This window comes from Klebsiella sp. CN_Kp088 (genome assembly GCF_040064335.1).
In the GTDB taxonomy this organism is placed as follows: Bacteria; Pseudomonadota; Gammaproteobacteria; order Enterobacterales; family Enterobacteriaceae; genus Klebsiella; species Klebsiella aerogenes.
Genome location: NZ_JBEAIQ010000040.1, coordinates 1 through 45320, shown reverse-complemented (window position 1 = coordinate 45320; position 45320 = coordinate 1). Strand labels below are relative to the sequence as shown.

Genomic DNA, 45320 nt, shown 5'->3' with positions numbered 1-45320 from the left:
TCTGAATTAACACAAAGCACATGTTTTTCCCGGACCAAAACCGTTGCAAACCGATGCGATATCTACATGAGCGTGCCATTGTAGCCCCGGTAAGCGCAGCGCCACCGGGGGGCGGCCGGAGTAATTACGCCAAAATGGCCTTGCAGATAGCGTCGCTGACCTGCTGCGTTGAGGCGTTGCCTTTCATGTCCGGGGTTTTCGGCCCGCTGGCGATCACCTGCTCTATCGCCGCCAGAATGCCGTTGTGCGCGGCATGGTAGCGCTCGTCGCCGTTTCCGAGGAAATCGAGCATCATCGCCCCGGCCCAAACGGTGGCGATCGGGTTGGCGATATTTTTACCGTAAATATCCGGTGCCGACCCGTGAACCGGTTCGAACAGCGACGGGAAGGTCCGCTCTGGGTTCAGGTTAGCCGACGGCGCAATACCGATAGTGCCGGTACAGGCCGGGCCGAGATCCGACAGAATATCGCCAAACAAATTGGAGCCGACGACCACGTCGAAACGTTCCGGCTGCAGCACGAAGCGGGCGCAGAGAATATCGATATGCTGCTTGTCCCAGCGAATCTCGGGATAGCTTTTGGCCATCTCTTCCACGCGCTCATCCCAGTAGGGCATGCTGATCGCCAGACCGTTAGATTTGGTTGCTGAGGTCAGCGTTTTGCGCGGGCGGCTTTGCGCCAGCTCAAAGGCGTAGCGCAGGATTCGGTCAACGCCGCGGCGGGTGAAGACCGACTCCTGAATCACCACTTCATGCTCGGTGCCTTCATTGGCGCGACCGCCGAGGGCGGAATATTCGCCTTCGGTATTTTCGCGCACCACGTAAAAATCGATGTCGCCGGCCTTTTTACCTGCCAGCGGACAGGGGACGCCGGGGAACAGGCGCACCGGGCGCAGGTTGACGTACTGATCGAACTCACGGCGGAACTTCAGCAGCGACCCCCAAAGCGAGATATGGTCGGGGACGGTATCCGGCCAGCCGACGGCGCCGAAATAGATAGCATCGAAGCCCTGCAACTGCTCGCGCCAGTCGTCCGGCATCATCTTGCCGTGATGGGCGTAATATTCGCAGCTTGCCCACTCCATCTGCTCGAAGCTCAGCGACAGATCCCAACGCTGCGCGGCGGCTTGCAGCACGCGAATACCTTCAGGCAGAACTTCTTTACCAATTCCGTCACCGGGGATGGCGGCAATACGACAGGTTTTTTTCATTCCGGTTCTCACTTTTTAGCGATGATGTTTGACCACCTGCCTATCCTATAATTGACTGGTTCATAATTAATCACGCTAACTGGTGAAACATAAAACACAGATCATGAATAATCTGCCGCTGCTAAATGATTTACGCGTGTTCATGCTGGTCGCTCGCCGGGCCGGTTTTGCCGCCGCCGCCGAGGAGCTTGGCGTCTCACCGGCGTTCGTCAGCAAGCGGGTTTCGCTGCTGGAGCAAACCCTGCATGTGATGTTGCTGCACCGTACCACCCGTCGGGTCACCATTACCGAAGAGGGGGAGCGGATCTACGAATGGGCGCAGCGCATTCTGCAGGATGTGGATGAGATGATGGACGAGCTTTCCGACGTGCGTCAGGTACCGCAGGGAACGCTGCGTATTATTAGCAGCTTTGGTTTTGGCCGTCGGGTGGTGGCGCCGGCGCTGTCGGCGCTGGCGCGCCAGTACCCACAACTTGAGCTGCGCTTCGATGTCCAGGACCGGCTGGTGGATTTAGTCAATGAAGGGGTGGATCTCGATATTCGCGTCGGCGACGATATCGCGCCGAATCTGATTGCCCGCAAGCTGGCGACCAACCACCGTATTCTCTGCGCGTCGCCGCAGTTTCTTGCCCGCCATCCGCAGCCGAAGCAGCTTAGCGATCTGGCTACCTTGCCCTGTCTGGTGATTAAAGAGCGCGACCATCCGTTTGGCGTCTGGCAATTGCATAGCAAAGAGGGTCAGCACGCGATCAAGGTGACCGGGCCGCTCTCCTCCAACCATGGAGAGATTGTGCATCAGTGGTGTCTGGATGGGCAGGGCATTGCGTTACGCTCATGGTGGGATGTCAGTGAAAATATCGCCAGCGGCCATCTGGTGCACGTGCTGCCGGACTACTTCCAGCCCGCCAACGTCTGGGCGGTCTACGTGTCGCGGCTGGCGACCTCAGCCAAAATTCGCACCACCGTGGAGTTTCTGCGCCACTATTTTCAGCAACACTATCCCCAGCAGTGTATCGTCAGCAGCGAGGAAAACAGCCGGCGACCAGCGCCGCCGGCGGAGGGCGTTACAGACGAGTGACGCTCTGCAGAATCGTCAGCGCGCGGGAGAATTGGGCATCCGGGATGGTCAACGGATAGAGGAAGCGAATAACGTTGCCATACTGACCGCAGGTCAACAGCAGCAGACCCTGCTCCAGCGCCTGCTGCTGGATTTTCTGCGCAATCGCCGCCGACGGTTCGCCGGTCGCCGGATCGAAGAACTCGGCGGCGATCATCGAACCCACGCCGCGCGCTTCCACCAGCGCCGGACACCAGCCCTTAACTTCCTGTAGCGTCGCCAGCAGGCGCTCGCCGAGGAACTGGGCGCGCTCGCACAGCGCTTCGTTATCAATGATATCCAGCACCGCATGTGCGGCCGCCACCGCCAGCGGGTTGCCGGCGTAGGTGCCGCCTAAGCCGCCCGGCGCCGGGGCATCCATAATCTGCGCGTTACCAACCACGCCGGAAAGCGGCATGCCGCCCGCCAGGCTTTTGGCCATCGTCATCAGATCCGGTTTATCGACATAGTGATCCATGGCGAACAATTTACCGGTGCGGGCAAAGCCGCTCTGTACTTCATCGGCAATCATCACGATGCCGTGCTCATCGCAGAGGCGGCGTACTGCGGCAACCAGCTCTTTCGGCGCGACGTTAAAACCGCCTTCGCCCTGTACCGGTTCGAAAATAATCGCCGCCACCTGTTTGGCTTCGATATCGGCTTTGAACAGGCGTTCAAGGGCGGTAATCGAATCGGCGGTGCTGATACCGTGCAGCGCTGACGGGTACGGCACGTGGTATACCGAGCCGGGGAACGGCCCGAAGCCCAGTTTGTACGGCGCGACCTTACCGGTTAGCGCCATCGTCATATAGGTACGGCCATGGAAACCGCCGCCGAAGGCGATAACGCCCGGACGTCCGGTATGGGCACGGGCGATTTTCACCGCGTTTTCGACCGCTTCCGCGCCGGTAGAGAAGAAGGCGGTTTTTGCCGGGCCTTTGACCGGCGCCAGTTCGTTGAGCTTCTCCGCCAGCGACACATAGCTTTCATAAGGCACGATCTGATAGGCGGTATGGGTAAATTGCTGTAGCTGCTGTTCAACCGCGGCGACCATCCGCGGATGGCGATGGCCGGTATTCAGCACCGCGATGCCGGCGGCGAAATCGATATATTCATTGCCTTCGACATCGGTCAAGGTGGCGTTTTGCGCGCTCTGGGCAAAGAAGTTGCACATAACGCCCACCCCGCGCGGGGTAGCGGAAAGACGACGCTGATGGAATTCATTGTTGCTCATAATAAACACCCTTTAGCAAAAGTTAATCACGGAACCGAACGGCAAATCAGACCCCAAGGCGGTCGCGCAGGCTGTAGTAGGCGGCGCCCATGGCGGTAAAAGGAATTCGCAGGCTGCGCCCGCCCGGAAACGGGTAGTGCGGCAGTTTGGCAAAAGCATCGAAGCGCTCGGCATCGCCGCGCAGCAGTTCTGAAATCAAGCGTCCGGCCAGATGGGTACAGGTCACGCCGTGACCGCTGTAGCCCTGCATGTAGTAAATATTGTTATCCAGACGGCCGAACTGCGGCATACGCGACAGGGTCAGCAGGAAGTTGCCGGTCCAGCGGTAGTCAATTTTCACCCCCTGCAGCTGCGGGAAGGTTTTCAGCAGCTTCGGCATAATCAGCCGCTCTACGTCGTCCGGGTCACGGGCGCCGTAGACCACGCCGCCGCCATACAGCAGGCGGTTGTCGCCGGTAAGACGGTAGTAGTCCAGCAGGTAGTTACAATCTTCGACACAGTAGTTTTTCGGGATCAGCGAGCGGGCTAACTCTTCTCCCAGCGGTGCGGTGGTCACCACCTGAGTGCCGCACGGCATACTGCGTTTCGCCAGTTCCGGCTCAAGCTTGTCGCCGAGATAGGCGTTACCGGCGACGATCACGTAGCGCGCGGTTACCTGGCCGCGCGCGGTACTGACCACCGCCGGGCTGGTGTGTTGAATTCGGGTCACCAGCGACTGCTCATACACCCGGCCGCCGTTAAGACGAATGGCGTCCGCTTCGCCGATGGCGAGGTTCAGCGGGTGAATATGGCCGCCGCTGTGGTCGAGCAGGGCGCCGACGTAGCGGTCGCTGTCTACTTCGCGACGAATGGCATGGCTGTCGAGCAGCTCCAGTTGGGTATTGCCGTAGCGCTCCCAGTTGGCTTTTTGCTCTTCCAGCGTTTCCATTTGCTTATGGTTCATGGCCACAAACAGGCCGCCTGGGCGGTAATCGCACTGGATCTGGTAGCGCTGAATGCGCTCGCGAATAATATCGCCGCCTTCGAACATCATGCTGCCGAGCATTTTGGCCGCATCCGGGCCGTAGTTCTTCTCAATAACGTCGATATCGCGGCTATAGGAGTTAACCAGCTGTCCGCCGTTACGGCCGCTGGCGCCGAAGCCGATACGCGCGCCTTCCAGCACCACCACGTCGTAACCCATTTCGGCCAGATGCAGGGCCGAGGAGAGGCCGGTGTAGCCGCCGCCGACGACGCAGACATCACAGGTGATTGATTCCTCCAGCGTCGGGAACGGTTCATATTTATTGGCGCTGGCGGCGTAGTAGCTAGTGGTATGTTCAGTCATGATCAAGACTCCAGAGCAATCCAGATGGTTTTCAGTTCGGTGAATTTTTCCAGCGCGTGCAGCGATTTATCGCGCCCGTTGCCGCTCTGCTTATAGCCGCCGAACGGGACGGTCATATCACCATCGTTGTAGTTGTTGACGAAGACCGAGCCGGCCTTCAGGCGGCGACTCATGCGGTGGGCGCGCGACAGATCGCGGGTCCACACCGCGGCGCCAAGACCGTAGTCGCTGTCGTTGGCCAGCTGCAGCGCCTCTTCTTCGCTTTTGAAGCGCGTGACGACCAGCACCGGGCCGAAGATCTCTTCGCGGCTGAGGGTTGAGGCCGGGTCGACATCAACGAAAATGGTCGGGCCGACGGCGGCAGGCCACGGATTTTTGCGCCCGTCGAGGAATAGCGTGCTTTTGGTTTCACCGCCGCGGATAAAGCTGTGCACGCTGTCGGCATGGGCGTTATCAATTAACATTCCCATGGTGGTATCGGGATCGAGCGGATTACCCGGCTGCCAGTTTTGCGCCTGTGCTTTCAGTAATGCCAGGAACTCGTCGGCGATGCTCTCTTCCAGCAGCAGGCGGGTGCCGGCGATGCAGACCTGCCCCTGGTTATAGAAGATACCGCCGGCGGTGGCGTTGACCGCTTTTTGCAGATCCGGACAGTCGGCGAAGACGATATTGGCGCTCTTACCGCCCGCTTCCAGCCACACGCGCTTCATATTGCTGTCGCCGGCATCTTTCAGCAGCTGTTTGCCGGTACGGGTGGATCCGGTGAAGGTGATGACTTCAACGTCAGGATGCAGCGCCAGCGCCTGCCCGGCCTCGTGGCCAAAGCCGCTGATCACGTTTAACACCCCGTCCGGAAGTCCGGCTTCTTTCGCAAGCCCTGCCAGACGCAGGGCGGTGAGCGGCGATTTTTCCGAGGGTTTGAGGATTACGCTATTACCAGCCGCCAGCGCCGGGCCGAGTTTCCAGCAGGCCAGCAGCAGCGGGAAGTTCCACGGCACCACCGCGGCAATCACGCCAATCGGTTCACGAACGATCATTGCCAGCTCGTTGCCGCCGGTGGGCGCCACTTCGCCATAAACTTTATCCAGCGCTTCGGCGTACCAGCGAATGGCGCGGGCGGCGCCGGGAATATCGTCGCGCAGGCTGTGGCGAATCGGTTTGCCGGTATCGAGCGTTTCCAGCAGTGCCAGCTCTTCACGATGGGTTTCCATCAGGTCAGCAAATTTCGTGAGAACCGCTTTACGCCGGGCCGGAGAGGCCTGCGACCAGTCGCCGTTATCAAAAGCCTGACGCGCGGCTTTCACTGCCCGTTCGACGTCGGCTGTTTTACCGCGGGCGACCTGCGCTAATGTCTGCTGTGCGGCAGGGTCGATAGTCTCAAAGGTGGTATTATCGGCCGCGGCGCAATATTCGCCGTTAATAAATAAGCGCGTTTCAATGGCCAGTTTTTTCGCTTTTTCCTGCCAGTAAGCCAGGTGCTGAAAATTCATCATGACTCCTTAAAAACATCATCGGCAAAATATAGGGTTCGGCGTTTTCAGGCTGCTCAGGGCGCAGGGCGTCCCCGGGGTAGAAAACCGTCTCTTCGCCATTCACTGGCGTTAATTATCTTTGGGCCAGCAGGAAATAAGATTTCCGCGCTGCGCAGGTATTAGTACTGCGAGTTCTTCGCCGCGGCGGAAATATTACATCCGCCGTGACAGGCCTGAAGAAAGCCTGAAACCTGCTCAGGCTAAGAAATCAGAATGTGGTGGGGGTATGGGCACTGATAATGCGGCAGATACCTGCCGAGGTGTTGCTGAAGCTATGAGGGATGCCGGTATTAATGGCATAGCTCTGTCCAGCCACCAGGTGGTACGACTGACCGTTAATCGTCAGCACGATCTCACCTTCCAGTATGGTGCCTATCTCCTCACCCTGATGCTTAATTCTCTCCCCGGTTGTGGTCCCAGGCTGGTAAGTTTCAAAAATCATCGCCAGCGTACGGTTCGGATTTCCGTTATGAACCAGTTTCATTGAAACGCCCTGACTCCCCATTTCGATAAGATCGTCCTGATTAATGACGACCTGCGGTTCATCCGGCTTTTCGGGTTCAGAAAAGAATTCCGAGAGCGACAGCCCATATACTTTCAGCAGCTTTTGCAGCGTACTGATGGCAGGACTGACTTTGTCCTGCTCTATGGTGCTGATGGCACTATGTGTTAACCCAGACAGTTCGGCGGCACGACGCTGTGAAAGACCCAGCTGTTGGCGGATCTCTGACAGACGTTTCCCTGGCGCCAGTCCGTCATCGCTCATATTTGCATTTCCTTAACTGTAGTGGTCAGAGCCGCCGCTTTTCGGCGACATGGCTCTGACAGGCGGTGATAAAACCATCAAACAACATACGCGACAGGGCGTATTCGCTACTGTTCCATTCAGGATGCCATTGCACGCCCAGCGCGAAAGGGTGGTCGTTGACGCTGACCGCCTCAACCAGCCCATCCGGTGAACGGGCCTCCACGCGCAGACGCGAACCCAGCGTTTTTGCGCCCTGGCCGTGTAGCGAGTTTACCCAAAACGTGTTGCAGCCCGGTATTAACTGAGAAAGTAAACCTCCTTCCTGCACCTCCACCTGGTGGGACGGCGCATACTGCTGCTCCACCGGTAGTTCAGGATCTTCGCGATGCTCCAGCAGTTCCGGCTGTTCAAACAGACGACGATACAGAGTCCCGCCGGTGGCGACAACCAGTTCCTGCAGCCCTCGGCAGATGGCGAAAATGGGGATGCGCCTTTCGAGCGCGGCGTTAATTAGCGCCATGCTCAGAAGATCACGCCCGGGGTCGGCGTCAGGCTCATCGCCGTTTTCACCATAAAGGTGCGGCTGCACGTTGCTGGGGCTGCCTGGCAGGTAGATCCCGTCCAGTTTATCGACTAACGCATCCAGCAGTTCCGGCTCGGCCAGCGCGTGCGGCAGGGCAATCGGCAGTCCGCCAGCGTTAACAATGGCATTCAGGTACTTTTCTTGCAGAGTCTGGGTCTGGTGACCCTTAAGCCTGTTTCTACACATCACGACGCCAATAACTGGCTTGTACATTATATTTTCCATGATCGCCCTCACAAAGTGGACTAAATTATGACCGCCAGTGGCTGATAAACGGCCATATCGTTCAATATTTTCTCAATCTAGCAGTGGAAATAGCCGTTTGCAAACTTAATTTAACATTTGACAAACATTTTGTTTGCATACACATTCGAAGGGTGGACATTATATTTGACGTTTTCAGTCAGGGTCCGAAAACTAAAACAACGGCGGTGAATCATGGATACCAATATCGTAGAAGTTGAGAATTTTGTTCAGCAGACGGAAGAGAGACGGGTAAGCGCGTTCGCTAAAGAAGTGAAGCGCTACCTCGAAACCTACCCCAACACTCAGTATGTCGATGTACTCCTCACAGACCTGAACGGCTGCTTCCGCGGCAAACGCATTCCGGTCGCCAGCCTCAGCAAGCTGGAGAAGGGCTGCTACTTCCCGGCGTCCGTTTTCGCGATGGATATTCTCGGCAACGTGGTGGAAGAGGCCGGGCTTGGCCAGGATATGGGCGAACCGGACCGCAGCTGTGTCCCGGTATTGGGCACGTTGACCCCTTCGGCAGCCGATCCGGAATACATCGGCCAGGTCCTGTTGACCATGGTTGATGAAGATGGCGCTCCCTTTGACGTTGAGCCGCGGAACGTACTCAACCGCCTCTGGCAGCAGCTCCGCCAGCGCGGATTGTTCCCCGTGGTAGCGGTAGAGCTGGAGTTCTATTTACTCGATCGCAAACGCGATGCCGAAGGCTACCTGCAGCCGCCGTGCGCGCCCGGCACCGACGACCGTAATACCCAAAGCCAGGTCTATTCCGTTGATAACCTCAACCATTTTGCCGATGTACTGAATGATATTGACGAACTGGCCCAGTTACAGCTGATCCCGGCGGATGGCGCGGTGGCCGAAGCCTCTCCGGGGCAGTTCGAAATCAACCTCCACCACACCGATAACGTGCTGGATGCGTGCGATGATGCGCTGGCATTAAAACGTCTCGTGCGTTTAATGGCGGAGAAGCATAAGATGCACGCCACTTTTATGGCGAAACCTTATGAAGAGCATGCGGGTAGCGGGATGCATATCCATATCAGCATGCAAAACAATAAGGGCGAAAACGTGCTGGCGGATGCGGACGGCGAGGATTCAGCCCTGCTGAAACGCGTGCTGGCCGGGATGATTGATCTGATGCCGGCGTCGATGGCGCTGCTGGCGCCGAACGTGAACTCGTATCGTCGCTTCCAGGCGGGCATGTATGTGCCGACGCAGGCGTCATGGGGGCATAACAACCGTACGGTAGCGCTGCGCATTCCGTGTGGCGATCGGCATAACCACCGCGTTGAATACCGCGTAGCCGGGGCGGACGCCAACCCGTATCTGGTGATGGCGGCGATTTTCGCCGGTATCCTGCACGGGCTGGATAACCCGCTGCCGCTGCAGGACGAGGTGGAAGGTAACGGTCTGGAACAAGAAGGCTTGCCGTTCCCGATCCGCCAGAGCGACGCCCTGTGGGAGTTTATGCAAAACGATCATCTGCGGGAGCGTCTTGGCGAGCGTTTCTGCCACGTTTACCACGCCTGTAAGAATGATGAGTTACTGCAGTTCGAGCGTCTTATCACAGAAACGGAAATTGAGTGGATGTTGAAAAACGCCTGATGTTCGCCCCGTAAGGGGCGCATTAGTTTAATCGGTAGCATCATACGGCCTGAGCGGAGCCTGGTCGTTCTTTTTTGCTGGGAGCCCAGCCATTTCCCGGATGTCGCGTTAAGGAGCGCAGGCGGCAACGGGGCTTCAGTTAACGACACAGTGTGTGACGAGGAAATGAGATGATGCAGATGTTCAAATATCCGCAGGGAGAAGGGGGCCTCTTTGGCCGCATTGGATGCCAACTTACCGCCGTTCATCGGTCCGTCTTACCCTTTTATTTACGCCTTACCCCCTTGCTAAGCAGGTTTGTTACCCGGTCTTTGTGCCCGCAAACTGTCGTCGGCATGGGGGGAATGCGTCATGGCTGCTAATCTTCCTGCAGAAAACGCCGCTCAGGCGGGGAAACCGCGTCTGCGTAAATCGCTCAAACTGTGGCAAGTGGTAATGATGGGGCTGGCTTATCTAACCCCCATGACGGTGTTTGATACCTTCGGCATCGTTTCCGGTATCAGCAATGGCCACGTTCCGGCCTCGTATTTGCTGGCGCTGGCTGGAGTGCTGTTCACCGCCATCAGCTACGGCAAGCTGGTGCGCCAGTTCCCGGAAGCGGGCTCGGCCTACACCTATGCGCAAAAATCAATTAGCCCGCACATCGGTTTTATGGTCGGCTGGTCCTCGCTGCTCGACTATCTGTTCCTGCCGATGATTAACGTCCTTTTGGCGAAGATCTACCTCTCCGCGCTGTTTCCGGAAGTGCCGCCGTGGGTGTGGGTGGTGACCTTTGTCGCCATTCTGACCGCGGCGAATCTGAAAAGCGTTAACCTGGTGGCCAACTTCAATACCCTGTTCGTGCTGGTGCAGATCTCCATCATGGTGGTGTTTGTGATTCTGGTGGTACAAGGGCTGCATAAAGGCGAGGGCGTTGGCACCGTCTGGTCGCTGCAGCCGTTTATCAGCGAGAATGCGCATCTGATCCCGATTATTACCGGCGCGACGATTGTCTGCTTCTCGTTCCTCGGCTTTGACGCCGTTACCACGCTTTCTGAAGAAACCCCGAATGCCGCGCGGGTGATCCCGAAGGCCATCTTCCTTACCGCGATGTACGGCGGCATTATTTTTATCGTCGCCTCGTTCTTTATGCAGCTGTTCTTCCCGGATATCCATCGCTTTAAAGATCCGGATGCCGCGCTGCCGGAAATTGCGCTGTATGTCGGCGGCAAGCTGTTCCAGTCGATTTTCCTGTGCACCACTTTTGTTAATACCCTGGCATCGGGCCTGGCGTCACACGCCAGCGTGTCGCGCTTGCTGTACGTGATGGGCCGGGATAACGTCTTCCCGGAACGCATTTTCGGCTATGTGCATCCGAAATGGCGTACCCCGGCGCTGAACGTGATTATGGTGGGCATCGTCGCGCTGTCGGCGCTGTTCTTCGACCTGGTGACCGCGACGGCGCTTATCAACTTCGGCGCGCTGGTGGCCTTTACCTTCGTTAATCTCTCGGTATACAACCACTTCTGGCGGCGCAAGGGGTATAACAAAACCTGGAAAGATCGCTTCCACTATCTGCTGTTGCCAATGGTCGGCGCCCTGACCGTGGGGGTGCTGTGGTTGAACCTCGAGGCGACCTCGCTGACGCTGGGGCTGGTGTGGGCCGCGCTGGGATTGCTTTATCTGACCTACCTGACCCGCCGTTTCCGTAAACCGCCGCCGCAGTTTGACGCGACGAAAGCGGAGCAGGCCTGGGAGTCGTAATTTGCTGTTACCACGACAACAAGGCAGCCAGGCCTGATGTCGAAAAAGGGCTCCATGTTTATCATGGAGCCCTTTTTAATGACTTGAATATCTGCTTTTACCCCATCTTTTGTTTTTTTGTCGACTTTAAATGAACGGTTTTTATTTCCGCTGTGAATATAATGGGCCGGTAATATTATATATTATGGGGTAATAAACTTATATTTTAATTTTGTGTTGCTGGGCGTATTATTTTTGGTCAGTGCTGTTTTATCAAAAGGATATTTGGTTATGACAGAACAAACTAAAATAATTCAATTACAGGATACATTAAACCGTTATTTGCTTTACTTTCCGCGAAGCAAAAGTACGGCTGTCGATGTGCATTCTTTTATAGGCGAAGAGACGCTCAGCAAACCGTATCGTTATACCATCCGTTTTACCAGTGCCGATGACAATATTCCGGCCGGAGCTGTTCTCAATCAGATCGCGCGGTTTTATCTTCGGGCGCCTAATCCGAACGCGCGTTGGCAGAACGAGGCAGCCTGGGTGCCGGTACGTCAGATTAACGGCGTTATAACACAATTTACCCGCCTGAAGTCGTCCTCAGATGAGGCGCTATATGAGTGCGTGCTGGAGCATGAGCTTGCGCTGCTGGATAAAAATTATCGCTCAGCGGTGTATACGGATGTCACCGTGCCGGAAGTTGTTACGCAACTCATGAAAAATAGCGGCTACTTCAAAGGGTATAATATCGATTTCGACAGGCTGAGTTACACCTATCCTCGAAGGGAAATGATTATTCAGTGGAAAGAAACGGATCTGCAGTTTATTCGTCGGCTGTTGGCTGAAATTGGCATCTGGTTTCGTTTTGAGAATCACCATAAGGTTCAGACGGAAACCGTGGTGATTTTTGCTGACTCTGACAGTCGATACATTTACCGCGATAAAAAACTCCCCTACGTCCGCTATTCCGGGATGACCAGCTATGACGAGTATGTGACCGATCTGGAAGAGCAGCACTCGCTGATTCCTGAACAGGTATTAGTACGCACCTACAACTATCGCGATCCGTATTCTCCACAAGCTATTAAAACCATTATCAATAATGATATCCCGGAGGGGATTACGTCCGGGGGAGAGTATCACTACGCCGATCATTACCTCGCAGACGGCGATTTTCACGCAACAGAAGCTGAGACGGCCACGTTTTACGCCCGCCTACGCTATGAACGTCTACTGAATGAGCAGAGCCGGCTCAGTGCAACAACCAGCGATCCGGCGCTGCGGCCTGGCGTTATGTTTCACCTTACTGGGCCGGTACCAGACGGCTTCAAACCGGGTTTTTTGATTACCACCATGACGATTACGGGCAGTCGAGCCCGGCATTATCACGCGCAGCTCGCCGGCATTCCGTATCTGTCAGGATACAACTTTCGACCGGAGTCTCTGTCGCGACCTGTCATTGCCGGTACGGTGCCCGCGCGGGTGGCCTCTATCGGAAGGGATAAAACGTATGCCGGGGTGGATGCCAGGGGGCGTTACTGCGTGAAGTTTGATTTTGATCTCAATGAAAAACGCAGCGGCTTTGAAAGCGCACTCGTCCGGCTGGGCAGGCCGTACGCCGGCGACACTTACGGTTTTCATTTTCCGTTGCTGGATGGGACGGAAGTTGCCATTGCCTTTGAAGGTGGCGACCCGGACAGGCCCTTCATTGCGCATGTGATGCATGACGGCGCTCGCCCCGATCTGGTCACAAACCGTAATGATACCCGCAATATTATCCGCACGGCAGCGCTGAACAAAATCCGTCTGGAGGACCGCCGGGGTAAGGAGCATATCAAGATTTCGACGGAGCACGGCAAGGGGCAACTCAATCTGGGCCACCTTGTCGATGCGGAAGGAAAAAAACGCGGGGAAGGGCTGGAGGCCCGTACCGATGACTGGATGGCTTTGCGTGCGGCAAAGGGGGTGATGATCACCACGCAAGCGCAGCCGCGGGCCCAGGGGCAGCAGTTGGATATGACCGCCGCGATTACGCAACTGGAAAAAGCGCTCTCGCTGGCAATGACATTGCAACAAAGCGCACTAACGGCCGGCGCCAGTAATGTGGATACCGATCGGCAAAATACGCTCGGCCAGACGCTGAATAGACTCAGCGGTGCAGCTCTGCTGACCTATGGCGGGCAAGGACAGGCGCATGTGACCCCGGAAAGTCTGCAACTGTCCGCCGGACAGGATGTGATTACGACGGCAGGTCGTCACGCCAGTATGAACGTGATGAAGAAATTCTCGCTGGCCGTTGGCGAAAAACTCTCATTGTTTGCCCGCAAGCTAGGTATTCAGATGGTTGCCGGCGCCGGGGATATCACCACGCAGGCGCAGCGCGGCGCCATACATATGCTCTCTCAGCAGGATTTTACGCTAACCAGTACGGACGGGAGACTGCATGGCAGCGCCAAACAGGGCATACAACTGGTGTGCGGAGGCGGCGGGATCCGTATCAGCCCTGATGGCCAGGTTGAGATTTTCTCTCCTGTCGGGGTCGATATTAAAGGGCCGAATCTCAGGTATCTGGGGCCAGAAAGCGCGCAGGTGCAAGCACCTGCCTTTGATAAAGGAACCTTTACGCGTCGCTATCAACTGCATGCTTCTGACGATCCGGAACAGGTTCTGGCGAATCGTCCTTTCAGGCTCAAGAGCTCAACCGGCGAAGTGCTCGAGGGCGAGACGGACAGCAATGGTTGCTCTCCATTGCTCGATTCGGCCGATCTTGATTCGTACAAACTGGAGGTACTGTAATGACTGTCGAGAAAAAGAAGCCGTATTGCCCGCGTATTGTGTCTGAGAATGATGTAGGAGTGCATAAATCACTGGGGCTGGAGGCGCAGACCTGCAGGGTTGGCATTCCCCGACCGATGCCGGGGATAGTGATTTTGGTCCATGGCGTGAACGACGTCGGCGAGGCGTACCAGAATCAGGAGAAGGGGATTATTGCCGGACTGAAGAAACGGCTTAATCGGCCGGATTTTTATGCCCACGAATGGAAAGACTACCGAATCACCGTTCCCGGCCGTTCACCCATCATCCCGTTCTATTGGGGGTATAAGCCTGTCACGCGTGAAGAGTACATGGGCGATCAACAGCGTTACCGGAATGAGGTCAGCACGCTACAAGACAGCGCGCACCTGCCGTTTGACGCTTACCAGGAAGATAACGCCGATAAGAAAGCTGAACTGGGTAACGATGGCAAAGGTAGGTTTAAGTACCAGAACGACAACTTTAAAAATGCCCTTGATGTTAACTTTGCCAAAGGGGGCGGGACGTTCGCGAACGCCACAACGAACATCCCGGATATGCTCGGACCGGGTGCGGGAGGGGTAGCGCTAGCCGCAGCTGGATTTAGCACGCTGTACATGAACGGCGGTGATTTTACGCACCCTATTTTCCCTAATCCACATCGTATTTATCAGTTTTTTGCCGCGCAACGTCTGGCCGATTTAATCCTGACAATCCGACGTGATCTGACGACGGCAAATGATGTAATTAACATCGTCGCGCATAGTCAGGGTACGATCATCACCATGCTGGCAAATATGCTGGTAAAGCAGGCCGGATATGATCCAGTTAACTGTGTCATTTTGAACCATTCGCCGTATTCGCTGGAAGGGCGTCTGAGTGAAGATATTCAGCCCGGGCACCACCAGACGGATAACGCCCGGCAAACGACCTTTAAAAATTTTTGTGCGTTGATGGCAACTCAGTACAAAGGAGGTGAAATATCAGAAGCTAACCTGCTGGCAATGGAAGGGGCCTGTACGTTACGAAAAGCGTCAGATAGCCCACTGCGGCAGGATGAAAAGTACCGTCGGGACAATAATGGCAAGGTCTATAACTATTTCTGTCCAAACGATGGCACGGTATCGCTGAAGAATATTCAGGGAATTGGCTGGCGGGGGATCCCCATGAACATAGCCAGTGCTATTCCCAATCTATATCAACGGGTGTTCTATCAGCATGGGCAGACCGGAATCGCCCCGACCGGAAAGCCTTTTGAGTTACCGCCATCACATAAAGGGGATGCGGAATATAGCTCTCTCACCAACACGGCTTATACCGCGCATGATGTTATCGTTAATGGAGAAGAACTGCCGCAGCCGTTCGTCTTTAAACTGCAGGGGCAGGATAACCATCCGGACAATGATCCGAAAACGAGCGATAAACCGTATACCGCGTATATCGATCCGGACAGTCCGGATGCCTATATCTCCTATTCAGCAAAAGCCTACGCTATCAAACGAACTCGCAGCGCCACCTATTCGCTTAGCCGTTACGCAAGCCTGAGTTGGCGCCCTGGCCATATTCTGACGGCGGATGAGCTGAAAATGGAAAGCTATGAGCGAAAGGTAGAAGTTATTCATGGTGAGGTCATTGGAACGAAAGACTTTTCTCAACTTACGCTGACATGGCTTAAACCTCGCGAAGAGCTTGAAAACGAATGGCAGAAAGCCGACCCGGTGGGTTACAGCCAGCACTCATCGATCGTTATGAGCGAATTTGCCCCATCCCATGCTATGGCGTTTGACCTGGCAATTGGTCCATGTCGTTCATTTGACTATAAAGCGGGTAAGTTCTGGGAAGATCTACTGCATCGTGCAGACTGGCGCGATCCTTTGAATAAATACCCTCAGGCTAAAGAATACTACCAGAATGGAAAGTTAAACCTTCAGGAAACGAAATTCTACATGAACAAGCCTGACGAGATATTGCCGAAAGGGGATTTTGGGGTAGTAAACGAATTTAACAATGCGACCAGGGTGAGGCCATCCCGCGACCTGGCTGCCGGTAATCAGGAAGTGGCAAACCTGCAGTGGGAGATGCCGAAACCCAAAAGTGACAGGGAACTGGGTATCGGAAACCAACGGTCAGCGCTCGATATCTAGGGAATATTTATGAAGCAGAGATACACATCAGGGACTGTTCTGGCGGCCATACTTATGGTCGTTGGATGTCAGGCGCAACAGCCGCCGACGCAGGTCATTTATCGTTTCGATGACCACCGTTATCTGGAGCTGAAAGGCTGGGATTGTGAGGGCGAACTCTGGTACACGGATACACTGAGGGGGATTCACACCGAACCAGTTAGCCAATTTTACAGAATATATACTAAAAAATTTATTCATCCGTCTGAGCGTTACATTGCGCTGCCAACTTGGGATTCCGCGGGGTTTATAGTGTCAAAGGACTACGGAAAAACGTGGTATCCATCCTCATTTGCTCCCAGAGAAAATGAGCCAAACGGTGATTCGTCCCCTCCATATGATGACCTTATCTCTTTCACCGTCGTCAACGATCAGGGTTTTTTGCAGACCAGGCACCGACTGTATATGTCGTCCAAACCGTTCGACGATCCACGTCTGGCGGCTGGTGGCCCGGGTATCCAATATGTCATTGAAGGGGAAACTCACACTATTACTCCGCAATCCCCGGGGCCTTCGTGGGGTATGGATTACATAACGAAGCAAGGACTTGAGAACGATACGGCAAAATTCCACACCAACTACCAGGGGCTACCCGACAGAGTACCCGAAGTAAAAGGCTATACCGGTTGGGATCATATGCGTTGTGATATGGATGCGGGGAGATAGCCATGAAAGGATTATTCACCGCTCTGGCGGCCATGCTTATGGCCGTTGGATGTCAGGCGCAACAGCCGCCGACGCAGGTTATTTATCGTTTCGATGACCACCGCTATCTGGAGCTGAAGGGGTGGGGCTGTGAAGGCGAACTCTGGTACACGGATACACTGAGGGGGATTCATACCGAGCCGGTAAGTCAGTTCTATCGAATTTTTACCAAAAAATTTATCCACCCTTCTGATCGCTATATTGCTATTCCTAACTGGGAAATAGATGGGTTTATTGTCTCGAAAGATAACGGTCAAACCTGGAGTCCTGTCGGATATTCGCCGGGTTATAACGAGCCGGATGGGATGAATTCTCCCCCTCGAGATGATGTTCTCTCTTTCACCGTCGTCAACGACCAGGGTTTTTTGCAGACGAAGCACCGACTGTATATGTCGTCCAAACCGTTCGACGATCCGCGTCTGGCGGCTGGTGGCCCGGGTATCCAATATGTCATTGAAGGGGAAACTCACACTATAACCCCCCAGTTTCCAGGTTGGTCATGGGGGATGGTTTATATGACCAAACAAGGACTTGAGAACGATACGGCAAAATTCCACACCAACTACCAGGGGCTCCCCGACAGAGTACCCGAAGTAAAAGGCTATACCGGTTGGGATCATATGCGTTGTGATATGGATGCAGGACGTTAAGGGAGCAAAAATAATGAAAGGTGTCATTAGGTTAAATGATCCGCTGGCGGGCGGAGGAAAAGTGATCACATCATCCGGTGCTGAATTTATGGGAGCCCCTGTCACCCTAAAAGGTGACAAAGTTCAGTGTGCTACGCACAAAGGGACTTTCGGTATTACTGAGTGCCACCCCTTTTGGACGATGAACGGTCGCGGTGTGGTGGTGGATGGCTGTAAAGCTGAATGTGGATGCGCGATACGAACGACGCTACAAACTGCGGGAGCGGTGTAATGGAATGGTGGCTATATTCTGAGCAGGAAGATATTCAGGATGAGATGCCTGTATTGGCTGTCGTGATGATTTATGTAGCGCTTATCGCGGTATGCCTGTTTATACAGGCGCTAGTCTGGCCTGAAAATAAACCGGTCACGTGTGAGTTCTTCATTCCTTCCGTATTACTTCCTGCCTGTGTTTTGACCACGATATTGTTCTTCGTGAAGATGGTATTGAGTGCGACAGTGTGTTACGCAGAAATACGCAAATATATTGCCAAATCCTGGGAGGTGGAGCTTAAAACCTATGCCCGAAAAAATATCGCGCTAGCCGCCTGGACTACTCTAACCCCTTTAGAACAGCCTGCGCTCAATATGCTGAAACTGGAGGGAGAGTTTCCGTTAGCGCCGAAAACCCCTCTCAGGATAGAAATTGAAGATCTTTTCGAGCAGACCCGTAATGAGCAAATTTTCACGAAATTGCTTACCCCAATGGCTATGATGTTGAACGGTAATAATTACCGCGGAATTGAAATTATCGTCTGGGTACGTGGGGGAGATAACTTCTGTGTAGATGCATTGAGGAGGGTGCTGGAGCATCTGAATATCCCTAACGCCAACGCCTGTGAAATCGAATACCTTACCGAGTGTCCGGAGTACGGCATGGTGGATAAATGGATCGCTGCGCCCGATGACAACGTCATTAACCGAATCGTCATTACTGTCGATATGCATGAAGAAGATAGCGATTCTAAAAGCATGGAAAGCGCCTGTGCGTTTTTGTTCACTAATCACTATGTCAGAGGAGCAGGCGAAAAGCCGGTATATCTTTATCAGCCGATGTCCGGCGTTACTGATGTAGAAGAAAAGATGCCGGTCTATCTGGAGGTTGAGTCCGTTATTGCACCTAAAACACTGTGGTATACAGGATTGTCCAGAGTGGATAAATACCCATTATTGCAGGCGTTAGATGCAAAAAATCTGGCGTCAGAACGCCTGGATATGGAGGCCTCACTAGGGGAAAAGAGTGCCGGTTATCGATGGCTGGCTTTGGCGCTGGCTGCCGATGCCGTTAGATATGCGCAAGGCGAGCAGCTGGTGGCGACATCTGAAAATAACAAGTTTGCTATTACTTCCTTGTCTTCAAAGAAGACGAATTTACCCGACAAAGCTAAGTGGGGCCATACGATACCACCTGTTGTGCACAGCGTTATAGTATCGGGAGGCCTGATGATTTCGTGGCTGTTTTATAATGTGAGTTTTACGCCTAAACCTGAACATATCTCTACGCTGTGGATCGTGGCGAGTATAGCCATTCCTGCAATTATCGCTTTTGGCGCTGGTTTGTCATTGACTGTTTTAGCCGTCAATAAGGCATATCAACATATGGGGTATTGAGCTGAATCTTATTGTATAGACGGGAAGAAGCCGACCATGAGATCGGCTTCTTCCCTGGTAATACGCAGCCCGGGTGTAAAGATTGGCAAAGTGAAGTTATTTCTTTTTTTTATCGGTTGGCAACTGACCGGCGCGACGTTCTTTGATGTAAGACACCAGGCTGTAAACGGCGACACCCAGTAGAGCGATCGCCACGATAAAGAGCAAGAAACCCGACATAAATTAACCTAATAATTTGTTTAAACAGAAGAAAAAATAACGCCTCACGAAGACGATAACATCGGGATGTTTCCGAAAGATGACCTAAAAGTGCCAAAGGCATCCAGCATGGCTCATTATGTTAAAATATTGATGCTGTTAATGTATTGTGACGCTATGTGCGCGCCTTAGCGTCTGATGTAACACTCCGTTAAGTCATTTTACAGACGGATTGGATTGCGGCTGTTACGCTAACCGTTGAATGAGAATTTTCTGAGAGTAATGCATGTTTAAAACAAGTCTCGCCGGCCTGCTTGCTTCGGCGCTTATGCTGACGGCTTTTGCCAGTTGGGCGCAGTCGGAAAGCCAACAGGTTCGCGAACGAATTGTCGAGCAGGTGTTAAAACCCTGCGAAGGTAAAAAGGCCGGAGATAAAGTGGTGATGGTCGACCGCCGGGGCGGCGAACATGAAGCGATTTGTACGCTGGCGGCGGTGCCATTACCGGAATAGGTAGCCGCTTTCGCCACTCCCTCTGCGACACTCATCCTGACTCTGTTTTATGCCTTCGGTAGCGGTTAAGATCATACCAACTGAGGTACTCGCGGGTTATGGCTTGCGCTTTATCCGGGCGACCTGCCGTTAATTTATTCACCATGCAGGCTGAAACTGCCGGTGTTGCGGCCTCAAATCCCCGGTGGCGCTGCCGCTTACCGGGGCTACAGCGCTGTGCGATTTGGTAGCCCGGAGAAGGCGCAACGCGCCGCGTCCGGGAAAACTCCTTAAGAAAGTTGCCAACCGATAACCGTATCTACGGTCCTGAATCTGCCGCTCCCGGCCATCTCTGAAGTGTTAAAAAAGCGACCGACGCCTCAGTTTGTGAGCCATTGCCCGCAAGAATGTCATAAATCCGTCACAATGATGGCGATGATAATAAATGACTGAGGATGAAGGGATGAAAAAAAGTCTACTCGCCGCCGCGGTGGCCGGGGCCGTATTGTTATCCGCCGGCGCCCAGGCGCAGGACGCCGTTGCGCCGGAAGGGTATCAACTGCAACAGGTGCTGATCATGAGCCGCCACAACCTGCGCGCGCCGCTGGCCAATAACGGCAGCGTACTTGAGCAGTCGACGCCGAAATCCTGGCCGCAGTGGGATGTGCCAGGCGGCCAGTTAACCACCAAAGGCGGCGTGCTGGAGGTCTATATGGGCCACTATATGCGTGAGTGGCTGGCGCAGCAGAAGCTGGTGACCAGCGGCGAATGCCCGCCGGAAAATGCCGTCTACGCCTATGCTAATAGCCTGCAGCGCACCGTCGCCACCGCGCAGTTCTTTATTACCGGCGCTTTCCCTGGCTGCGGGGTGCCTGTGCATCATCAGCCGCAGATGGGAACGATGGATCCCACGTTCAACCCGGTCATTACTGACGATTCAGCCGAATTCGCGCAAAAAGCGGTGCAGGCAATGGAAAAAGAGCGTCAGGGGATGCAGCTCGCTGAGAGCTACAAGCTGCTGGAAGAGATGACCGACTATCGTAATTCGCCATCCTGTAAAGAAAAGCATGTCTGCTCGCTTAGCGACGGTAAAGATACCTTTAGCGCCAAATATCAGCAGGAGCCAGGTGTTTCCGGGCCGCTGAAGGTCGGTAACTCGCTGGTGGATGCCTTCACCCTGCAGTACTACGAAGGTTTTCCGAAGGATCAGGTGGCGTGGGGCGAAATTGCCAGCGATAAGCAGTGGCAGGTGCTGTCAAAGCTGAAAAATGGCTATCAGGATAGTCTGTTTACTTCCGCGGAAGTGGCGCGCAACGTCGCTAAGCCGCTGGTTAAATATATCGATAATGCGCTGGTGGGCGATGGCGCCGCTAAGGCGAAAGTGACGCTGCTGGTCGGGCATGATTCCAACATCGCTTCGCTGCTGACGGCGCTGGACTTTAAACCCTACCAGTTACCCGGCCAGTATGAGCGCACCCCCATCGGCGGCAAGCTGCTGTTCCAGCGCTGGCACGATAGCGGCAGCAATCGCGATTTAATGAAGATTGAGTATGTCTATCAAAGCACTGAACAGCTGCGCAACGCGGATGCTTTGAGCCTGCAATCTCCACCGCAGCGGGTCACGCTGGCGCTTAACGGTTGTCCGGTTGATGACCAGGGATTCTGCCCGTTGGAGACGTTCAAAAAGGTCATGAACGAGGCGGCAAAATAAAACAAAAAACCCGGAGCAGTCCGGGTGATGAATGAGCGCGGGCGCAATGCCCGCGCAATTGCGCTATCAGACGTTTTTACGTTCGATGGTCTGTTCGCCCCAGAAGAGGCTGTCTTTATCGGTTTTGGCGAAAGCTCGCGACAGCACCTCATCGCTGCCTTCTTCCCAAATTTTCTCCGCCAGCTTTTCATCGTAATTCGCGAGTTCGAAAATGGCTTCGGCGATTTCCAAAGAGGTATTACGTAAGCTTGCCCATTCGCCCACGTGGTGGGCCTTCGCTTCTTGATTCGGCATGCAACTCCTCCTGTTGAAGGTTAGCCGTGTAATTTCACAGCTACATTGGCGACGTGCTCACCCTGGTAGCGAGCGATAGCCAGCTCTTCCTGGCTTGGCTGACGGGAGCCGTCGCCGCCTGCGATGGTGGTTGCGCCATATGGCGTGCCGCCGCGCACCTGGGAGACATCAAACAGCTCCTGCGCGCCGTAGCCAATCGGCACAATGATCATCCCATGATGGGCAAGGGTAGTCCAGGTTGAGGTAATTGTCTGCTCCTGGCCGCCGCCGGTACCGGTTGAACTAAAGACGCTGGCGACTTTGCCATACAGCGCGCCGGAAGCCCACAGGCCGCCGGTCTGATCCAGGAAGGTGCGCATCTGTCCCGACATATTGCCGAAACGGGTAGGGGTACCAAAGATGATGGCATCATACTCCGCCAGTTCCTGCGGTGTGGCGACGGGCGCATTTTGTGTTTTCCCGCCTGCTTTGGCAAACGCTTCAGCCTGCATAGTTTCCGGCACGCGCTTCACAACCACCTCAACGCCGTCAACTTTATTTGCCCCTTCGGCAACGGCATGAGCCATGGTTTCGATGTGTCCATACATGGAATAATAAAGCACCAGAATTTTAGCCATTTGCATCACTCCTCGGTTGCGTAATTGTCCAGCCAAACGACTGGCTACCTATAAAGATAAGACCTGTGGCGCAGAGTGCAAATCCAACAAACATTTGTTTGATTTATAACAAAATGGCAAAGATTAATTTGCAACATGCCTCGTAGCAAATAGATACATTTTGCGCAGGGCTGATTTCAGCTGTAAGAAGAAATGCTTAGCGGTTGCGATCGCCGCTGGCGTCTGGTTTTGACGATTAAATGTTGCGGAATGTGACTATTTGCTTGGGGAATGAGTTTCATTTACTACGCTTATAAGCACGCGATGCATAATGGCCATGCCATATGCCGCGGGGGCTTAGGCCCAGAACTCACCTAATGCAATATGATGTCAAACCCAATGGAGGTCAGTAATGGCAAACCATCGTGGCGGTTCCGGCAATTTTGCCGAAGATCGTGCCAGAGCATCAGAAGCAGGTCGTAAAGGTGGCCAGCACAGCGGGGGGAACTTTAAAAACGATCCTCAACGCGCCTCGGAAGCTGGCAAAAAAGGGGGTAAAAATAGTCACGGCAATCGCAATAGCTAGCCGGGACTGTTTTTTATGATGCGGTGTTAATCTCCCCCGACCCTGCCGCATCACCCTCGCCGCCGACGTATGTCGGCGGTTTTTTTGTCTATGGGTGTTGCTTTCGGCCTGAAGCGCCTGCGAAACTGGTTAGCTATTTATTGCTATTGGTCGCCTCATGTCTTCGCTCAAACTCTCGATAACGCCGCAGGAACTGATCCTGATTGTGATCACCATGTTCTGGGGCGGTACCTTTCTTGCCGTACAGTACGCCGTGAACTTTAGCGGGCCGTTTTTCTTCGTCGGCCTGCGCTTTGCCACCGCCGCGCTGGCGGTGGCGCTACTGTCGCTGCGTACGTTACGCGGCCTGACCTGGCTTGAGGTTAAGGCCGGTGTGGCAATCGGCGTAGCGATTGCGCTCGGCTACAGCCTGCAAACCTGGGGCTTACAGTCCATCTCCAGCAGTAAATCGGCGTTTATTACCGCCATGTATGTACCGCTGGTGCCGCTGTTGCAGTGGCTGTGTCTTGGGCGCATGCCTGGCGTCATGTCCTGCGTGGGCATCGTGTTGGCGTTTATCGGGCTGATCCTGCTGGCGGGGCCGGAAAACAATCTGCTGGCTTTGGGGATTGGCGAAATGATTACCCTGGCAAGCGCGGTGGCTATCGCTGCCGAAATCATTTTAATCAGCGCGTGGGCGCGTCAGGTCGATGTGCGCCGGGTGACGGTGGTACAGCTGGCGACCGCCTCGCTGGTGGCTTTTGCCGCGATGGCGCCGGCTGGGGAGTCTATCCCGCCGATGCGCCCGGAACTGCTGGCCGTCGCGCTGGGACTGGGGATTTTCAGCGCTATTATTCAGGTCACCATGAACTGGGCGCAGCGTAGCGTATCGCCGACGCGGGCGACGCTGATTTACACCGGCGAGCCGGTTTGGGCTGGCGTGTTTGGTCGTATCGCCGGCGAGCGTCTGCCGCTGTTGGCGCTGGTGGGCTGTCTGTTTATTCTCGCCGGAGTGCTGGTCAGCGAGCTGAAGTGGAAGAAAAAATCGCGGCCGCAGATTGCGGCAGAGGAAGCGCCAGAGCTTGCGGATCGGCGCGAGCCCTAATTATGGCCCCGGCGCGCGTCGCCGGGGCGAACCCTGATTATACCGTAGTGGCTTTTGCCACCTTTTCCTGATGCTGGCGGCGGTTAAGCAACGCATGCAGTAAAATAGCGCCGAAAGTCGCCGTCCCAATCCCTCCCAGGCGAAAGCCCCCCAACGACAAGGTAAAATCGCCTGCGCCCAGAACCAGCGTCACCGCTACCATGATTAAATTCGCATTCAGGCTGAGATCGACCCGATTCTGCACCCATATCCGCGCCCCGGTGACCGCAATCAAACCAAAGACCACGATTGATGCGCCGCCAATGACCGGGCCTGGGATCGTATGAATCAGGGCGCCGAACTTGGGCGAAAAGCCGAGCAGGATGGCGATCAGCGCCGCGGCGACAAACACCAGCGTTGAATAGACTTTGGTCACCGCCATAACGCCGATGTTCTCCGCATAGGTGGTGACGCCGCTACCGCCGCAGGCGCCGGAAAGCAGGGTCGCCAGCCCGTCGCCGACAAACGCGCGCCCCATCCAGGGATCCAGATTGCGCCCCGTCATTCCCGATACGGCCTTTAAATGCCCCAGGTTTTCCGCCACCAGAATGATGGCCACCGGCGCAATCAGCAGCATCGCCTGGCTGTCAAAGGTGGGGGAAGTCAAGTGCGGGACGCCAAACCACGCCGCCTGGGCGACAGGTGCAAAATCCAGCGGTTTACCAAGAGCGAATCCGTTGGCCAGCAGCGCATAGAGCGCACAGGCGATAATAAGCCCCATCAGGATCAGTAGACGCTGCAGCAGTCCTCGGGTAAAGACCGCGACGGCGCCGATACAAAGCACCGTCAGCATCGCCATCCAGCTGTCGAAGGCGTTGGCGGAAACGCTGTGCACGGCAATCGGCGCCAGGTTTAGACCGATCGCCATCACCACCGCGCCGGTTACCGCGGGCGGCATCAGTCGCTCTATCCAGCCGGTACCGATTTTCATCACCACCAGACCGATCAGGGTATAGAGCAGCCCGCAGGCGATAATGCCGCCGAGGGCGATGCTGAGATGAGGATTCAACCCCTGGCCCGTAAAGCCGGTCACGGTGATGACCACGCCGACGAAGGCGGCGCTGGAGCCAAGATAGCTCGGTACCCGGCCGCCGGTGACGACAAAGAACAGCAGAGTGCCCACCCCCGACAGCAGGATAGCCAGGTTGGGGTCAATCCCCATCAATAAAGGCATCAATACGGTCGCGCCAAACATCGCCACGGCGTGCTGCACGCCCATGATCAGCGTTTGCCCGGCGGATAAACGTTCATCCGGGGCGACAACGCCGGCATCCGCGGCGGGGGTGGTTAACTGCCAGCGAGGAAAATCGAAGAGTGCCATGATGATATCCCGGGTGAGAGGTTAACAAACGGGCCGCATAAGCGTGTGATAGCCGCGGTCAAACCACATCAGGCCGCGCGGTTCCGGCTGGCGGGCGATAGCCACGACCTGGCAAAACAGAATGTCATGGGTGCCGACCTGTAGCCGCTGGTCGATTCGGCAGTCGAAACTGACCAGCGCCTCTTTCAGCCGCGGGCAGCCGGTCGCGCCGGTTTGCCAGTCGGCGGCGGCAAAGCGCTCATCCATTGCCGTTTTACCGCCAAAGAGCGTCGACAGGGCCTCCTGTCCGGCCGCGAGGGTATTGACGCAAAGGGCCTGATGTTCGCTGAATACCGGCCAGACCGAAGCCGAACGGTTGAGGCACACCAGCAGCGTCGGCGGGGTATCGGTTACGCTGCATACCGCGCTGGCGGTAAAACCGGCGCGCCCGGCAGGCCCTTCGGTGGTGATAATGTTGACCGCCGCGCCGACATGGGCCATGGCGTCACGAAAACTGTGTTGATCCGCTACGTTCATTACCGTCTCCTTATGCCAGCAGGCAGGCTTCATCAAAACTCAGGCGCGGCAGCCGGTCGTACAATTTGCCGGGGTCGCCATAGCCGATATTCACCAGTAGATTGCTTTTCCAGCCGCTGTTGGCGAAAAACGCCGCATCGACTTTCTCGCGGTCGAATCCCGACATCGGGCCGGTGTCGAGGCCCAGCGAGCGGCAGGCGAAAATCAGATACGCCGCCTGCAGCGAGCTGTTGCGAAAGGCGGTTTCCTCGGCCAGCTGCGGGCTGGAAGTAAACCAGCTCCGGGCGTCGCCGTGGGGAAACAGCGCGGGCAGGCGCTCGTAAAACGCGTTATCCCAGGCCACGATGGCGGTGACCGGCGCCTGCATGGTTTTTTCCACATTGCCGCTGGAGAGCGTTGGGCGGAGTTTCGCTTTGCCCTCGGCGCTGCGCACAAAAACGATTCGCGCCGGTGAACAGTTGGCCGAAGTCGGCCCCATTTTCATCAAGTCGTAAATCTCCTGCAGCTGCCGATCGTTAACCGCCTGTTCCCGCCAGCCATTGTAGGTCCGGGCATGGGTGAATAGGGTCTCGCAAGCCTTTTGGTTGATTGCTTCGCTCATATATTCTCCTCGGCGACCGGCAGCAGGGTCGTCAGGCCGTCGCGTAAAATAGGGTTAAAAGTGTCGCTGTCGGTAACGTTACAGGCATGGCCGCCCCAGGCCATTTCCACGAGTCGGCTACCGGGAATCGCCGCCTGCAGCATTCGCGAGCAAGAGGCGGGGACCAGCAGGTCGTCGGTGGCGCTGATGATCAGTGTCGGGCAGGCGATAGCCGCCGCGCGGCGCGAAAAATCCGCCTGTTTCAGGGCCTGCAGCCTTTTCAGTAGATTCTCCTTGCCCTGGAAATGGCTAATAGCCAACGCGTCTTCCGCTTCGAGACGCGGCAGGCGGGCCGCCATCCACTCCGCCGGATAGAGAAACAGCGGCTGAGCCTCGACCCACGCCTGGGCACCGCCGGCCTGCAGCAGGCGTTCGCGGACCTGAAAGCAGCGGCGGGTATGCGGGGAAAGCGTTAGCCAACCGTTTACCAGCACCAGCGCGCTGACCGCGCGCGGATAGTCGAGCGCCAACTGCATCCCAATCAGCGCTCCCAGGGCGTGGCCAACCAGCGCGAAGCGCATGATGCCCGCCGCCTGCAGGGCGCTGAACAGCTCCTGCGCCATCGTCGCCATGCTGTAATTTTCCGGCAACGGGCCACGGTTCTCCCCGGTACCGTTATGGTCATAGCACACCAGTTGATAATGCTGTTCCAGCGCCGCCCGCTGCGCCAGCCAGTACGCGCTACCCCCGCCAAGCCCGGCGCTCAGCACCACCACCGGGGAGCCGGGCCACGGCGGCGGGGCAATATTGAGCCTCATCATGTTGGAGTACCGATATGGGCGACGCTGGCAATTTCCACCAGCGCATCGGGTTTCACCAGCCCGCACTGAATACAGAAACGCGCCGGTTTATCACCGGGGAAAAACTCGGCGTAAACCTCGTTAATCGCGGCGTAATTTTGCCAGTCGGTGATAAAGATACTGTTGAAGGTCACATCCGCCATACTGCCCCCCGCCGTTTCGATAACGCTTTTGATAATCTCCAGCACGTGACGGGTTTGCGCCTTTGGGTCGCCGGGGTAGAGCACATTGTTTTGCTTATCGAACGGCAGAGTGCCGGAGACATATACCACTCCGTCGGCGAGCGTCCCTGGAACAAAGGGGGCAATCGGCGTAGCGGTGCCGGGGGGAATAATCACCTGTTTAGGCATAGCGTTTCTCCTCGGTAAAAGCGAGCGGGGCGGCGGGTTCTATGGCGCGACAGAAGCTGCCGACGTCGCTGACCCAGCCGAAAAAGGTTTCAATGTTGAATAACGCCGCCTGTTGCGCGAAGGCGGGACCTGCCTGATGGGTGGCATCCTCCAGCACCACGCCGAAGTATTCGAGGAAGAAACCATCGCGTAGCGTCGATTCGACGCAGACGTTGGTGGCGATGCCGGTGAATACCAGGTGGCGAATACCGCGGCTGCGTAGAATGCTGTCGAGCGGGGTATTGAAAAAGCCGCTGTAGCGCGGTTTCGGCAGGACGATATCGCCCTCCCGGGGCCGTAATTCGTCAACCAGTTGATAATCCCAACCGCCTTTTGCCAGCAGCTTGCCCTGTAGTTCCGGGCGTTGGCGCATGGTCTTCAGCGCGTTAGATTTATGGTAATTCGGCGAGCCGGGGCCGCCGGCTTCCACATACTGTTCGTCCCAGCCATTCTGGAACCAGATAATTAACATGCCGGCGGCGCGGGCGGCGGCCACCGCGAGATTAATATTATCGATAACCGGTCGGGTGGCGGAGACGTCAAAACCGGCGAGATCCAGGTATCCGCCCTGGCTTGCATAGGCGTTTTGCATATCGACCACGATCAGCGCGCTGTGCTGCGGCGACAAGGTCAGCGATTCCGGGCGAGCGGGAAGGGTAATCATCAGGCCACCTCGCGGGTAATGGGAGCAATATGGTCACGGCAGCGCATCAGCGGCTGAATACGTTCGCCGAAGGCGTCAATGCCCTGCAGGAAATCATCGAAGGTCAGCAGTACGCCGTCGGTACCGGGGACCGCCGCCACCTCATCGAGCATACGGGCGACGTTGGCATAGGAGCCGACGAGGGTGCCCATATTGATGTTGACCGCGGAGGTGGGGTCGGCCATCTGGCGGACGTTGGTATCACTGCCGGAGCGGGTATCTTTCTGGCTCTGTTCGGTCAGCCATGCCAGCGCCTCGTCATCCGCGCCGGCTTTGTAGTGTTCCCATTTAGCGCGGGCCGCTTCGTCAGTTTCGTCGGCGATCACCATAAACAGCACGTAGGAGCCGACGTCGCGGCCGGTTTTTTCCGCCGCCTGCATCATCCGTGCGGCGGTGGGCGCGAAGGCTGCAGGGGTATTAACCCCTTTGCCAAAGCAAAAGTTGTAGTCGGCGTGTTGGGCGGAAAACGCCATGCCGGCGTCGCTTTGCCCGGCGCAGATAACCTTCATCGGCTGCGATGGCCGTGGGCTGACCCGGCAGTCGTTCATGGTGAAGTAATCACCTTTAAAATCGCTGCGCCCGGTGCCCCAAAGATCGCGCAGAACCGTAACGTATTCAGTCAGGTAGTCATAGCGGCTGGCGAAGTATTCATCGCCGGGCCAGATCCCCATCTGGTCATATTCCGGTTTTTGCCAGCCGGTCACCAGATTCACGCCAAAACGTCCGCCGGAGATAGAGTCGATTGTCGAGGCCATGCGGGCGACGATGGCCGGAGGGAGCGTCAACGTCGCGGCGGTGGCATAAATCTCGATCTTCGAAGTCACCGCCGCCAGACCGGCCATCAGGGTGAACGATTCCAGGTTATGATCCCAGAACTCAGTCTTCCCTCCGAAGCCGCGTAGTTTGATCATGGAGAGCGCGAAGTCGAAATGGTAGTGCTCGGCCTTCTGAACAATTGCCTTATTCAGTTCGAAGGAGGGCATATACTGCGGTGCATGGGTGGAAATTAACCAGCCGTTATTACCAATGGGAACGAAAACACCGATTTTCATAACTACCTCTCTGTCGTCATGGAAGATGAAATTGCGCGGTGCGGCATCCTGCCTCTTCCCGAACCACCTCGCAGTGGAAATAAAGCAAAGGTAATGCCAGTTTTAAAAAAGTTTTTGTTATTAATGTGTTGTGAAATGGTTACTGGATTTAAGGATAAAAATGTGGACCGAATGGTCAAAATCAGTGCACGAAAAAACGGCAGTCATGCGCGATCGGAGTGCGCAGGGTCGTGTCGGCGAGGGGCTTTTGCTATGCTGAAGACGACTACTGAAGGAGAAGACGTATGGCACAGGGCGCCGTGAAAAAAACCGGCAAGCGTTCACAGGCGGTGAGCGCCAAAAAAGAGGCCATTCTGGCCGCTGCGCTGGAGACCTTCTCGCAGTTCGGCATTCACGGTACGCGGCTGGAGCAGGTCGCTGAACTGGCCGGCGTATCGAAAACCAATTTACTCTATTACTACCCATCAAAAGAGGCGCTGTACGTTGCCGTACTGCAGCGGATCCTCGCCATCTGGCTGGCGCCGCTGCGGGCATTTCGCGAAGATATCAGCCCGCTGTTGGCGATCCGCGAATATATTCGCCTCAAGCTTGAGGTATCGCGCGATCATCCTCAGGCTTCCAGGCTGTTCTGTCTGGAGATGCTGCAGGGGGCGCCGTTGCTGATGGGCGAACTGACCGGCGATCTGAAGGCGTTGATAGATGAAAAGTCGGCGATAATCTCGTCATGGATTGATAGCGGCAAGCTGGCGGCGGTCGATCCCCAGCACCTTATCTTTATGATCTGGGCGACAACACAGCATTACGCCGATTTCGCCACTCAGGTGGAGGCGGTAACCAGCGCAACGCTGCAGGATGAGTTGTTTTTCCAGCAAACCGTGGATAACGTGCAGCGGATGATTATCGAAGGGATCCGCGTACGTTAATTAGCTGGCGGCAGCGGGCAGTTTTGGTCGCCGTCTTCGCACTGAAGCAGCGAGGCGAGGAAGGCTTCGCGCTCGACGCTCTTATCGGTCATGCACTGGCTTGTCAGCATCGGTTGCATACTGCCGCCTTCCGCGCCGGAAGCGAGAAACGCGCAGTCGGCGTCACGCAGGGAAATCCACGCCTGCTGGGCTTTCTTCAGCAATTCCAGTTGTTGGCCGGAGGCGCGTTTCAGCGCCTGTTGCCAGGTCTCATTCAGCTTTTTATCGGCCGCCTGATATTGCGCGGCGGCGCACTGATTCATTTCGGTTTGCGTGTTGGCGTTGCTGCAGTCATCCGCCCACGCCGCGCCGCTGGCCAATAGGGCAGCGGCGGCAATTAAAGTGCGTTTCATCGTTCTACTCCCATAAAAAAAGCTCCCGTCCGGGAGCCTTAATTAAGCACAGCTGTGGTCGGCTGTCATTAGTTGAACGCGCCGTAGATTTCCCGGATGGCGGCCGGGTTACCCTTTGGCGGGGTTATGTAGCCCCGGTAAGCGTAGCGCCACCGGGGAGCCCGTTTTAGCCGATGGTCATCAGGCTGGCGTTACCGCCTGCCGCGGCGGTGTTGACGCTCAGCGAACGCTCGATATACAGGCGCTCCAGCAGCAGATTGGTTTCGCCGCGGGCAAAGCCCTGCACCGATACAATCGCCCCGTCGCGCGCCGCCACCTGCTCACACAGCTCGCGCAACTGATCGGAATCACCGTGATAAATGACCGCGTCGAAAGCCTGGCTGGTCAACTGATCCGCTTTCGCAAAATGAATGCGCTCGCTGACCTCACGCGGCAGTTTCTTCGCCAGTTCGCGCTGCAGGGCGCTATCCGGCCACAGCACTTCACAGCCAACCGCCATTGCCGCAGCCAGTTGAATCAGCGCGTCCTGCTCGTTATCCGCCACGCACAATACGCGCTCGCGCGGCATCAGCGTCAGGGTATTGCGCTCGCCGGTTGGCCCTGGCAGCAGACGTTGGGTGCCGCTTTGCGCCAGATCGCTGTATTGCTGACACAGCGCCTGCAGTTCAGGACGGCCAGCCGCCCACTGCTGCAGTGCCTGCAGCGGTTTTTCCAGCAGCGTTTTCAACTGGGCGTCCAGCGGACGCTCCGCATCCTGGCGGGCGAAAGTGACGCCGACCGCGTCCTGTGGGCGACTGGAGAGCAGACGATACAGGTACAGCGGGCCGCCGGCTTTCGGACCGGTACCCGATAACCCTTCGCCGCCGAACGGCTGTACGCCGACCACCGCGCCAACCATATTGCGGTTGACGTACAGGTTGCCGACTTTCGCGCTGCCGGTGACCTGAGCGATGGTTTCGTCGATACGGGTATGCACGCCGAGGGTCAGACCGTAGCCGGAGGCGTTAATCTGCTCGACCAGCTTATCCAGTTCGTTACGGTTATAGCGCACCACGTGCAGAACCGGGCCAAAGACCTCTTTTTTCAGTTCGTCGAAGCTCTCGAGTTCGATAAGCGTTGGCGCCACGAACGTACCGTGATTCCATTCGCGGGCATCTTCGCTATTTTCACGTACCGCCTGGAAGACATTACGGCCTTTCGCGCGCAGCGCCTGAATATGGCGCTCGATATTCTCTTTGGCTTCCGCGTCGATTACCGGGCCGATATCGGTGGTCAGACGACCCGGATTCCCCATCCGGCATTCGCTCATCGCGCCGCGCAGCATGGTTAACGTATGGTCGGCGACTTCTTCCTGCAGGCAAAGCACGCGCAAGGCGGAACAGCGCTGGCCGGCGCTGTCGAAAGCCGAGGCCAGTACGTCGATCACCACCTGCTCGGTGAGCGCCGACGAGTCGACGATCATCGCGTTCATGCCGCCGGTTTCCGCGATAAGCGGCGTCGGACGGCCCTGCGCATCAAGGCGGTTAGCGATGTTGCGCTGCAGCAGCGTCGCTACTTCGGTCGAACCGGTAAACATTACGCCGCGAACGCGTTCATCTGAGGTTAGCGCGGCGCCGACGGTTTCCCCGCGGCCCGGCAGCAGTTGAATCACCCCCGGCGGTACGCCGGCTTCCAGCAGAATCGCTACGCCTTGCGCGGCGATAAGCGGCGTCTGCTCGGCCGGTTTGGCCAGCACGCTGTTGCCTGCCGCCAGCGCCGCGGCAATCTGGCCGGTGAAGATCGCCAGCGGGAAGTTCCACGGGCTGATACAGACGACCGGGCCCAATGGACGGTGGGTTTCATTATCGAAATCGTCGCGCACCTGACCGGCATAATAGTGCAGGAAGTCGACGGCTTCGCGCACTTCAGCAATGGCGTTGCTGAAGGTTTTGCCAGCTTCGCGCACCAGGATCCCCATCAGCGTCGGCATCTCGCTTTCCATCAACACGGCGGCGCGCTCAAGAATGGCGGCGCGTTCCTGCGGCGGAGTGGCGAACCAAATTGGCGCGTTATTGATAGCGCTGGTCAGCGCCAGCTGCACTTCGGCATCGCTGGCTTCGCGGACGTAGCCGACGATATCTTTCGGTTCCGCCGGGTTGATGACCGGCTGCATTTCGCCTTCGGCCACCGGCTGCTCCAGCATCGGTAGCGCCTGCCACTTGTGCAGCGCGCTGTTAAGCAGCGAAGAGGAGAGGGAGGCCAGACGATGTTCGTTAGCCAGATCCAGACCGGCGGAGTTGCTGCGGCCGTGACCGTACAGATCGCGCGGTAGTGGAATTTTCGGATGCGGCAAGCCGGCCTGGCCTTCCTGCTGCGCCAGTTTTTCTACCGCGCTGACCGGATCGGCCACCAGTTCATCCAGCGGCAGGGTATTATCCGCGATACGGTTAACGAAGGAGGTATTGGCGCCGTTTTCTAACAGACGACGCACCAGATACGCCAGCAGCGTTTCATGGGTACCGACCGGCGCGTAGATACGGCACGGACGGTTTAGTTTGCCGTCGGCGACTTTGCCCACGACCTGCTCATACAGCGGTTCGCCCATGCCGTGCAGGCACTGGAACTCATACTGGCCAGGATAGTAGTTTTGCCCCGCCAACTGGTAGATAGCCGCCAGCGTATGGGCGTTATGGGTGGCAAATTGCGGATAAATCAGGTTCGGTACCGCCAGCAGCTTCTTGGCGCAGGCGAGATAAGAAACGTCGGTGTAGACCTTACGGGTATAAACCGGATAGCCTTCGAGGCCTTCCATCTGCGCGCGTTTGATTTCGCTATCCCAATAGGCGCCTTTCACCAGGCGGATCATCAGGCGACGGCGGCTGCGGGTCGCCATGTCGATCAGCGAATCAATCACAAACGGGCAGCGTTTCTGGTAGGCCTGGATAACAAAGCCGATTCCGTTCCAGCCGGCCAGCTCCGGTTCGAAGCACAGTTTTTCCAGCAGATCGAGGGAGATCTCCAGACGATCGGCCTCTTCGGCGTCGATGTTAATACCGATGTCGTACTGGCGCGCCAGCAGCGTCAGCGATTTCAGCCGCGGATAGAGCTCTTCCATGACCCGATCATACTGCGCGCGGCTGTAGCGCGGGTGCAGCGCGGAAAGTTTAATCGAGATCCCCGGCCCTTCATAAATGCCGCGGCCGTTAGAGGCTTTGCCGATGGCGTGGATCGCCTGCTGATAAGAGACCATATAGGCCTGCGCATCGGCGGCGGTCAGCGCGGCTTCGCCAAGCATATCGTAGGAGTAACGGAACCCTTTCTCTTCCAGCTTGCGGGCGTTAGCCAGCGCTTCGGCGATGGTTTCCCCGGTGACGAACTGCTCGCCCATCAGGCGCATCGCCATATCGACGCCTTTGCGGATCAGCGGTTCGCCGCTCTTGCCAATAATGCGGTTCAGCGAGCGGGAGAGGCTGGTCTCGTTATGCGTCGACACCAGTTTCCCGGTAAACAACAGTCCCCAGGTGGCAGCATTGACGAACAGCGATGGGCTGCGGCCGATATGCGATTGCCAGTTGCCGTTGCTGATTTTGTCGCGGATTAGCGCGTCGCGGGTGGCTTTATCCGGAATACGCAGCAGCGCTTCGGCCAGGCACATCAGCGCCACGCCTTCCTGTGAGGAAAGCGAGAACTCCTGCAGCAGGCTTTGCACCATGCCGGCGCGGCCGCTGGCGGTTTTCTGGTTGCGCAGTTTTTCCGCCAGCTGGTAGGCCAGCTTGTGCGCCTGTTCGCCTAACGGCTGCGGCAGACGGGCCTGCTCCAGCAACATCGGTACCGCATCGGTTTCCGGGCGACGCCAGGCCGCGGTGATCGCCGCGCGGCTGACCGACTGCGGCAGAATTTGTTCGGCGAATTCGAGGAACGGCTGATATGGCTCATCCGCCGGAGCGCCGGCTTCATCACTTTCATTGGCGGCGCCGGAAAGGAGCGCCGGCAGTTCCGGCAGCGTCTCGTCGTTTTCCAGCTTTTCCAGATAGTTGAAAATGGCTTGTTTAATTAGCCAGTGCGGCGTGCGGTCAATACGGCTCGCGGCGGACTTAATGCGTTCGCGCGTGGCGTCGTCAAGTTTTACACCCATGGTAGTGGTGCCCATTGCGGGAACTCCTGTTAGCTATGTAATGCCCTTTTATTGGTTGCGTAGAAATATCACCTATGTTGCAACTTTGTGCAACCTTGTTAATTGTGACCTGGCTAGCAAGCTGAGAAATGAATGAATTGTTAATAGTCTTGATAAGAATTTCCAATAAATAGCCTCATTCAAATAACGTATTTATCTGCGTTGCTTAACAGTTTTTTCAGGTGCAACCCGTAAAAACGTGAGGGAGTGCAACCTATAGAAAATTGCTATTTTTCCTGAGACAACTTTCGTGTAAATGCTGTGTTAAATCGTTTGTGAAATACCGACGCATCCGTCAGGATACGCTCGCCCAATACAACCAATACGCCATTACCCCGTTCCGGTAGTGGCTAAAACGACAAAGTTGGACGTTGTCGAAATAAATTCTGGAGATTTGCATGGCTATTAGCACACCCATGTTGGTGACGTTTATTGTTTATATTTTTGGCATGGTACTGATAGGTTTTATTGCCTGGCGCTCAACCAAGAACTTTGATGATTATATTCTCGGCGGGCGTAGCCTCGGGCCGTTTGTTACTGCGCTCTCTGCCGGTGCATCGGATATGAGCGGCTGGCTGCTGATGGGGCTTCCGGGAGCAATTTTCCTCTCCGGGATTTCCGAAAGCTGGATCGCCATCGGCCTGACGCTGGGGGCGTGGATTAACTGGAAACTGGTGGCCGGGCGTCTGCGCGTGCATACCGAAGTCAACAACAATGCCCTGACGCTGCCGGACTATTTTACCGGTCGTTTCGAAGATAAAAGCCGCGTGCTGCGTATTATCTCCGCGCTGGTTATCCTGCTGTTCTTCACTATTTATTGTGCTTCCGGGATTGTTGCCGGCGCGCGTCTGTTCGAAAGCACTTTCGGTATGAGCTATGAAACCGCGCTGTGGGCCGGCGCTGCTGCGACGATCGTTTATACCTTCGTGGGCGGTTTCCTGGCGGTGAGCTGGACCGATACCGTGCAGGCCAGTCTGATGATCTTCGCGCTGATTTTAACGCCGGTGATGGTGATTATCTCGGTCGGCGGTTTCGGCGATTCGCTGGAGGTGATTAAGCAAAAAAGCATCGAAAATATCGACATGCTTAAGGGACTGAACTTCGTGGCGATTATTTCGCTGATGGGTTGGGGTCTGGGTTATTTCGGTCAGCCGCATATTCTGGCGCGCTTTATGGCGGCGGATTCGCACCACAGTATCGTTCATGCCCGTCGTATTAGTATGACCTGGATGATCCTCTGTCTGGCGGGCGCGGTATCGGTCGGTTTCTTCGGTATCGCCTACTTTAATAACAACCCGAGCCTGGCGGGCGCGGTTAATCAGAACGCCGAACGGGTATTCATCGAGCTGGCGCAAATCCTGTTTAACCCGTGGATTGCCGGGATCCTGCTGTCGGCCATTCTGGCGGCGGTCATGTCGACCCTGAGCTGCCAGCTGCTGGTCTGCTCCAGCGCTATTACCGAAGATCTGTATAAAGCCTTCCTGCGTAAAAACGCCGGTCAGAAAGAGTTGGTCTGGATCGGCCGCTTCATGGTGCTGGTGGTAGCGCTGATTGCGATTGCGCTCGCCGCTAACCCGGAAAACCGCGTACTGGGTCTGGTCAGCTACGCATGGGCAGGCTTTGGCGCCGCCTTTGGCCCGGTAGTGCTGTTCTCGGTGATGTGGTCGCGTATGACCCGTAACGGCGCGCTGGCCGGGATGATCATTGGCGCGGTCACGGTTATCGTCTGGAAACAGTTCGGCTGGCTGGGACTGTATGAAATCATCCCTGGCTTCCTGTTCGGCAGTATCGGGATTGTGGTCTTCAGCCTGCTGGGCAAGGCGCCATCGGCGGCCATGCAGCAGCGTTTTGCTGAAGCGGACGCGCATTACCACTCTGCGCCGCCGGTACGCGCTACCGCTGAATAAAGTAGCTAGCGCCAAAAACCGCAACGGCTCCCATCAGGGAGCCGTTTTTTTTCGCTGCCTGTACGGCCCGGCGGAAAGCTACTGGTGGTAAGGCGGTTACTTCGCCGCGCCTTCGTTTACCCAGTTCATGAAGATCAGATACCCGATGGAGAGCAGGGTCGCGCCAATAAACATCCCGAGAATGCCATCGGTGGCCATGCCGCCCAACGCGCCGAGCAGAACGATCGGCATCGGCGCATCTACGCCGCGGCCCAACATCAGCGGTTTGAGGACGTTATCAACCATTCCCGCGACAATCAGCAGGACGGTAAACACGACATTCACCGCGGTGCCGTGGTCGCCTGTCATCCACATAATGGCAATCGCCGGGGCGGTGACTAGTATTACCGGAATCTGCGCGATGCCGAGTACCAGCGCCAGCACGAAGAAGATCCCGGCGGCCGGGATCCCCGCCAACGCAATAATAATTCCCGTCAGCAAGGCCTGAATCAGCGCCACGCCAATGACCCCCTGCGCCACGGCGCGAATAGTGCCGGTGCACAGGCGGCTCAGGGCAAGACCTTTATTTTCATCAGTGATACGGATAGCGATACGTTTAGCGCTGCTGGCGCCCGCCGCGCCCCAGGTCATGATGGCGCCGGCAACAATAAAGGAGAGGACAAAGCCCAGCAGCCCGCCGCCCATACTCGCCAGCACGCCGAGCACCAGTTTCGCCGCCTCGCCAATTTGCGCGTGATAACTGCTCAGTACCGCCGGCAGGTCCGCCGAGGCTTTCAGCCAGAACGCATACAGCTTACCGCCGACGAGGGGAATAGAGGCGACGTTAGCCGATGGCGGCGGCAGCGTCAGATCGCTTCCGCTGACTTTATCAATCAGGCTACCGGCGCTTTCGCCAAGCGAGGTCACCATGAAAATGGTCGGGATGACGATAATCAGCAGGCCGAATAACACTAATATGGTCGATGCCAGTCCTTGTCGCCCGCCTATACGTCGCGCGATGTGCTGATGTAAAGGATACAGCGTGACGGCCAGAATCAGCGCCCACAGCATCATGTTCAGGAACGGCGAGAAGACGGTAAAGCAGAAGGAGGCCAGCGCCAGTATCAAGCCGAACTTAATAAACATATCGAGAAAGCGGGTGACAATTCTTTTCTCAATATTAGCTAACTCATTATTTTCTATCATGAATTATTCCAGTTGTTATTTTACGCGGCCGCCAGGCCAGTTAAAAACGCTCAACTATAGAGAAGTCTTTGAAATAAAAAACGCAGGAAATAATTTAAAAAAGAATTTCGCCCAGGTTGTGTTTATCAGTGTAGAACAAAAGAAAATCTGCCGTATCGCCAGAGAGTCATGTTCGCGCATCTCTTGCTAATTCACTGAAAATACGCTGATATCTGTGTACAAAAAACAATGAGGATAGCAAATGAAATTACCCCAGGGCGCTGCGGCGCTGATCGTTGCCGCACTATTGGCAGGATGCGTGGCGCCATCCGAGAAAAGCGCCGCGCACGTTGATTATAACGGCTGTCAGGCGGATAACAGGATGATGCAAACCACCCTTTATTTCGGCCTTAGCCGCCCGGCGGGGAAAGATATTACCGCTCAGGAGTGGCAGCAGTTTGTCGATCGCGATGTGACGCCGCGTTTTCGCGATGGCCTGACGGTATTTGACGCCCGCGGCCAGTGGCTAGGCAACAATGGCGCAGTCGCCCGCGAATCCAGCAAGGCGCTAATGCTGATTCATAGCAACGATGCGAAAAGCGAGCAGGGGATTGAAGCGTTGCGTAATACGTATAAGACGCGCTTTGCCCAGGAGTCCGTTATGCGCGTTGATCAGCCGGTCTGCGTACACTTCTGAAACGCAGGGCGGGGAGCTCCCCCGCCCGATGAGTTACAGCACCAGTCCGGCAAAACTGGCGGACAGCAGGCTCACCAGCGTCGCGCCATAGACCAGACGCAGGCCGAAGCGGGAAACGGTATTGCCTTGCTGCTCGTTAAGCCCTTTAATCGCCCCGGCAATAATGCCAATGGAGGCGAAGTTGGCAAACGAGACGAGGAACACGGAAAGGATCCCTAGCCCGCGCGGCGTCATGCTGGCGGCAATTTTCTGCAGCTCGATCATCGCCACGAATTCATTGGCAACCAGCTTGGTAGCCATAATACTACCGGCATTTAGCGCGTCGCTTAATGGAATACCCACCAGCCACGCCAGCGGATAAAAGACGTAACCGAGAATTTGCTGGAAGCTTAGGCCGAAAATGGTCGCAAATAACGCATTAACGGCGCTAATCAGGGCGATAAAGCCGATTAGCATCGCCAGAATAATCATCGCCACCTTAAAGCCTGCCAGGATATATTCGCCCAGCATTTCAAAGAAGCTCTGTGATTCATGCATCTTCTCTAGCTTAATTTCTGCTTCGCTACCGGGGCGCGTAGGATTAATAATCGACAGCACAATAAAGGTGCTGAACATATTAAGAATCAACGCCGCCACCACGTATTTCGCATCAAGCATAGTCATATACGCGCCGACGATCGACAGTGATACCGTTGACATGGCGGTCGCCGCCATCGTGAACAGACGACGCGAGGAGAGGTCCCCGAGTACGCCTTTGTAAGCAATAAAGTTTTCCGACTGGCCGAGGATCAGCGAGCTGACGGCATTGAATGATTCCAGCTTGCCCATGCCGTTCACCTTCGACAGCAGGGTGCCGATCAGACGAATAAAGATCGGCAGAATACGCCAGTGTTGCAGAATACCTATCAGCGCGGAAATAAAGACAATCGGACACAGTACGCCGAGGAAAATAAAGGCCAGCCCTTTTTCACCCATCCCGCCAAATACGAAATTGGTCCCTTCAGCGGCGAACCCGAGTAACGAAGCAAAAAATCCAGAAATATTTTTCACTACCCATAAACCGCTTTCAGCGTGAAGGAAAAAGAAAGCCAGGGCGATTTCAATAATAATTAACTGCAGAATGTAGCGAATGCGGATTTTTTGTCGGTCATAGCTGGCAAGCCAGGCGAGGGCGAGAATAACCGCCAGCGCCAGCAGGAAGTGCAAAATTTGAGTCATGTTATTTATTTCGCAGATAAATCAGGACCGCCATTTAGCCACAGCGCTCCGGCCCGGTAAATATGTGGCATAAAAAATCATGCTATTTGCCATTTTAATGCTTAGCTGGTGAGGTATTTTCGCAAGTGACTATTTTGTAGCGATTAATTTACAACTAGTCATCATTCCCTGAACATTTCGCTTGTGTTTCTCATTGTTGTAATGATAATCACTATCAGAAATATTTACCTATCTTTGCATCCGTTGACTGCGGTTCACATTTAAGGGTTTCGGCATGTTTGTTCCATTTCTCATCATGTTACGCGAAGGGCTGGAAGCCGCGCTGATTGTCAGCCTGATTGCCAGCTATTTAAAACGAACCCAGCGCGGCAACTGGATCGGCGTCATGTGGATTGGCGTATTCCTCGCGGCGGCGCTCTGTCTCGGGTTAGGGGTTTTTATCAACGAGACCACCGGAGAATTTCCGCAGCGCGAGCAGGAGCTGTTTGAAGGCATCGTGGCGGTGATAGCGGTATTTATTCTCACCTGGATGGTGTTCTGGATGCGTAAAGTATCGCGAAACGTCAAACAACAGCTGGAGCAGGCGGTGGATAACGCGCTGCAGCGCGGGAATAACCACGGCTGGGCGCTGGTGATGATGGTGTTTTTTGCGGTTGCCCGCGAAGGCCTGGAGTCGGTTTTTTTCCTGCTGGCGGCATTCCAGCAGGATGTGGGCATCTGGCCGCCGCTGGGGGCGATGCTCGGCCTGGCGACGGCGGTGGTATTAGGCTTCCTGCTTTACTGGGGCGGTGTCCGCCTTAATCTCGGCGTGTTCTTCAAATGGACCAGTCTGTTTATCCTGCTGGTGGCGGCCGGCCTGGCAGCCGGGGCGATTCGCGCCTTCCACGAGGCGGGACTGTGGAATTATTTCCAGAATGTCGCCTTTGATCTTAGCAACGTGGTATCGACGCATACGCTGTTCGGCACGCTGCTGGAAGGCATCTTTGGTTATCAGGAGACGCCCACCGTCAGCGAAGTGGCGGTTTATCTTCTCTATTTGATCCCGGCGCTGGTGTGTTTTGCCTTGCCGCCGGGCAGCAAAACGACAGCATCACGGGCCGCGTAATTCAGGCGCCGCTGATTAATATAGTTACAACATACTTTTCGAAAGGGATGGCCATGATAATTCAATTTCGCCGTACTGCGCTGCAGTTAACCGTCGCCGCGCTGTTCAGTTCCGCATGCTACGCTCAGGCTGCGGACATTCCGCAGGTAAAAGTTACCGTTAACGACAAGCAGTGCGAACCGATGAATGTGACGGTGAAGGCGGGTAAAACCCAGTTCATCATTCAGAACCACAGCCAGAAAGCGCTGGAGTGGGAGATCCTGAAAGGCGTAATGGTGGTCGAGGAGCGTGAAAATATCGCGCCGGGATTCACGCAAAAATTGACGGCTAACCTACAGCCAGGCGAATACGATATGACCTGTGGCCTGCTGACTAATCCGAAAGGAAAGCTGATTGTCACCGGTGAAACCAGCAAAGATGCGGCGAAAGCCGATGCGGTGCTAAGTCTTGGCGAGGCGATTACTGCGTATAAAGCCTACGTCACCGCGGAAACCGCGCAGCTGGTTAGCGGTACTAAAGCCTTTACCGATGCCGTAAAAGCCGGAGATATCGAGAAAGCGAAGGCGCTGTATGCCCCGACCCGTCAGCACTACGAGCGCATCGAACCGATTGCGGAACTGTTCTCTGACCTCGACGGCAGCATTGACGCCCGTGAAGATGATTTCGAGAAAAAAGCCGAAGATCCGAAATTTACCGGCTTCCATCGTCTGGAAAAAGCGCTGTTTGGCGATAACAGCGTTAAAGGGATGGAAAACTATGCTGAACAGTTGAACAGCGATGTGCTGGAACTGCAAAAACGCATTAGCGAGCTGGCCTTCCCGCCGTCGAAAGTGGTGGGCGGCGCGGCAGGGCTGATTGAAGAAGTGGCGGCCAGCAAAATTAGCGGTGAAGAAGATCGCTACAGCCATACCGATCTGTGGGATTTCCAGGCCAATATCGACGGCGCACAGAAAATCGTCGACCTGCTGCGCCCGCAGCTGCAAAAGGATAATAGCGCGCTGCTGGCCAAAGTTGACGCCAACTTCAAAAAAGTTGATGCCATCCTTGCTAAATACCGCACGAAAGACGGTTTCGAGACCTATGACAAACTTACCACCGCTGACCGTAATGCGCTGAAAGGGCCGATCACGACGCTGGCAGAAGATCTGGCTCAACTACGCGGAATTTTGGGCCTGGATTAATTCGATGACACAACAGAAACCTCGCGACGTGAATGAACCGTCACGTCGCCGCTTACTGAAGGGGATCGGCGCGCTTGGCGGCGCGCTGGCCATCAGCGGCGGTTGCCCGATGGCGCAGGCGGCGAAAGCGGAAAGCTCCCCCGGCACGCTCGCACCCGATGCGCGTCAGGAAAAACAGCCATTTTATGGCCCGCATCAGGCGGGCATCCTGACGCCGCAGCAGGCCTCAATGATGCTGGTGGCGTTTGATGTGCTGGCGGCGGATAAAGCTGACCTCGAACGCCTGTTCCGCTTACTGACTCAGCGGATCGCCTTTTTAACCGCAGGCGGTCCGGCACCGGATACCCCGAATCCCCGATTGCCGCCGATGGATTCCGGGATTTTAGGGCCGTGGATTGCGCCGGATAACCTGACTATCACCGTCTCAGTCGGCCATTCGCTGTTCGATGAGCGCTTTGGATTAGCGGACAAAGCGCCTAAAAAACTGCAGGCAATGACGCGTTTCCCGAATGATTCTCTGGATGCTGCACTGTGCCATGGCGATCTGCTACTGCAGATTTGCGCCAATACCCAGGATACGGTGATTCACGCACTACGTGACATTATCAAGCACACGCCCGATCTGCTGAGCGTGCGCTGGAAGCGGGAAGGGTTTATTTCTGATAGCGCGGCCCGTAGCAAAGGCAAAGAGACGCCAATTAACCTGCTGGGCTTTAAAGACGGTACCGCTAACCCGTTGAGCCAGGATAAAGCGCTAATGAATAACGTGGTGTGGGTTACTGCCGACCAGGGCGAACCGGCCTGGGCGATCGGCGGCAGTTACCAGGCAGCACGTATCATTCAGTTCCACGTTGAGTTCTGGGATCGTACGCCGCTGAAAGAGCAGCAGACGATTTTTGGTCGCGATAAACATTCTGGCGCGCCGTTGGGGATGAAACATGAACATGATGTTCCGGATTATAGTCGCGATCCGAACGGTGAAGTGATTGCCCTTGATAGCCATATTCGTCTTGCGAACCCGCGTACGCCGGAAACGCAGTCCAGCCTGATGATGCGCCGCGGTTACAGCTATTCGTTAGGCGTCACCAACTCAGGGCAACTGGATATGGGGTTATTGTTTGTCTGCTATCAGCACGATCTGGAAAAGGGATTCCTGACGGTGCAGAAACGGCTGAACGGCGAGGCCCTGGAGGAGTACGTTAAACCTATTGGCGGCGGATACTTCTTTGTGTTGCCCGGCGTGATGAATGACCAGCATTATCTTGGACAATCGCTGTTACAAGCCTGATAGGCGTCCTGCCGGCGAAGGCAGGGCGTTTTCTGCTGTTTTTCTCGGATTCAATATATTTCCTGCCATGTGTTATATTTCTGTAATACAAATGACGGATAGTTTTCTACAATGATTTTAGAAATCATTGTTGCGTCAATGTAAAAAATAAGTTGCATTAAGAATAATTTTTGATGTACTTATTACATACGCGGTAGTTCCCGGCAGTGATGTCGCTCACTATGGAGATCGCGAATGGTAAGGTCCTGTAGCGGACAACGTAAAACCACATACCGTACTTTCCAGCACGGGGGCCCAGCTTCCGGCAGCGATTTTCACTCTGTAACCCCAATCTCTTCCACTACTAATCAGGCTAACTCTGGCAGGGTACGCGGTGCGCGTAGCCGCGACTCGTTGTCCATTCAACCGGCAAGCAATGGCTTACAAGGAAGCCAAACCTCAATCGTTCGTGCGCATAATCGCGTTGCTCTTGACGCGCGTGATGTAAACCAACAACGCAAGGTGCTATCCATGGGAAGACAAAAAGCAGTGATCAAAGCTCGTCGTGAGGCAAAACGTGTGCTGAGACGGGATTCGCGTAGCCATAAACAACGTGAAGAAGAATCGGTCACATCGCTTGTGCAAATGAGTGGCGTAGAAGCAATCGGCATGGCGCGGGATAGCCGCGATCTTTCGCCGATTGAAGCGCGTAATGAAGCTCAGGCGCATTATTTGAATGCCATCGACAATAAACAGCTGATTTTCGCCACCGGCGAAGCCGGGTGCGGGAAGACCTGGATCAGCGCGGCTAAAGCAGCTGAAGCCCTGATCCATAAGGATGTGGACAGAATTATTGTTACCCGTCCCGTTCTGCAGGCCGACGAAGATCTCGGCTTCTTACCGGGAGATATCGCCGAAAAATTCGCTCCTTATTTCCGACCGGTATATGACGTACTGGTGAAGCGGTTGGGCGCTTCCTTTATGCAATACTGCCTGCGTCCGGAAATCGGCAAGGTAGAAATCGCGCCGTTCGCCTATATGCGCGGACGCACCTTTGAAAATGCGGTGGTGATTCTGGACGAGGCCCAGAACGTGACCGCGGCGCAAATGAAGATGTTTTTGACCCGCCTCGGGGAGAACGTCACGGTGATCGTCAACGGCGATATTACCCAGTGTGATTTGCCCTCTGGCGTAAAATCAGGACTGAGTGACGCGCTGTCGCGTTTTGAAGAAGACGACATGATTGGCATCGTGCGCTTTACCACCGATGACTGCGTGCGTTCAACGCTTTGCCAGCGAACGTTGAAAGCCTATTATTAAACGCTAGTGAGTGTGCAAAGCCCGGGATGTCCCGGGCTTTGTTGTTTTTGCAACATTTTCCCGGCGGCGCTGCGCCTGGCCGGGCTACTGGTGGTGGTTCGGCCTGTGGGATTCCCGGCGGCGTTGCGCTTGGCCGGGCTACTGGCTGGTGGTGCGGCCTGTGGGATTCCCGGCGGCGCTGCGCCTGGACGGGCTACTTGTTGATGGTGCGGCCTGTGGGATGGGTAGCCCGGGCGAGGCATTTATGCCGACCCCGGGAAGGTTTACCGGGGTCAGAT

General features: G+C 55.7%; 41 protein-coding genes. 21 read left to right on the top strand and 20 right to left on the bottom strand.

Features of this window, described 5'->3' with window-relative positions; all coding sequences use genetic code 11:
* Positions 1 to 124: 124 nt before the first annotated feature.
* Positions 125 to 1210, bottom strand: a complete 1086-nt coding sequence (locus ABLV08_RS23335) for a tartrate dehydrogenase (protein WP_015367268.1) — start codon at positions 1208 to 1210, stop codon at positions 125 to 127.
* Positions 1211 to 1292: 82 nt separating this feature from the next.
* Here ABLV08_RS23335 and ABLV08_RS23330 point away from each other — a divergent pair, with 82 nt between their 5' ends.
* Positions 1293 to 2288: a LysR substrate-binding domain-containing protein gene (locus tag ABLV08_RS23330; RefSeq protein ID WP_015367267.1), complete on the top strand. Its 996-nt coding sequence runs from the start codon at positions 1293 to 1295 to the stop codon at positions 2286 to 2288.
* Here ABLV08_RS23330 and puuE read toward each other — a convergent pair.
* The 5 genes from puuE to puuD all read right to left on the bottom strand — a co-directional run bounded on the left by puuE (position 2275) and on the right by puuD (position 7943).
* Positions 2275 to 3540, bottom strand: a complete 1266-nt coding sequence (gene puuE, locus ABLV08_RS23325; protein WP_032707736.1) for a 4-aminobutyrate transaminase — start codon at positions 3538 to 3540, stop codon at positions 2275 to 2277. The genes ABLV08_RS23330 and puuE overlap by 14 nt on opposite strands.
* A 46-nt stretch (positions 3541 to 3586) precedes the next feature.
* On the bottom strand, positions 3587 to 4867 hold the full coding sequence (locus ABLV08_RS23320) for an FAD-binding oxidoreductase (RefSeq protein ID WP_348856308.1): 1281 nt from the start codon (positions 4865 to 4867) through the stop codon (positions 3587 to 3589).
* Positions 4868 to 4869: 2 nt separating this feature from the next.
* Positions 4870 to 6357: an aldehyde dehydrogenase PuuC gene (puuC, locus tag ABLV08_RS23315; protein WP_149271243.1), complete on the bottom strand. Its 1488-nt coding sequence runs from the start codon at positions 6355 to 6357 to the stop codon at positions 4870 to 4872.
* 250 nt (positions 6358 to 6607) lie between these two features.
* The gene (gene puuR / locus ABLV08_RS23310) at positions 6608 to 7165 is read right to left on the bottom strand and encodes an HTH-type transcriptional regulator PuuR (RefSeq protein ID WP_002898590.1); all 558 of its coding nucleotides are present in this window, start codon (positions 7163 to 7165) and stop codon (positions 6608 to 6610) included.
* Positions 7166 to 7190: 25 nt separating this feature from the next.
* Complete coding sequence (gene puuD / locus ABLV08_RS23305; RefSeq protein ID WP_161798760.1) at positions 7191 to 7943, bottom strand: gamma-glutamyl-gamma-aminobutyrate hydrolase; 753 nt, start codon at positions 7941 to 7943, stop codon at positions 7191 to 7193.
* A gap of 225 nt (positions 7944 to 8168) precedes the next feature.
* On the opposite strand from puuD, the gene ABLV08_RS23300 reads away from it, so the two are divergent.
* The 8 genes from ABLV08_RS23300 (at position 8169) to ABLV08_RS23265 (ending at position 19296) form a co-directional block, all read left to right on the top strand.
* Positions 8169 to 9587 (top strand): glutamine synthetase family protein, encoded by a 1419-nt coding sequence (locus tag ABLV08_RS23300; RefSeq protein ID WP_015367262.1) that lies wholly within the window; start codon positions 8169 to 8171, stop codon positions 9585 to 9587.
* A 351-nt stretch (positions 9588 to 9938) separates the two neighbouring features.
* A complete protein-coding gene (locus tag ABLV08_RS23295; protein WP_015367261.1) occupies positions 9939 to 11330 on the top strand; it encodes an APC family permease in 1392 nt (463 codons plus the stop codon).
* A gap of 270 nt (positions 11331 to 11600) precedes the next feature.
* Entirely contained in the window at positions 11601 to 14111 is a 2511-nt protein-coding gene (gene vgrG, locus ABLV08_RS23290) for a type VI secretion system tip protein VgrG (RefSeq protein WP_149271245.1), read from the top strand.
* The gene (locus tag ABLV08_RS23285) at positions 14111 to 16252 is read left to right on the top strand and encodes a hypothetical protein (RefSeq protein ID WP_334754776.1); all 2142 of its coding nucleotides are present in this window, start codon (positions 14111 to 14113) and stop codon (positions 16250 to 16252) included. Before vgrG ends, ABLV08_RS23285 begins: the two co-directional genes overlap by 1 nt.
* 9 nt (positions 16253 to 16261) lie before the next feature.
* On the top strand, positions 16262 to 16957 hold the full coding sequence (locus ABLV08_RS23280) for a hypothetical protein (RefSeq protein ID WP_045360081.1): 696 nt from the start codon (positions 16262 to 16264) through the stop codon (positions 16955 to 16957).
* Positions 16958 to 16959: 2 nt separating this feature from the next.
* The gene (locus ABLV08_RS23275; RefSeq protein WP_045411907.1) at positions 16960 to 17646 is read left to right on the top strand and encodes a hypothetical protein; all 687 of its coding nucleotides are present in this window, start codon (positions 16960 to 16962) and stop codon (positions 17644 to 17646) included.
* 13 nt (positions 17647 to 17659) lie between these two features.
* Positions 17660 to 17917 carry a PAAR domain-containing protein gene (locus ABLV08_RS23270; RefSeq protein ID WP_049033930.1) on the top strand — a complete coding sequence of 86 codons (258 nt, stop codon included), beginning with the start codon at positions 17660 to 17662 and terminating at the stop codon, positions 17915 to 17917.
* Positions 17917 to 19296: a hypothetical protein gene (locus ABLV08_RS23265; protein WP_046883747.1), complete on the top strand. Its 1380-nt coding sequence runs from the start codon at positions 17917 to 17919 to the stop codon at positions 19294 to 19296. The genes ABLV08_RS23270 and ABLV08_RS23265 overlap by 1 nt, the downstream gene beginning before the upstream one ends.
* A 96-nt stretch (positions 19297 to 19392) precedes the next feature.
* On the opposite strand, the gene ABLV08_RS23260 is transcribed toward ABLV08_RS23265, so the two are convergent.
* On the bottom strand, positions 19393 to 19515 hold the full coding sequence (locus tag ABLV08_RS23260; RefSeq protein ID WP_015367255.1) for a small membrane protein: 123 nt from the start codon (positions 19513 to 19515) through the stop codon (positions 19393 to 19395).
* A 265-nt stretch (positions 19516 to 19780) separates the two neighbouring features.
* Here ABLV08_RS23260 and ABLV08_RS23255 point away from each other — a divergent pair, with 265 nt between their 5' ends.
* Together ABLV08_RS23255 and agp are read left to right on the top strand one after the other, a co-directional pair.
* On the top strand, positions 19781 to 20005 hold the full coding sequence (locus ABLV08_RS23255; protein WP_015704988.1) for a hypothetical protein: 225 nt from the start codon (positions 19781 to 19783) through the stop codon (positions 20003 to 20005).
* A gap of 442 nt (positions 20006 to 20447) precedes the next feature.
* Positions 20448 to 21695: a bifunctional glucose-1-phosphatase/inositol phosphatase gene (gene agp, locus ABLV08_RS23250; RefSeq protein ID WP_015704989.1), complete on the top strand. Its 1248-nt coding sequence runs from the start codon at positions 20448 to 20450 to the stop codon at positions 21693 to 21695.
* A 66-nt stretch (positions 21696 to 21761) separates the two neighbouring features.
* On the opposite strand, the gene ABLV08_RS23245 is transcribed toward agp, so the two are convergent.
* Entirely contained in the window at positions 21762 to 21989 is a 228-nt protein-coding gene (locus ABLV08_RS23245; protein WP_015367252.1) for a YccJ family protein, read from the bottom strand.
* 20 nt (positions 21990 to 22009) lie between these two features.
* Entirely contained in the window at positions 22010 to 22606 is a 597-nt protein-coding gene (gene wrbA / locus ABLV08_RS23240; protein ID WP_015367251.1) for an NAD(P)H:quinone oxidoreductase, read from the bottom strand.
* Between the two features lie 391 nt (positions 22607 to 22997).
* On the opposite strand from wrbA, the gene ABLV08_RS23235 reads away from it, so the two are divergent.
* A complete protein-coding gene (locus ABLV08_RS23235) occupies positions 22998 to 23171 on the top strand; it encodes a general stress protein (protein WP_015367250.1) in 174 nt (57 codons plus the stop codon).
* A gap of 157 nt (positions 23172 to 23328) precedes the next feature.
* A complete protein-coding gene (locus ABLV08_RS23230) occupies positions 23329 to 24255 on the top strand; it encodes a DMT family transporter (RefSeq protein ID WP_126028712.1) in 927 nt (308 codons plus the stop codon).
* 37 nt (positions 24256 to 24292) lie between these two features.
* On the opposite strand, the gene rutG is transcribed toward ABLV08_RS23230, so the two are convergent.
* Genes rutG through rutA form a run of 7 tightly spaced genes read right to left on the bottom strand, consistent with a single transcriptional unit; the run spans position 24293 to position 29715 of the window.
* On the bottom strand, positions 24293 to 25615 hold the full coding sequence (gene rutG / locus ABLV08_RS23225; RefSeq protein ID WP_047041790.1) for a pyrimidine utilization transport protein G: 1323 nt from the start codon (positions 25613 to 25615) through the stop codon (positions 24293 to 24295).
* Between the two features lie 21 nt (positions 25616 to 25636).
* Positions 25637 to 26131, bottom strand: a complete 495-nt coding sequence (gene rutF / locus ABLV08_RS23220) for an NADH-dependent FMN reductase RutF (protein WP_020079167.1) — start codon at positions 26129 to 26131, stop codon at positions 25637 to 25639.
* Positions 26132 to 26141: 10 nt separating this feature from the next.
* Positions 26142 to 26732: a malonic semialdehyde reductase gene (locus ABLV08_RS23215; protein WP_015367246.1), complete on the bottom strand. Its 591-nt coding sequence runs from the start codon at positions 26730 to 26732 to the stop codon at positions 26142 to 26144.
* Complete coding sequence (rutD, locus tag ABLV08_RS23210; protein ID WP_049053222.1) at positions 26729 to 27532, bottom strand: pyrimidine utilization protein D; 804 nt, start codon at positions 27530 to 27532, stop codon at positions 26729 to 26731. Before rutD ends, ABLV08_RS23215 begins: the two co-directional genes overlap by 4 nt.
* A complete protein-coding gene (gene rutC, locus ABLV08_RS23205; protein ID WP_020079164.1) occupies positions 27529 to 27921 on the bottom strand; it encodes a pyrimidine utilization protein C in 393 nt (130 codons plus the stop codon). Before rutC ends, rutD begins: the two co-directional genes overlap by 4 nt.
* Positions 27914 to 28624 (bottom strand): pyrimidine utilization protein B, encoded by a 711-nt coding sequence (gene rutB, locus ABLV08_RS23200; RefSeq protein WP_032711383.1) that lies wholly within the window; start codon positions 28622 to 28624, stop codon positions 27914 to 27916. Before rutB ends, rutC begins: the two co-directional genes overlap by 8 nt.
* On the bottom strand, positions 28624 to 29715 hold the full coding sequence (gene rutA / locus ABLV08_RS23195; RefSeq protein WP_032714248.1) for a pyrimidine utilization protein A: 1092 nt from the start codon (positions 29713 to 29715) through the stop codon (positions 28624 to 28626). The genes rutB and rutA overlap by 1 nt, the downstream gene beginning before the upstream one ends.
* Before the next feature lie 284 nt (positions 29716 to 29999).
* Between rutA and rutR the strand changes: the two genes are divergently transcribed.
* The gene (gene rutR, locus ABLV08_RS23190) at positions 30000 to 30638 is read left to right on the top strand and encodes an HTH-type transcriptional regulator RutR (RefSeq protein ID WP_348856305.1); all 639 of its coding nucleotides are present in this window, start codon (positions 30000 to 30002) and stop codon (positions 30636 to 30638) included.
* On the opposite strand, the gene ABLV08_RS23185 is transcribed toward rutR, so the two are convergent.
* Positions 30635 to 31030 carry a lysozyme inhibitor LprI family protein gene (locus ABLV08_RS23185; protein WP_045360063.1) on the bottom strand — a complete coding sequence of 132 codons (396 nt, stop codon included), beginning with the start codon at positions 31028 to 31030 and terminating at the stop codon, positions 30635 to 30637. The two genes, rutR and ABLV08_RS23185, sit on opposite strands and share 4 nt — an antisense overlap.
* 166 nt (positions 31031 to 31196) lie before the next feature.
* Positions 31197 to 35159 carry a trifunctional transcriptional regulator/proline dehydrogenase/L-glutamate gamma-semialdehyde dehydrogenase gene (putA, locus tag ABLV08_RS23180; RefSeq protein WP_087877465.1) on the bottom strand — a complete coding sequence of 1321 codons (3963 nt, stop codon included), beginning with the start codon at positions 35157 to 35159 and terminating at the stop codon, positions 31197 to 31199.
* A gap of 422 nt (positions 35160 to 35581) precedes the next feature.
* Between putA and putP the strand changes: the two genes are divergently transcribed.
* On the top strand, positions 35582 to 37090 hold the full coding sequence (gene putP, locus ABLV08_RS23175; protein ID WP_015704992.1) for a sodium/proline symporter PutP: 1509 nt from the start codon (positions 35582 to 35584) through the stop codon (positions 37088 to 37090).
* Positions 37091 to 37186: 96 nt separating this feature from the next.
* Here the strand turns inward: putP and ABLV08_RS23170 are convergent, their stop codons facing one another.
* Positions 37187 to 38275 carry an AI-2E family transporter gene (locus tag ABLV08_RS23170; protein WP_015367237.1) on the bottom strand — a complete coding sequence of 363 codons (1089 nt, stop codon included), beginning with the start codon at positions 38273 to 38275 and terminating at the stop codon, positions 37187 to 37189.
* Between the two features lie 241 nt (positions 38276 to 38516).
* On the opposite strand from ABLV08_RS23170, the gene ABLV08_RS23165 reads away from it, so the two are divergent.
* Positions 38517 to 38951 (top strand): DUF3574 domain-containing protein, encoded by a 435-nt coding sequence (locus tag ABLV08_RS23165; protein WP_032707750.1) that lies wholly within the window; start codon positions 38517 to 38519, stop codon positions 38949 to 38951.
* A 33-nt stretch (positions 38952 to 38984) separates the two neighbouring features.
* Here the strand turns inward: ABLV08_RS23165 and ABLV08_RS23160 are convergent, their stop codons facing one another.
* Positions 38985 to 40169, bottom strand: coding sequence for a nucleoside transporter C-terminal domain-containing protein (locus ABLV08_RS23160; protein ID WP_348856304.1), 1185 nt, complete (start codon positions 40167 to 40169; stop codon positions 38985 to 38987).
* A gap of 274 nt (positions 40170 to 40443) precedes the next feature.
* Between ABLV08_RS23160 and efeU the strand changes: the two genes are divergently transcribed.
* The 5 genes from efeU to ABLV08_RS23135 all read left to right on the top strand — a co-directional run.
* Complete coding sequence (efeU, locus tag ABLV08_RS23155) at positions 40444 to 41274, top strand: iron uptake transporter permease EfeU (RefSeq protein WP_015367234.1); 831 nt, start codon at positions 40444 to 40446, stop codon at positions 41272 to 41274.
* 53 nt (positions 41275 to 41327) lie between these two features.
* Positions 41328 to 42455, top strand: a complete 1128-nt coding sequence (efeO, locus tag ABLV08_RS23150) for an iron uptake system protein EfeO (protein WP_047045259.1) — start codon at positions 41328 to 41330, stop codon at positions 42453 to 42455.
* Positions 42456 to 42459: 4 nt separating this feature from the next.
* Positions 42460 to 43743 carry an iron uptake transporter deferrochelatase/peroxidase subunit gene (gene efeB, locus ABLV08_RS23145; protein WP_049053216.1) on the top strand — a complete coding sequence of 428 codons (1284 nt, stop codon included), beginning with the start codon at positions 42460 to 42462 and terminating at the stop codon, positions 43741 to 43743.
* 510 nt (positions 43744 to 44253) lie between these two features.
* Complete coding sequence (gene phoH / locus ABLV08_RS23140) at positions 44254 to 45042, top strand: phosphate starvation-inducible protein PhoH (RefSeq protein ID WP_015367231.1); 789 nt, start codon at positions 44254 to 44256, stop codon at positions 45040 to 45042.
* 10 nt (positions 45043 to 45052) lie between these two features.
* Positions 45053 to 45320, top strand: a 268-nt coding sequence (locus ABLV08_RS23135) for a hypothetical protein (protein WP_348856303.1), incomplete at its 3' end; no start/stop codon positions are given.

What these genes read in the sequence shown, in the direction of transcription:
- puuC (WP_149271243.1), bottom strand. Translation starts at nt 6,357, where the DNA reads ATGAATTTTCAGCACCTGGCTTACTGGCAGGAAAAAGCGAAAAAACTG.
- rutC (WP_020079164.1), bottom strand. Translation starts at nt 27,921, where the DNA reads ATGCCTAAACAGGTGATTATTCCCCCCGGCACCGCTACGCCGATTGCC.
- rutA (WP_032714248.1), bottom strand. Translation starts at nt 29,715, where the DNA reads ATGAAAATCGGTGTTTTCGTTCCCATTGGTAATAACGGCTGGTTAATT.
- efeB (WP_049053216.1), top strand. Translation starts at nt 42,460, where the DNA reads ATGACACAACAGAAACCTCGCGACGTGAATGAACCGTCACGTCGCCGC.
- ABLV08_RS23270 (WP_049033930.1), top strand. Translation starts at nt 17,660, where the DNA reads ATGAAAGGTGTCATTAGGTTAAATGATCCGCTGGCGGGCGGAGGAAAA.
- ABLV08_RS23260 (WP_015367255.1), bottom strand. Translation starts at nt 19,515, where the DNA reads ATGTCGGGTTTCTTGCTCTTTATCGTGGCGATCGCTCTACTGGGTGTC.
- efeO (WP_047045259.1), top strand. Translation starts at nt 41,328, where the DNA reads ATGATAATTCAATTTCGCCGTACTGCGCTGCAGTTAACCGTCGCCGCG.
- rutR (WP_348856305.1), top strand. Translation starts at nt 30,000, where the DNA reads ATGGCACAGGGCGCCGTGAAAAAAACCGGCAAGCGTTCACAGGCGGTG.
- rutD (WP_049053222.1), bottom strand. Translation starts at nt 27,532, where the DNA reads ATGATGAGGCTCAATATTGCCCCGCCGCCGTGGCCCGGCTCCCCGGTG.
- ABLV08_RS23255 (WP_015704988.1), top strand. Translation starts at nt 19,781, where the DNA reads ATGTTTAAAACAAGTCTCGCCGGCCTGCTTGCTTCGGCGCTTATGCTG.
- ABLV08_RS23170 (WP_015367237.1), bottom strand. Translation starts at nt 38,275, where the DNA reads ATGATAGAAAATAATGAGTTAGCTAATATTGAGAAAAGAATTGTCACC.
- ABLV08_RS23165 (WP_032707750.1), top strand. Translation starts at nt 38,517, where the DNA reads ATGAAATTACCCCAGGGCGCTGCGGCGCTGATCGTTGCCGCACTATTG.
- agp (WP_015704989.1), top strand. Translation starts at nt 20,448, where the DNA reads ATGAAAAAAAGTCTACTCGCCGCCGCGGTGGCCGGGGCCGTATTGTTA.
- ABLV08_RS23245 (WP_015367252.1), bottom strand. Translation starts at nt 21,989, where the DNA reads ATGCCGAATCAAGAAGCGAAGGCCCACCACGTGGGCGAATGGGCAAGC.
- ABLV08_RS23185 (WP_045360063.1), bottom strand. Translation starts at nt 31,030, where the DNA reads ATGAAACGCACTTTAATTGCCGCCGCTGCCCTATTGGCCAGCGGCGCG.
- vgrG (WP_149271245.1), top strand. Translation starts at nt 11,601, where the DNA reads ATGACAGAACAAACTAAAATAATTCAATTACAGGATACATTAAACCGT.
- rutG (WP_047041790.1), bottom strand. Translation starts at nt 25,615, where the DNA reads ATGGCACTCTTCGATTTTCCTCGCTGGCAGTTAACCACCCCCGCCGCG.
- ABLV08_RS23295 (WP_015367261.1), top strand. Translation starts at nt 9,939, where the DNA reads ATGGCTGCTAATCTTCCTGCAGAAAACGCCGCTCAGGCGGGGAAACCG.
- putA (WP_087877465.1), bottom strand. Translation starts at nt 35,159, where the DNA reads ATGGGCACCACTACCATGGGTGTAAAACTTGACGACGCCACGCGCGAA.
- rutB (WP_032711383.1), bottom strand. Translation starts at nt 28,624, where the DNA reads ATGATTACCCTTCCCGCTCGCCCGGAATCGCTGACCTTGTCGCCGCAG.
- ABLV08_RS23160 (WP_348856304.1), bottom strand. Translation starts at nt 40,169, where the DNA reads ATGACTCAAATTTTGCACTTCCTGCTGGCGCTGGCGGTTATTCTCGCC.
- ABLV08_RS23280 (WP_045360081.1), top strand. Translation starts at nt 16,262, where the DNA reads ATGAAGCAGAGATACACATCAGGGACTGTTCTGGCGGCCATACTTATG.
- ABLV08_RS23335 (WP_015367268.1), bottom strand. Translation starts at nt 1,210, where the DNA reads ATGAAAAAAACCTGTCGTATTGCCGCCATCCCCGGTGACGGAATTGGT.
- ABLV08_RS23265 (WP_046883747.1), top strand. Translation starts at nt 17,917, where the DNA reads ATGGAATGGTGGCTATATTCTGAGCAGGAAGATATTCAGGATGAGATG.
- ABLV08_RS23215 (WP_015367246.1), bottom strand. Translation starts at nt 26,732, where the DNA reads ATGAGCGAAGCAATCAACCAAAAGGCTTGCGAGACCCTATTCACCCAT.
- ABLV08_RS23285 (WP_334754776.1), top strand. Translation starts at nt 14,111, where the DNA reads ATGACTGTCGAGAAAAAGAAGCCGTATTGCCCGCGTATTGTGTCTGAG.
- putP (WP_015704992.1), top strand. Translation starts at nt 35,582, where the DNA reads ATGGCTATTAGCACACCCATGTTGGTGACGTTTATTGTTTATATTTTT.
- ABLV08_RS23300 (WP_015367262.1), top strand. Translation starts at nt 8,169, where the DNA reads ATGGATACCAATATCGTAGAAGTTGAGAATTTTGTTCAGCAGACGGAA.
- puuE (WP_032707736.1), bottom strand. Translation starts at nt 3,540, where the DNA reads ATGAGCAACAATGAATTCCATCAGCGTCGTCTTTCCGCTACCCCGCGC.
- phoH (WP_015367231.1), top strand. Translation starts at nt 44,254, where the DNA reads ATGGGAAGACAAAAAGCAGTGATCAAAGCTCGTCGTGAGGCAAAACGT.
- ABLV08_RS23230 (WP_126028712.1), top strand. Translation starts at nt 23,329, where the DNA reads ATGTCTTCGCTCAAACTCTCGATAACGCCGCAGGAACTGATCCTGATT.
- ABLV08_RS23320 (WP_348856308.1), bottom strand. Translation starts at nt 4,867, where the DNA reads ATGACTGAACATACCACTAGCTACTACGCCGCCAGCGCCAATAAATAT.
- ABLV08_RS23235 (WP_015367250.1), top strand. Translation starts at nt 22,998, where the DNA reads ATGGCAAACCATCGTGGCGGTTCCGGCAATTTTGCCGAAGATCGTGCC.
- efeU (WP_015367234.1), top strand. Translation starts at nt 40,444, where the DNA reads ATGTTTGTTCCATTTCTCATCATGTTACGCGAAGGGCTGGAAGCCGCG.
- ABLV08_RS23275 (WP_045411907.1), top strand. Translation starts at nt 16,960, where the DNA reads ATGAAAGGATTATTCACCGCTCTGGCGGCCATGCTTATGGCCGTTGGA.
- puuR (WP_002898590.1), bottom strand. Translation starts at nt 7,165, where the DNA reads ATGAGCGATGACGGACTGGCGCCAGGGAAACGTCTGTCAGAGATCCGC.
- wrbA (WP_015367251.1), bottom strand. Translation starts at nt 22,606, where the DNA reads ATGGCTAAAATTCTGGTGCTTTATTATTCCATGTATGGACACATCGAA.
- puuD (WP_161798760.1), bottom strand. Translation starts at nt 7,943, where the DNA reads ATGTACAAGCCAGTTATTGGCGTCGTGATGTGTAGAAACAGGCTTAAG.
- rutF (WP_020079167.1), bottom strand. Translation starts at nt 26,131, where the DNA reads ATGAACGTAGCGGATCAACACAGTTTTCGTGACGCCATGGCCCATGTC.